Source organism: Thermogemmatispora onikobensis (genome assembly GCF_001748285.1).
GTDB lineage: Bacteria > Chloroflexota > Ktedonobacteria > Ktedonobacterales > Ktedonobacteraceae > Thermogemmatispora > Thermogemmatispora onikobensis.
In genome coordinates, this window is the sequence record NZ_BDGT01000016.1 from 1 (window position 1) to 57671 (window position 57671).

Below are 57671 nucleotides of genomic sequence, written 5' to 3' on the forward strand. Positions count from 1 at the left end.
ATGGCGCGCTCGAAGATTGTGCCACTGAGCCGCTGGGAGCAGTTTGCCCGCGATGGTTTGCGCATGATCGGTGTTATGACCACGGTCGATTCGGGTACCAATCTGGTGCCTGGTACCTATCAAAGCGAGGAGCGCAACTACGGCGATGCGGTACTGCGCCCCGATCTGACCACCGCGGCGGTCGTACCCTGGCTGGATGCCAGTGCCCGTGTAATCTGTGATGCCTTCTGGCCCGATGGCTCTCCTGTGGAATCGGCCCCGCGCTACGTGCTGCGCCGGGTCCTGGAGCGTCTGGCGGCCCTGGGCTATCGTGCCCATACGGCGATCGAGTACGAGTTTTATTTGTTCCAGGATCTCCTGAGCAAGGAGCCTGTTTTCGATCGCCTGCATATTTTCCACACCCAGCGCAATGTCGCCTGCCCGGTGCCCTTGCAGATCATGGACCTCTTACCCGAGCTGGGCTTGCAAATGCTGACCTGCAATTGTGAATATGGCCCTGGGCAATATGAAATCACCTACGACGCAGAGGATGCCCTGGTGGCTGGCGACTACGGCTATACCTTCAAGAATGGGGTCAAGATGATTGCGCGCCGGCTTGGCTATCACGCTACCTTTATGACTCGCCCCTTCCTCGACCAGTCCTCTTCGGGGGCCCATGTCCACCTCAGTCTGCGCGATGCCAGTGGTCGCAATGCTTTTCTGGACACCAACGATCGTCACGGCCTCTCATCCCTGGCCTACCACTTCATCGGGGGCCTGATCAAACACATGCCGGGGGCGCTGGCACTGTTGGCTCCGACGCCGAACTGCTACCGACGCTATTTGCATCATTCCTTTGCGCCAGTCAATCTCAGCTGGGGTCTGGACGATCGCACAGCCCTGGTGCGTGTCAAGAATACTGGTGATGCCGGTACCCATATCGAGAACCGGGCCCCTTCGAGCATGAGCAATCCCTATCTGGCACTGGCTGCCACGATCGCCGCTGGCCTGCTTGGTCTTGAAGAGGAGGTTGTGCCGCCCACCCTGGCCGAAGGCCCGGCGGAAGAGCACGAGGCTTTTGCTCCACTACCAGCTACGCTAGAGGACGCTCTGCAGCATCTGGAGGCCGATACGGCTCTCCGCAATCTGTTGGGCATGCAGTTTACTGAGATCTTCATTAAGGCCAAGCGTCAGGAGCTGGAACGCCGCGGCGACTATGTGCGCCAGCGTCTCCAGGCTGCTGAACTGGAGTGGGAAGAGCAGGAGTATCTGGCCGACTTCTGAGCGGGGACGGACGGGCTGAGGCTGGGCTGGTGTGTTGCCAGCCTGGACCTGCCGCCAATGTCTGCCGCAAGCAGGACAACAAGAGGGACCGAGGTCGGTGCCTTGCCTGGTCCACTCGACCAGCGGGCACTGGCTCCGGTCCCTTGCCTTCTTGCCTGCAGGCGGATAGCGCGCATTCTGTGCCGCCGCCCGCGGAAGATGCTAGACGTCAGCGCGCAAGATGCGACCCAGGAATTCGTAGCGCTCGGGGTGGCGCCGCGCCAGATAGAAGGCGTAGAGCAATCCGATGATCACCCAGCCGATGACGAAGAGCGGCAGGATGTTCAACGGGAACGGCGTGGGGAAGAAGCCCAGGCCAGTAAAGAAGTCGCCGATGATCGGCAGTGGCGGCATGATGAAGGAGAGCAAGGGGATGAGCAGGAAGAGGCAGCTCACAATCGGTGCGATCAGGTGGAGCAGCGGATTAAAGTTTGCGCGGTCGAAGCGCAAGGCAAAGGCAGGCAGCGAGAAATTCACCAGAATATAGACCACCAGGAAGCTGATCGTGCCAATTGTGGCCAGCCAGGCATAGCTGGTAATGCCGCTGGTCTGCGTGTAGACCTTGCCGTCGGCAATGCCCAGAGCGTAGCTCACGCTGCCATCGGGGTTGTTCTTCTGGATGATGAAGGCCAGGAAGATGATGACCAGAATCGTGAACAGGCTCTGAGCCATGATGGCATAGTGGGGACTCTTCCAGCGTGGGTGCGTACGCCCGAAGACGCGCGGCAGGATGCCCTCACGGCCCATCGCGTAGAAGTAGCGCACCATCCCATTATGGAAAGCCAGACAGGCAGCAAAGCTGCTCGTCGTGACGGCGATAATCATCAGAACCTTGAGCCAGCCACCGACGAAATGGTCAGCCAGATTGTAGTAGGGAGTCGGGGCGATGGTGATGTTGCCCAGGGTATCGCCGGCATGCTGCCAGCCAAGGCCGATGACGGCGCTATAGGTGGTCCAGATGTAGAGTATGGCCATGATCAGGATCACCGAGAAGATAGCCATCGGCACAGCCCGGCGCGGGTTACGCGACTCCTCGCCGTAGACGGCGCCAGCCTCGAAACCGATCCAGGACCAGATGCCGAGCGCCATCGCCACACCGATGCCCAGCACTCCACCCGGGGCGACCCCTTTCAGATCAGAGCCTGCGGGCGTAAAGGTGTGGAGCAGGTCATGACCCGAGGCCCCGCCACGGATGGTGATCATCAGATCGAGCAGCACCAGGCTCCCGATTTCCAGCACCAGGAAAGGAGCCAGCCACCAGGTGGACCACTTGATGTCAAAGAAGGAGAGCAAAAAGACGAGGACACAGCCGATCAGGGCGTAGGTCACCCAGCCCAGCGGCATCTGGAAACCGAGATAGGTGGAAATATTAATGTCTGCCAGACCACCAAAGGCCGCCTGAGAGGAAGCTTCGAAAATAGCGTAGCCGAAGAGCATCAGCCAGCCCGCCTGGAAGGCCGTGCCCGCTCCCAGGCCATGCCGTACCCAGGTATAGAAGCCGCCCGCCGAGGTCAGGCGACGCGAGAAATAGACGATCGAGATCCCGAAGAGCAGCAGCCCGATCGCCGAGAGCAGGAAGACCAACGGCACGCTGGCGCCAGCCTGTGCGGCCATGTTGGGGACATTAAAGAACATGGCCGCAATCGGCGCCGCCCCAGCGAAGCAGTAATACATGACGCTGGGCATGCCGATAGCATTGATGTGCAGCTTGTCGAGGTCCTGGCGCTGCTCCAGGGCAATGTCACCCTCGGGAAGGGCCGCGCCGGGCGCCGTCTGCCCCACCAATTCTTCCTGAGATGCCATAAATCACCTCCAGTTCAGGTCTTGCTGTGAAGACCAGATCATCTGCAGAGCGCTTGATTGCTGAATAGCGATAAACCTGGTGTGATGCTGTCCTGGGTTAAGGCAACGCTGCTGATAGAGTGCACTGCTACTTTGCTTGCTGGCGCACTGGCTTGCTTACCCCTCCCTGCGCTACCTGCCCTGGCCCTGCCTTCTCCTCGATGAGAGGAGAGGGGCCAGCGCTGCAGCCTGGGAAAAAGCTGGGCGCCGGTTAGCAAACCGGTGCGCCACTCTCTCCCGTCTCTTCTCCCGCCGATTTGCGGGGCAGCGGGCAACGGCGCTGACAGCGGTCCTGGCTGGCTGCCTCTGCTACCAACAATAACAGCAGAGCCAGACCCTGTCAACGCGCTTGCCGACTAAGCCCCATGCTCGATCTCTTGCCAGGCTGCTTCGCCGGTTGCAAACATGCTGATGATGGCACCAATCATCAGTGTGGCTGCCGTCAGACCTGCGACAATCAGGCTCCACTGCTGGTTTGTCAGCAGCGGCACCCACGAGTTCAGGGCCGTGTCAATGATGGCGACAATGCCGGTGATCAGCCCAACAACGGCACTGAGCAGTAGCACGGGAATTGGCACAAGGCGGTTCAATAGCAGAGCCCGGCGATCACGTATATACAGTCCCAAGATCAGAATAAACAGGAAAATCGTGGAAAAGGCCCACAGGATGGTCCCGGCTCCGATACCGACGAAGTAGACTTCGAGAGACAGGTCCGCCGGATTACTGCCAAACATATAAGGAATGACCATAAAGAAGAGAATCGTGATGAAGATGGCTGCGGCAGTCTGAATGGCGACAGCGCGCGCTGGTTGGCGATTGGTGTTGAGGAGGCCCAGACCCACCGGGATGCGGCGGTCGAAGCCAGCCACCATCAGGAAGCGAGCGTAGATGTGGTTATAGACCATCGTCACCAGACAGAAGACACCTAGCATACAGACGGCCATCACATTGCCAGCCAATTTCCCCAGCGCGGTATCAACTGTGCTCACGAGGGCAAAGAGCACGTAGGCGGACTTTGGCCCTTCGACGACCAGGACGGCAAAGGTCACGAGGACATAGCTAACCACCACGATCAGTGTCCCCCACAGCAAATGGCGCGTGATCAGGTGGCGACGTGTCTCTGCGCTGGGGGCGATCGTCTCCGCCTGCATGGTGATCGGCAGATAAACCCCCAGATAGCCCAGGGTAATCACCCCAAAGAGGCCGAAGTTTCCTCCAGTCTTTGGGTCCCAGCTAATCAGCCAGTCCGAAAGCCGCGAGAAGCTCGCCGCCGGCGCGTGCCCGGTCACAAGCCAGACAATGCCCGCTAGAACGACTAGACCACTGGCGATCATTAAGAGGACAAAGGTGGCATTGGTAATGTTCTGTACCGTGCGGTGCGGCTGCACAGCCATGAAGCCCGAGATCAGGATGACAACGCTCAGGGCCAGACCTTGCTGCCAGGGAGCAGTCAGCCAGCCGCTGTTGAGGCCAGGGATGTAGCTGATCGCCAGGTCGCTGGTGGCCATCAAGAGTAAGGGAGCAGGCAGCCAAACGCAGAAGCCTACGAAGAAGCTCATGTAGCTGCCGAAGATGCGATAGGCCCAGTTGTAGAGCGAGCCTTCATGTGGAAAGATGACGCTCAGTTGGGCGGTGACAACGGCACAGGGCACGAAGAAAAGGATCGCTCCTACTAGCCAAAAGGTAATGCCTGCCGCTCCGCCCGCAATGGCATTAGAGACGTTCGTCGGGAAGAAGATCAGTAACACATACAGCGTTATCAGGTCCCAGCTTGTCAAAATCGCCGGCATGACCTTGGCTGGATACTCTTCAGAAGTCAGTACATGCGGCGGTCTCTCCCCCCGTGACCGGCTACTGGTGATCATGGAACCTCCTTCAATGATTGCAGTTCCCACGTGCTCTCACCATAGCAGATACTTTCATACATGTCAATGCATTTGTCTCACAAATGCAATAAATGTATGTTGTTATAACATCTCTATAAAGGAGCCAGAGGGGAAGCAAGCAGGCTATGCTTGGAGGGAGAGTCTGGGTGGATTAACTGTTCAGTAGGGCTATGGCGGGTGCGAGGGACTCCATATATTCTTCCCAGACTACCCAATAGGAAATGTGATACTGCTGATGATAGTGGAGTAATTGGGTGGAGATCTCTTCTGGGTTGCCGGTGAGGAAATAGGGTGTCGTAGCGACCTCCTGCTCGCTGAGACCGTAGCGAGAGGCGACCTGGGCCAGGGCCTGCTGACGCTCGTCAGTCAAGATGACTTCAAGAACGATCAGGTTCAGTTCGAGGGAGGCAAAGCGAGGACCGGCGGCCTGGCGCACCCAGGTCAGCTTCTCAGCCAGAGCGGGGGCCAGGGCATCCTGTATATCCAGACTCTGATTCATGTGGCCGGCCACGCTGATGGTCTGTGTCCGTGGGGAGAAGCCGACGATGGTCGCCTCGCGTGCCGCCAGCGAGAGCAGACGTTTGCCGCTGCCGCCCACCAGAATCGGCGGATAGGGGCGCTGCTGCGGTTGCAGGGCGAGAGCCAGCCCCTCGATCGTGTAGTGCTGACCACTAAAGTGGAGCCGCTCGCCGGCGAGCAGCGCCTTGATAATTTGCAACGATTCTGCGAGCCGCTCGATGCGCACGCCGGGCGAGGCAAAGGGAATACCGCACTGCTGGTACTCACTGGCCATCCAACCGGCCCCCAGGCCCAGCTCAAAGCGTCCGCCCGAGAAGACATCGAGGGTGGCCACCTCGCGCGCCAGCATGACGGGATGGCGGAAATCGTTGGCGAAGACATAGCTGCCCACGCGCAAGCGCGTGGTGGCCGCGGCAATGTGGGCCAGAGCCAGTGTTGTTGCAAACTGGTCTCCGATGTGGTCGGGCAGCAGAAAAGTTGAGTAGCCCAGCTGTTCAGCGCGCTGCGCCTGCGCTAGCAGGGTCGTCAGATCAGGTGTGGTGTTGTGTGAGAGGACGCCGAAGCGCAGGGGACGACGATTGTCAGGCAGCTTACTCATAGGCTACGACACTCCTTATCTCAGCCCGCCTTCTTCCCGGCAACAGGGTGCTCTTAATGGGGACAGGCAGGAAGGCAGGGAAAAGGGACCTGCCGGTCTGCTGGCTGTGCTGGCTGTGCTGGCTGTGCTGGCTGTGCCAGTTGTGCCGGCCCCGCAGGGAGCCTCTTGCTCCCGACCAGGTCCCTGGAGAAACAGAGATTGGCTCTCGTGCTTCCTCCTCATGGTTGCCTGCTGGCAGCCAGGCGGAAGAGGATCACTTGTCTTCTACGGCTTGGTCAAGTGACTCCGACTAAACCGGCTCAACGCGCAAGAGTACCTCATCCTTCTGGACGACTGCGCCGTTCTCTACCAGGATCTTGGTCACGCGCCCGGCGACCGGGGAAGGCACCTCGTTAAAGGACTTCATGGCCTCGATCAGGGCCACGGTTTGACCGACCTGGATGACATCGCCGACCGAGATGAAAGGTGGTGCATCCGGCGAGGGAGCGGAGTAGTAGACTCCCGAGAGCGGCGCTACGATCGGCAGCGTGCGTTCCTCCTCGCGGCTCTTAGCCGAGGCGGCCTTGCCGGTTCCTACCGTTCGTTTCGCCGCGCCCTGGCTGCGTGCCATCGTCACGGGCTGTGCCACCACCTCGCTGACGGTCGGAGCGGTTACCAGCACCATCCCAGGTTGGCGGCGGATGATAATCTCCAGCTCGTTCTCATTTAGCTCCAGCTCGGCCACCGAGCTGCCTTCGAGCGCGTGCACCAGTTGCTCCAGGCGCTCGATCCAGGCCGTCTTCCGATCTTCTTCCTTAGTGCTCATCATTGCTCTCGCTTGCAGATTAGTGGATATGGCAAACCGGAGCAGGCCATAGCCGGGACCTCTCTCCCAGTGCGTGCCTTGCACGAGGCTCATCTACCCCGGTTCGCTCAGACTCGAGGGGTGAGCAGACAGCAGCGTAGCGAAGCTGCTGACTACTCGCCCTCCTCGTAGCGCTTGAAGATCAGGCAGGCGTTGTGGCCACCGAAGCCCATCGAATTGGACATAGCTACTCTGACCTGGGCCTGGCGCGCCTGGTTAGGCACATAGTCCAGATCGCAATCGGGGTCGGGATGATGCAGATTAATGGTTGGTGGAATAATGCCGGTGAGCAGGGTCATGATGCTGATGACCGCCTCAACGGCTCCTGCCGCCCCGAGGGTGTGGCCGGTCATCGACTTTGTGGAGCTGATCGCCAGGCGATAGGCGTGCTCGCCGAAGCAGGTCTTGATAGCCTGGGTTTCGGTGCGATCGTTATAGGGCGTCGAAGTGCCGTGCGCATTGATATAATCAACATCTTCGGGCCGCAGGCCAGACTTGCGCAGGGCCATCTGCATCGCGCGCACCAGGCCCGCGCCACCAGGAGCAGGCTCGGTCACATGGTGAGCATCGCCCGTGGCGCCGTAGCCGACCATCTCGGCCAGGATCGTCGCGCCGCGCGCCCTGGCAAACTCCAGCTCTTCCATAATGAGCACCGCCGCTCCTTCGCCCATCACAAAGCCGTCGCGGGTCGCATCGAAAGGACGGCTGGCCCCCTGGGGATCATCGTTGCGTCGTGAAAGGGCATGCATGTTGTCGAAGGCGGCGATAGCGATCGGCGTAATGCCGCGCTCGGAGCCGCCGGCGATCATGGCCCGTGCGTCGCCGCGCCGGATAGTCTCCCAGGCCTCACCGATCGTATGGGCGCTGGTCGCGCAGGCCGAAACAGCGGCCCAGTTGGGACCGCGCGCCCCCGTCATGATCGAGACAATGCCTGGGGCGCCATCGACAATCATCATGTTGATGAAGAACGGGCTGATGCGGTCTGGCCCCCGTTCAAAGAGAATGCGAAACTGCTCGTGGAGGGTCATCAGGCCGCCGATGCCGCTGCCGATATAGACCCCCACATCGTCGGCGATCTCCTCGTTGATTTCCAGGCGAGCTTGAGCCAGCGCCTGCTTGGTGGCGGCGATAGCGATATGCTGGTAGGGGTCGGTGCGGCGGATCTCCTTGCGGTCCATATAGGCCGCGGGATCGAAGTTTTTGATCTGGCCCCCGAATTTCACGCGGAAGGGGCTGGTATCGAAGCCGACGATTTCGGCGATGCCGGATTTCCCTTGGCAGAGGGCTTCCCAGGAAGACGCCACATCGTTCCCCAGGGGAGTAATCAGCCCTAAACCGGTTACAACGACACGTCTCATTACGTCACCTCCTCTATAGTCGGGTTCCCTCAGCCGCTCGCGGGCCAGCGGGCGGGCCGACCAGCCAGATCGACCAGCCGGGAACGAGCGCGGAGCGGCAAGGAGAGGCCCGCTGAGAACCCAGCGAGACCTGACGCGAACCCCGTGCGGACCCGGTCAGATGCCAAGTGAGGCAGCCTCCTCCTGGAGGAACCGGGTATAGGCTTCTCCGCGGATAAAGACCTGGTGCCTGAGCAGGCGCTGGTGGAAGGGAATCGTCGTGGGCAGGCCCTCGATGATGAACTCATCGAGCGCGCGCTGCATCCGCGCAATGGCGGCGTCGCGATCCTCGGCCCACACGATGAGCTTGGCCAGCAGCGAGTCATAGTGTGGAGGAACCGAGTAGCCGGCATAAAGATGGCTATCGACGCGCACTCCCGGGCCGCCAGGCGGTAGATACTTCTCCACCAGGCCGGTCTGCGGACGAAAATCGGCCTCCGCATCCTCTGCCGTGATCCGGCACTCGATGGCGTGGCCGCGGAACTGGATGTCCTCCTGTTTCAGGCGCAGCGGCTCGCCGGCAGCAATGCGGATCTGCTCCTTGACGAGGTCGACGCTTGTCACCAATTCGGTGACCGGGTGCTCCACCTGTAGGCGTGTGTTCATCTCCATGAAATAGTAGCGGTTCTCATCGTCGAGGAGGAACTCCAGCGTACCGGCGTTGGTATAGCCGATTTGCTGCACGGCCCGAATGGCCTTCATGCCGATCTCTTGCCGTAGCTCGGGAGGCAGCAAGGGGCTGGGCGACTCCTCAAGCACCTTTTGATTGCGACGCTGGCAGGAGCAGTTACGCTCGCCCAGGTGAACGCCATTACCGTGATGATCGGCAAGCACCTGGATCTCGATGTGTCGCGCTCGCGGCAGATAGCGCTCTAGATAGAGGCCATCATCGCGGAAAGCCTCACGCACCTCGTTCTGGGCCAGGGTGAAGACGCGCTCAAACTCGTCAGGGCTGTTGACGAGACGGATGCCACGCCCTCCTCCGCCGGCGGCAGCCTTCAGCATGAGGGGAAAGCCGATCTCGCGCGCGGCCTCTCGCGCCTCCGCCAGCGTGCGTAAGACGCGGGTGCCCGGTAGCATCGGCAGCCCGGCGGCGGCCATCGCCTCGCGAGCTGAAACCTTATCGCCCATGATCGCCATCGCCGTGGCGGAAGGACCGATAAAGGTGAGATTCACATCTGCGCAGATCTGGGCAAAGCTGGGATTCTCTGAGAGGAAACCATAGCCGGGATGAATAGCTTCGGCCCCGGAGATAAGAGCGGCGCTGATAATATTCGGAATATTAAGATAACTCTTGCCGCTTGGCCCCGGTCCTATGCAGATGTGCTCGTCCGCCATGCGTACCGGCAGCGAATCGCGATCGGCCTCTGAATGGGCGATGATGGTGCGAATGCCCATCTCACGGCAGGCACGGATGATCCGTACGGCGATTTCGCCACGGTTAGCAATGAGGATTTTTCGAAACATAGCTGTTGATCGAACAGGACGAGCGCAGGGAACCTGCGCGGTCCGTGCTTGCTCTCATGGTGATGTTCCCTAACCTGATATGGCAGGGGCAATTTACGGGTTATTATACCATGCCCGCTCGAATGCGACCAGTGGGGCAGCGGACTCTTCTCCGCCAGTCAGACAGGCTTGCTCCCTCGGCTGATCAGAAATGGGGGGCAGCGATGTCTTTGCTTCTCTGGGCGAAGCGAGCGGCCTGGACCCCTGCGAACAGCAGTGAGGAAAGGCGGACTGGCGGCAGGCAGCAAGGGAGGCCCGCGACCTGCTCTGGTGGCGCGGGCGCGCGCCGAGGCCTCTTCGGCTCAGAAGTTCCAGGAGGATATTCGCGGACCTGTCGCAGTCTGTTCGCGCAGGCGAGCGGCTTCGGCCTCGGCCTGGCGGGCCTCGCGCTTCCGTCGCAGCTTTTTGAGGACCTCGGCTTTGCGTTCCCAGTGATCAGGATCGTTGGGGGCGATTTGAATGGCATGCTCGGCGGCCTCCAGTGCCTCGTCATAGCGGCCCAGCTCCTGGCAAAGCAGGGCTTTATTATGCCAGGCTGAGGCGAGCTGAGGGTCGCGTCGCAGGGCCTCATCGTAGGCTTCCAATGCCTGGCGATAGTATCCCAGGCGATAGAGCGTATTCCCTTTCCCGTTCCAGCAGAGAGTCAGATCCCGGTTCAGCATCAGAGCCTGATCGTAGGCGCGCAAGGCTTCGGGGTAGCGCTCCAGGGCATACAAGGCGGCTGCTTTGCCCTGCCAGGCCAGGGCATGATTGGGGTCGAGGGCCAGGGCGCGATTATAGCTTTCCAGGGCAGCGGCGTGGCGGCCTTGCTCGCTGAGAATCGCGCCGCGCCGTATCCAGGCTTTGACATAGCCTGGGTCGTATTTCAGGGCCTCATCCAGCATATCCAGGGCCTGGCGCAGGCGGTGCTGACCGTAGTAGATCTGGGCGATACCATACCAGGCAGGAGCATAGTGGGGATCAAGGGAGCGCGCGCGCTCAAAGGCACTCAGGGCCTCCGGCCAGCGCTGGAGGTCATAGAGGGCTGCGCCCTTGCCGGCCCAGGCAGGAACAAGGTCTGTCTGCAGTCGGGTGGCCTCCTCAAAGGAGTCGAGGGCCTGACGCACCTGGCCGAGCTCGTGGAGCACCTGCCCTCTACCGCACCAGGCCAGGGCCTGCTTATTGTCGTAGCGCAGGGCCTTTTCGAAGGCTTCGAGGGCCTCGTGTTGGCGCCCCCGACGGCTGAGCAAGAGGCCCTTGTTGTACCAGGCGCGGGCCATGCCGGGATCATAGCGCAGGGCGGTCTCGAAAGCGGCCAGCGCCTCCGCCTCGCGCCGCAGACCGGAGAGGGCGGCCCCTTTCCCATTCCAGGCAGTGGCGTTACGGCCATCAAGCTGGAGCGCTCGCTCAAAAGCTTGAAGCGCCTCCTGATAGCGATGGAGGGCGTTGAGCGCAGTACCTTTGCCGATCCAGGAAGTGACCAGCGAGGGGTCCAGCTTGAGCGCCTTGTTAAAGGACTCCAGGGCCTCTCGGTGCTGGGAGCGCACGCCATAGGTGAGGCCGCGCCCCTGCCAGGCCAGAGCCAGCGAGGGGTCGCGGGCAAGCACGCGCTCATAGAGTTCAAGCGCCTCTGTCAGGCGGCCCTGCGTTCGTAGCTGACGAGCCTGCTCAATCAGGCGACTTGTGTCGGTAAGCGTCTGGGTGGAGCTGCCCGGCTCGCCGCGACACTCGTGCAGAACCTCCAGTACGTCCTGCGTGCTGGCGGGACGCTTCTCCGGGTCCATTTCCAGCATGCGCTGAAGGAGTGCTTCCAGGGCGGGAGGCACTGCCGGATTCAGCTCCGAGGCGGGCCGGAAGAAGAAAGGCTGGTCCGAAGGATCGACGCCGGTGAGCAGATGGTGTAACAAAGCGCCCAGGCTGTAGATATCGGAACGGGGGGTCGATTGGGCCTTGCCATACTGCTCCGGGGCCGCATAGCCGGGGGAGCCGAGGGCCGTTGTATCGCGCGACTGACCTGGCTTAAAGAGGCGCGCGATGCCGAAGTCGATCAGGTAAAGGCGCCCGCTGTTATCGATCATCACGTTAGATGGCTTCAAGTCGCGGAAGACAATCGGTGGCTGATGGCTATGCAGGTAGCCGAGCACGTCGCAGAGCTGCTCGGCCCAGGTCAGCACCTGGTCGACAGATAAAGGGCCACCTCCCTGGCGCGCCAGGTATTCCTCCAGTGACTCACCCTCGATGAAGTCCATCACCAGATATGAGCGATCATTTTCGGTAAAATGATCGTAGATGCGCGGCAGATTGGGGTGGCGTAGCTCGGCCAGCAAGTTGGCCTCGCGCTCGAAAGCCTGTTCAGCCTCCTGAACACGTGCCGGGGTCAGGCCAGCTTTGCTCATCTCTTTGACTGCCACCGGACGGTTATTCAGGCGTGTATCGGCGGCTTTATAGACGGCCCCCATCCCTCCCTGACCGATCAAGCTCAGCAGCTGATAGCGCCCGGCCAGCAGCGTCTGTTCTGTCAGGGTCCCTGTCGTATGCTGGAACGGCAGGGCGGCGGCGCAGTGCTGACAGAAACGCGCCGTTGGAGGATTGGCCATGCCACAGCGGTCACAAAAGACTTCCTGCTCCTGCGTTGTCATAAAAAAACCCGTCACTCAGGCTCGAACTGCAGCGGTTCTCACTGGCGAGCAGGGGCGTCGCATCGCACTCTTCACCCATCCTATATCATAGCACAGCTAGCCAGGTCGCTGTCGGTCTGCGCCCGGCCCGGCCCGGCTTGCCTTCCTTCACAATAGCGGCTGGCCTGTCTGTCTCCTCTTCTCGCCCGCCCTGCTCGCCTCTTCCAACCGCTAAGATCCTCTGTCCGGTCGCCTCAGCGGGCCTTCGCCGGCGTCTTCGTCGCGGCCCTGCACTGTGCTCCCGTGGCAGAGGACCGATCTGTATCTATGTGCATGCATCGCTGTAAGGGCGCCTCGTAGCTGCTCTCTATGCTTCCCCTGGTCCGCTCTGTCCTCAGTCTGTAAGCTGGGGAGCCGACGTCTCCTCCTGGCTGCCGGGCGTGGTGGAGGGTAGGGTACGCCATAGCTGCAGCCATTCGTCGAGGCTCAAGGTTTCGGCGCGGCGTTCCGGCGCGATGCCAGCCTGGCGCAGCCAGTGCTGCACTGTTGCGACAGGCAAGCCCAGTCCGCGCGCCAGGGCATTATGTAGTTGCTTGCGTCGCTCTCCGAAGCCGGCCTGAACCAGGCGGAAGAAGACGGCCCGTTCAGGGGGGGTCAGCGCTGCCCGCGGCTGCACCTCGACGCGCACAATGGCAGAATCGACGCGCGGTGGTGGATAGAAAGCCCGCGCCGGTACGCGGCTGATGAGCTGCGGACGCCCGAAGAACTGGACGCTCACGCCCAACAGACTCAGGTCGCCGGGCGCGGCCACAATGCGCTGCGCGACCTCGTACTGAATCATTACAACGATCAGCCGGGGAGGATGCTCGCTCTCCAGAAAATGGCGAAAGGTGGGAGCCGTGATGTAGTAAGGCAAATTGGCCACCAGCTTGTAGGGCTGCCTCCCAAAGAGGGCGCATGGATCGACAGTCAGCAAGTTCCGAGCCACCACCTCGACATTGCCAAAAGAGGCCGTGGTTTCGGCGAGCAGGTGGAGCATAGAGCGCTCCAGTTCTACTGCAACCACACGTTCTGCGCGACGGGCCAGCTCGCGCGTGAGAACGCCGGTTCCTGCCCCCACCTCAAGGACCATATCAGTTGGTGCCAGCTCTGCCGCATCCACAATGCGCGCCAGCACGCCGCGGTCGACCAGGAAGTGTTGCCCGAACGACTTCAAAGGCCGCATGCCATGCTGTTGGAGCAGCGCACGCAAGGTGCGCAGGCTGGTCAGATCAAGCTCTTCGGCCATCGTTGACCGCACGTACCTCATGTTATAGCGAGATTGGAGCTAGAGTTTCCCCGGACCAGGGCGACGCAGCGAACCTTGCTGATGGGTGTGGACCAGCAGCCAGACGATCACGCCACCGGCTGCCAGAGGAAGTGCACATAGGAGGCAGACCACGATGACCGCGATGATGAGGCCGATAGCGGCCCCAAGCAGGCCGACAATCAGGCCGATGAAGCCACCGACCAGCCCCACGATCAGACCCACGCCGCCCAGTAGCAGACCCAGAATGAAGGCCCCTACCCAGGGAAGCAGTTTGAGGAGCAGCGCCACCAGGACCAGGCCGAGCACCAGCCAGACGATCTGATGGCTCCGCTGGGGCTGAGGCCGCGCCCACCAGGGAGGCTGAGACCACGCAGGGCGAGCGCTTGCCCTCCAGGGCTGAGTGGGATGGAAGGCGGGTCGCCGGCCCGGCTCTGCTCCAGGGTTTGCCTGCAGGCCAGGCTGAGCTGAGACTGCCCCTGACCAGCCCGCGCCAGGTTCGTCCACAGACGCAGCAGTCCCGCCTGGCTGGGAGACCTCCAGCGCCGGCCCTTCCTCTTCGCGATTCGGATAGTCTTGGGCCGGATAGCCGCGCCGATAACTATAGTCGTGCAATGGCTCTGGATACTGCCCAGGCGACTCCTGGTGTGGTTGGGGACTCTGGCCCCGCCCACGTCGGCGACCCACAAAGCTCCAGGACGAGGAGCGATGGCTGACGGCTCCTCCCTCAGAACCAGACGAGGACTGCCCACTCGCTCCCGCCGATTCAGGCCGCTCTGCTTGCCAGTCGTGCTCTTGCTGCTGCTGCATAGGTCTCGCTCCTTGTGCTCCTCGCTCGCTACTGGTTCTAGCCTCTTTTCCCTGACGCTGGCTGCAGTGATATAATGCCCCTCCAGGGAACGATCTATTACCATAGGATACGCAAAGAGGCTACGAGGGTTGCAGAGTGGTCTCGAATTACCTATGATGATACGCGAAAACACATCGATCGTTCTATAAATGGAAGAAAGTCATGCTGCATTCGCTATGACCAGATCTGTTCGCTTGCCGAGGAGAGGAAGGGAGCAATGGAGTACCACGAGAAGCAACCCGCAGGGGGACCCGAGCGCGGCGGAACGCTGAGCCCCAGGGTACCAGGACTACAGCTACCGGCCCGCCGCCGTCCAGAGGCCCGGGGGCAGCCAGGTGTCCTGGCTCCTTTACCCGCTACGGGCGCAAAGAGTGGCGTCCCTCCACTGCGTCGCTGGCGCACCAATCGTATTCTTCTGCGTAAGCGCTGGCGCCGGCGTTTCTATCCACACCGTACACCGCGCTGGGCGCTCATGCTCCTGGTAGCTGCGCTGCTCGGCCTCGCCCTCTTTTCGAGCAGCGCTGGTGCCGTCTATGCTTATTACGAGTCGCAGCTGCCCTTGTTGCGCAATATTGCTAATAACAACGCGCTCTTCCAGACGACGCGCATCTATGACCGTAACGGCAATCTGCTCTATGAGCTGTTCGATCATAGCGCCGATCGTGGCCGTCGCACTTATGTCAGTTATACCGATATCTCGCCGCTCTTGATCAATGCCACGGTGGCTGCGGAAGACCATACTTTCTGGGAGAACTCGGGCGTTGATCTGCAGGGCATTCTGCGCGCCGTCTTCTCGAATCTCCAGAGCCAGAGTGTCGTTCAGGGTGGAAGCACAATCACGCAGCAGCTCATTAAGAACGAGTTGTTCAGCAACCAACCCCGCACCCTGGCTGTGAAAGCCGAGGAGGCCGTGCTGGCCTATGGCCTGACGCAGCAGTATCCAAAGTGGAAGATCATGGAGATGTACCTCAACACGGTCTACTACGGCGATCTCAACTATGGCGCTGAGGCTGCGGCGGAGAACTATTTCAATCTGCAGCCGAAGTGCACGGCGACGCGCTGTAAGCCAGCGGTGGCCCAGCTCGATCTGGCTCAAGCCTCGCTGCTGGCCGGGCTGCCGCAGAGTCCTTCCTACTATGATCCAACGCTCAATAAGTCTGCTGCCCTGGCGCGCCAGAAGGTGGTCTTGCAGTCGATGGTCGAGCTGGGCATGATTACCCCTCAGCAGGCCGCTGCCGCTGAGGCCGAGAGCCAGAAGTTTGTCTTTAAACCCTATAGCGCGACCCATCATATCCAGGCTCCCCACTTTGTGCAGTACGTGATCGATCAGCTCACGTCTCTGCTCGGCAGTCAGAACCTGCTCAATGGGGGCTACAATGTCTATACAACCCTCGATCTGACGCTGGAGAAGAAGATCGAGCAGATCGTTCACGATCGCCTCTATACCGTCCAATATGATCCTTATCTGGGACAGTATCAGGGGCCGCTGTATAAAACGAATAATGTGAACAATGCTGCGGTTGTGGTGATGAGTCCGACGACGGGCGAGATTCTGGCGATGGATGGCAGCGCTGATTTCAATAATCAGAGCGCAAAGGTGCAGGGCCAGTATAATTCGGCCCTCGCGCTGCGCCAGCCCGGCTCGGCCTTTAAGCCCATCGTCTATGCCACCGCCTTCGAGATGGGCTGGTATCCCGCCATGATTGTCCCGGACCATCTCACGATTTATCCGACGAAGGATGCAAATTCACCTTCCGGCTACTATACACCGAACAACTACGATCAGAAGTTTCATACGACCTTCCCGATGACGATTCGCAACGCTATTGCGAACTCGTTCAATATTCCGGCGGTGACGACCGTCGAGTACGTCGGCTTCAACAACGTTCTCAATATGGCCAAGCGTCTGGGCATTACCTCCCTTGATACCGCCGACCTGCAGGCCTGTCGTAAGAACTACAATGCCCCGAAGGCGACGCCGGAGCAATGCTTCTTCCCTTCGATCGCCTTGGGCACGGCGGAGGTCTCGCTACTGGAGCTGACCGGGGCCTATGCGACTTTCGCCAATCAGGGGGTGCGTGTCCCGCCGGTATCCATTCTGGAGATTACCGATAGCCTGGGCCACCCGCTCTATCGCTACGATGCTGCCCACCCACATGGGGTGCGCGCTCTCGGGGCCGATGTCTCCTTCCTGATTAGCAGCATCCTCTCGGATAAGGCTTCGCGCTATCACGAGTTTGGCCCGGGCAACCCGCTGGAGCTGGCCGATCGCCCGGCGGCTGCCAAAACTGGCACAACTCAGACCTTCCGCGATAACTGGACCGTTGGCTATACGCCCTATCTGGCGGTTGGCGTCTGGGCTGGCAATAGCGATAATACCCCTATGGATAATGTCATTGGCATCACGGGCGCCGGCCCCATCTGGCATGATGTGATAGAATATGCTTCCCAGCGCTATCATTATCCGGCTGAGGACTTTATCCGCCCGGCCAATGTCCATGTCGGCACGGTCTCCGCTCTCACTGGTCTCTTGCCTCGCCCTGGCGAGCCGACTGTGACCGATTGGTTTATCGACGGGACCTTGCCTACAACCTCCTGAGTGCCGGCACCTGTGAACAGTTGCCTGATCTTCCAGGCTGCAGGCGTACAGCCAGACGGCGCCGCTCTCCTCGTTCAGGCGAGTGGCGCCGCTCTCGGCGCTCTCTCTTTTCCTCTTGCTTTCCCGTCGCTGGCAGAACAGCCTTTCCCCTCGCTCCGTGATATCATAAAAGGAGCAGAGCACGCTACTGGATGTTGAACATGGCTTATTGTGGAGGTTTCTGTTTCTATGAGTAGCGAATCCGGGCAGGAAGCGAACAAGAAGGGTCCGCAGCAGCCTCAGTCATCAGCCGCTCACACGAACAACGCCAATGCTGCTGCTGCTGCCGCCTCCTCCTCCTCCTCCTCCGATGCTGAGCAGGAACTCAATGAGGCTCTGGAGAGCGGTTTCCGCCCTCTGACGCGCATGGAGCGTCGTCAGCTTTGGTTGAGGGAGTACGGCGAGCAGGATGTGGCCCTGCAGATGTGGATTCAGCTGGTGGAGCAGCATGATCTGGAGATCGAGATGATGTTGCAGATGCATGGGCTGCTCATTTTCGGGGTGATGGTGAGCACTGCCCACTATGCCCAGTTCTACATTGATCTCAACGAGGAGACACACCGCGAGCACGATCCCGATACTGCCGATGCCCTGCGCAAGTACTATACGGCGCTGGTGCCGCCGCCCGATCAGCCGGAGTATGGGCCAGAGGGCTTACCGATTGTCTACCACTATATCCATATGCGCGATGTGACGATCCTCAGCGGCGGGCACAAATTCAAGGTGCCCTACTGGCGGGGGAAGGCCGCGCGTGTCGATGCCTTTGTGGTTGGGGCGACCGTTGGGGATTAGCCTGCGGCGGGCTGCGCTGCGGTGCGAGTCTGCTGCGCGTTTTCCTCTCTTGTGATCAGGCCATCCACTGGGATGCGGCTGGCTCAGTTCTCAGTCCTGCCCAGGCTGATGGGGAGCTGGCTGGCCGTTGCGCCCTTAGTTGATCTCCCAGACATAGACGCTTCCATCCTGGCCACCGCAGGCAAGGTAGCGTCCATCAGGCGACCAGGCGAGGGAGTAAATAATACCTTGCTGGCTGTTGTAGGTGAAGCGCTGCTGCCCGTCTATGGCCTGCCAGCAATGGACGTGGCCATCCCGTCCGCCGGAGGCCAGCAGGGAACCTTGGGGGCGCCAGCTGAGGGCGTAGACTGCCCCCTTATGCCGGCGATAGGTGATCTGCTGCCTGCCATGCTGGCTCTCCCAGATCTCGACGCTGCCGCCGGTCTTCCCTGCGGCGACGTAGCGCCCGCCGCGCGACCAGGCGATGGCGTTGATGCGCCGCTGCTGGCCGTAGCAGTGAACCTCTTTCCGTGAGAGGAGCCAGGAGGTCAGAAAGCTGCGTCCTCTGTTAGCAGGACGTGCCCAGATGTGCAGGAGGCCGTCGCTGCCACCCGAGGCGAGGCGCTGGCTATCAGGCGCCCAGGCTACTGCTTTGACGCTGCGTCGATGGCCGCGATAGCTGCTGCTCTCCCAGGGACTGGTCGCGGTCCAGACACGGACGGTGGCGTCATCGCTGGCCGAGGCCAGCAACTGACCGTCGGGGGCCCAGGCCACACTGTAGACGCAGGAGGTATGGCCCTGGTAACTTGTGAGTTCATTGCCTGTGCTCGGGTTCCAGAGGCGCACCGTGCCATCGCGTCCTGCTGAGGCGAGACGCTGGCCGTCGGGTGACCAGGCCAGGCCATAGACGGGGCCACGGTGCCCATCGCAGCGCTGCAGCAAGTGCCCGCTGAGCGCTTCCCAGATCTGTACGCTGCCATCGGCCCCACTGGAGGCCAGAAGACGCCCGTCGGGTGACCAGGCGAGGGTGTAGATGCTGCTGTTCCGACGATGGCCTGTGTAGAGGCAGCGCGTGATCAGGGGGGCCGTGGGGGGCGCGACAACGGGAGCCACCGTACTCGCTGAGGCCGGCGCGGGCCGGTACGGGCTGGCGCTCGGGCGCCCCTGGCTACTCAGACGCCGGGCGAGCAGGCTTTCAAGCTCGGCCTTGATCTCCTGGATGCTGCCCGGGCGGTGGCTGGCCTCGGTCTGTACCATGCGCATCACCAGCGCCTCCAACCGCCGATGGTCGGCGTCCTGTTGGGGAAAGGGAGCAAAGGTAAAGGGGGAGAGCGAGGGGTCCTGGCCAGTGATCAGCTGATGCAGTGTGGCCCCGAGAGCGTAGATGTCGGTTTGTGGCGTCGACTGCGCACGACCGTACTGCTCTGGCGCGGCATAGCCGGCGGAACCGAGGGCCGTTGTATCGCGCGACTGACCTGGCTTAAAGAGGCGCGCGATGCCGAAGTCGATCAGATACAGGTGGCCCTCTCTTGTCAGCATGATGTTCGCCGGCTTGAGGTCGCGGAAGATAATAGGCGGCTGGCGGCTATGCAGGTAGCCGAGCACTTCGCAGAGTTGCAGACCAAGGCGCAGAACCTCGTCAAGGGGCAGTCGCCCATCGGGGATGTGGCTCAAGCGCTCCTCCAGCGTTTCCCCTTCGATAAAGTCCATCACCAGGTACCAGCGCCCGTTTTCGCAGAAGTGATCGTAGATGCGTGGCAGATTGGGATGAATCAAGCCTGCCAGCAAGAGGGCCTCTTGCTGAAAGGCTGCCGTGGCCTCCTGCAGCTCCCTGGAACTCAAGGACTGCTGACTCATCTCCTTGATGGCCAGCGTCCGCCTGGCCAGCATCAGGTCCGTTGCGCGATAGACGGCGCCGAAGCCTCCTTTCCCGACCTGGGCGGTGATCTGGTAGCGTCCTCGAAGCGAGGCGTTGGACGGAAGCAGGCCGGTAGTGGTTGGCGAGACTGGGGCTGTCGTTGTAGTCCTCGGGGGTGGTGCCTGGACCTGGCCGGGTCCTAACGCGGAGGGCGTGCCGTGCTGCAGTGGGCGACCACAGGCGAAGCAGAAGCGGGCCTGGGGACGATTCGCCGCTCCACAGATGTCACAATAAAGAAGAAAGGAACCCTGCATGATGTGCTGGTCCTACCTGCTACCGATGATCTGCCTGCATGGTAGCATCTAGAACGTTCGTCTGTCAAGAAGAGGGAAGGCAAACGATGAGCTATCTCATGCTGCTTGGTACGGGCACCTGTCAAATCGAGCTAGAGCGTCGCGCCTCCAGCGTTCTCCTGCAGCTGGCGGGGCTACCCATCCTCTTCGACTGCGGGCGCGGCATCAGCCAGCGTCTCGCTGAAGTGGGCCTCAATCCCAATGCCCTGGAACATATCGTCATCTCACACTTTCACCCCGATCACGTCTCCGATCTTATTCCCCTGCTGCATGCGGGAGCCTGGTCGCGACGACAGCCACGTAGGCAAGATCTCCATCTCTACGGGCCACCTGGACTGCAGCGCCTGATCGATGGGCTGATGCGCCTCTTCAGTCCCCACAGTTTCCGTCAGCCCCATTATCAGGTTCTGGTCCATGAAATTACAGAAGAAACATTTCAGATCGGGCCGTACCGCTTTGATTTCAGCGAGCTGCCGCCGGCAGGCAACCACGGACTGCGCTTCAGCTGGCAGGGGCAGCGCTACGCCATCACCGGTGACTCCTCCTTTCACGAGCAGGAGCGCCTCTTTCTGCAGGGCGTGGACCTGGCCATCATCGACTCTGGCCATCTCAGCGATGACGAGATCGTCCAGCTGGCCGCTGCTACCCAGGTCAGGACGCTCGTCTGCTCGCATCTCTACCGCGAGCTTGACGCAGCCCGCCTGCAGGAGCGGGCGCGCGCCGAAGGCTATCGCGGCACCCTCATCGTCGGGCGCGACCTCATGACCTTTGTCCTTCCCGACGAGTGAGCGAGGGCACGAGCGAACAGACGAGCGCTGAGACCTTAATCGTTCGGACAGAGACGATGAGCGGTTAAGAGTTCCGGTGGAATCGGGCGATCTGGCAGCGGCGGACGCCCGCGATGATGGTAGAGATGCATACCGCTGCGGGGATCGATCAGCACCAAGGTAAACTGGCGCAGCAGGGGACTACCCGGCGGCAGCGCTCGCGCCACGCGATCACCCGGGAGCCGTGGATTGAGGACGATCCAGTCAATGCTGGCTGCGGGATTGCGCAGGGCCTGCTGCCAGAGCCGGCCCGAGCCATCGTAGATCACATTGCGGAAGTTGATACCGGCCTCCGAGACGTCGAAATTGGTGGGAGAGACGTCCTCTAGGATCAGACCGCCGTTGTAGTGCCTGGCCAGGTAGATGCTGACTGGATGGGTGCCGGTGCAGGAGTTCCCATAGAGACCGTCCTGGAGGGTCACAATGCCAGTGGCGGCGATGAAGCAGGCCTGACCGCAGATCGCTCCCGCACAGGCCAGGCGTCCCAGCAGATGGAGCCGCCCCCGCAACAGGCGCAGCCCGCTGCTCATCAGCGTCGCCAGCAGCAGGGCCGCCGGTACCACTACTGCCGCCCCGTGCCGATCGTTGTAGAGGCGCCCGGGATCATGGCCCGGACCGATCTCCGGCAGCAGGATCAGCGCCTGCCCGCTATAGATCGAGAGCACGTAGAAGCCGAGTGGGGCCATGAAGGCGATCAGCGCCAGCGTCTCCGGCTTTAGCCGGTGACGGAGCAGGAAGAAGACAAAGGCCAGCAGCGAGAGAAAGAGGAGAAATGGCCCGAAGGTTTTCACCGAGAGCAGCAGGTAGGTCAGCAACGAGAGACTGACGTTGTGATAGGTATAGAAGCGACCAGCGCGCGCGAAGCTAGAGAGCAGCATCTCAGAAGAGAAAGGGCCGTGTAAGAAAAAGAAGGTGTCACCGAAGATGATGCGATTCCAGGCCAGCCAGAGAGCAATCCCCAGACCCCCCAGGAGGGCAAAAACGAGGGTATTGGCGCAGATCTCGGCGAAGGAGCGCCGCTTGAGCAGGCTGGTCAGGCTGACCAGGACAAGCAGACAGACGAAGAAGGACCAGCCTTCATAGCGGGAGAGGGTCGCCAGGAAGGTGCTGGCCGCCGCCAGAACCAGGTAGCGCGGGCGATTCTCCTGGGCCCAGCTCAGGAAGTAGTAGCCGGCCACCGTCATCATGCAAATCAGCGTCAGCTCGGTCAGCGGTGTCGACTGGAGATAGAGGATATTGGGATTGAGCATGAAGACCAGGGAGCAGAGGAAGGCGGCCCAGCGATCGCGCGTCAGACGCAAGCCACCGCGGTAGAGGTAGAGGGCGGCAATGATATAGCAGAGCATCGAGACGAAACTTCCGGCCAGTCCAGAGTGCCAGAGGAAGTCGTTCCAGACGAAGGGCAGCATCAGCACGTGAGGCAGCGGCAGCCAGACGCCACCGAGCTGGGCCAGGCCGGGCGTAGCGCTATCAAAGACGCTGCGAGCGATGCGCAGGTGGGCGTAGGCATCGCCGTAGAGCAGAATCTCCTGATGCAGAAAGAAGTAGAGGCAGGCGGTGATGCTGCTGAGACAAGCGCAGAGAAAGGTCACCAAAGCCCCCAGATCATGAGGACGCGAGCGCCGGATGCGCGGCAAGGGACGGATGGTCGTATCTGGGGTCAAGACCAGGCGCAGCGGCTTGAAGGGAGCATGGCCGCCCAGACGGATGGGGGTCAGGCCAATCTCGATCTCGCTTGGCCCACGCTGAGGGGTCGAGGGAACCACGGTGGCACTGAACTGGTTGACAGATTGCTGCTGCTTGAGCAGGTGGAAGCCGTGAAGGGTCTTTTGCCAGTAGTGAGGCCGGATGAGCAGCTCGGCGAGCGCCAGATAGGCGGCCAGACTGTCCAGCAGCCAGCAGCAGGGCATCAGTAAGGCCCAGGGCACCAGCCCATAATAGCGGCGATGCAGCAGCGCCAGCAGATTGAGGTAGAGATGGAAAAAGTTACCGAAGATCAGGCAGAAGGCGCCCGCGTAGAGAATGGGGCCGGGGAAGAGCAGATGGTAGAAAGCCTGGTAGCGGCCAGCGGTGCAGACGTAGAACAGGGAGAGCGCCCAGACGAGAGGGTTCACGAGCAGGCTGGCGGCGCTGGCGCCGATCACCAGTTGCACGCTGCAGAGTTCGCGCCAGCGCCGCTCGTGCCAGTAAGCCAGGGGATGGCGCATATAGACCAGGTAGGTCTGCATATAGCCCTTAATCCAGCGCGAGCGCTGGCGCAGCCAGTTGCTGAGGCGAGAATTGGCCTCCTCGTAGGTCGTCGAATCGAGAATCACGGTCTTGAAGCCGTGCTGGAAGAGACGCAGGCCGAGATCGCAGTCCTCTGTGACATTGAAGGCGTCCCAGCCGCCGACAGCACGTAGCACAGAGACACGGAAATGGTTTGAGGTGCCACCGAGCGGCAGCGGGAGACCGAGCCGTTGCAAGCCCGGCAGCACCAGATCAAACCAGAGGGAATACTCAGCAGTAAAGAGGCGAGTCAGGAGATTTTGAGAAGGATTATAGCAATTCAGACGCGCCTGCACACAGGCCAGCGAGTGGTCGTGCTGAGCGAAGGTCAGCACGGCTTTTTTCAGCTGCAAAGGATCGGGGATATCCTCGGCGTCGTAGATAACCAGGTAGTCGCCACGGGCATGCAGCAGCCCGTAGTTACAGGCACGGGCCTTGGTACGGGGGTAGCCGCGCGGCACGACAAGCACCCGGAAGTGAGCGGGGAGAGCCAGCTGCTTGAGAGCGGCGCGCGTCTCCAGGTCATCTTCCTCTGTCAGCAGCAAGATCTCCAAACGATCGCGAGGGTAGTCCAGGGCGCGCAGGGCGGTCACCATCTGGCCGACCACGGCGGCCTCGCGGTAGAGCGGGCACAGGATGGTATAGCGAGGCCAGTCGGCATTGTTGAGGGCGCTGATCAGGTGCTCGTCGATCCCCTCATCGCTACCGACCTCAGCGGGAGTCAGCAGATGTGTGCCCACAATAGCAAACTGCAGCAGCAGATGGGCCACATAGAGCAGCGTGATCAGAGTGGTGACCACAATGAGCGGCGTTGGCCCTTTCCAAACCAGGGCGCCACCCCAGGCCAGCAAGAAGCCACCAAGAATCACAAGTTGCGCCCGGCTGAAGGTGTGCAGGGCCGCGCGCTCAGGATGAAATGGTGCAAAGACGGTCACCTCCTTGCCATGAATCAGGATCGGACGGCAGGCCGCACGCTGGTATTCGACAAGCTCGCGACTGTTGGGGCGCGTCGCGCTGGGGCTGGCATTGCCCTCTAGCCAACGCCGATAACGCGCTACACGGTTGCGAAATTGCAGCTCGCTTAGTTTAGGGGATTCTTTTGTCAGAAGACCGGACGCCATGAATCCTCTCCTCCACACTCCTCCAGTGATACTGCTCAAATACATCCATGCTCTTCTTGATAGCAGCGACCGCTATAATTGCTCAGTTCGCAGAGCGCTTCCCAGTAGAGGGAGAGCTTACGCCGCAATGACGGCCTGACGGGTTCGCTTGCCTTCTCCGGGCCAATGGCGATCTCCGTGTAGACATAGCCAGCGCGCACAAATTTATGGATCATTTCGGCATTGATGAGGTGGCCCTGCATCTCCAGGGCTTCCTGGCGGAAAAACTCGGCGCGATAGAGCTTAAAGGGACAGTAGAGATCGCGCACCCGCAGACCCAGGGTGAAGCGCAGCAGCCAGCTCCAGAGGAGCGTGGTCAGCCGCTGCCAGCCCTGGCGCTGGCGAAAGCCGAGCACAGCGTCGTAATCGCTCAGCAGAGCAAAGCTGCGCTTGAGGAGGTCCATGTTGAAGCCAGGTCGGGCCTCCATCAACAGAACGAACTCTTTGCTGACCTGGTTCAAGGCGCTGGCCAGGGCCTGGCCGTAACTGCAGCTCGCGGGCTGATGCAAGACAATCAGACGCGGTTCCTCCGCGGCAAGGCGTTCGAGCAGTATACCTGTACGATCGTGGCTCCCGCGATCGACGGCGAGAATCTCCAGGTCGTCGGCCCAGTCTCTCAGACTGCTCAGGAGCGAGCGCACGACCAGTGCGATGCTCTCTTCGTCGTTCTGCGTCAGGAGCACGATTGAGAGGCTGCGTGGAGCAGCGGCGGCTCCCGAGTCGGACAGGGCTGAGGCCCTGCCCGCTGCCTCCGTATCCTTGCTATCGCTTTGGGCCAAGGACGAGATACTCATCGCGCTAGATATCCTTTCTCTAGATATGTGGCTACAGGTGCTTATTACCGTCTTTCTTCACACCGTAGAAGAAAGCTTTCCTTGCCTTTCTTAAGCTATTATGTAGGTGAAGAACGTAATATATATTTGCATGCAAAATGGGTCAAGATCGGAACGGGACGGAGGGGCGTACTCTGCCTCCTGATGGCGCGCTTGCCAAATGATTTTTCATGAAGTAAAATAAAAATAATAGAGTATTACCGCTGCTCTCAGTGCTGGAGGTGCGATCTAGGACTCCTTCCCTGTGGGTGTAGCTGGGCGGTCGGCTTTTCGTTGTAGTAGCTGAAAAGGCGATAAAGTGAGAGGAAGCTACCGACCCATGACTATGCTCTATCGTCAGCGGTTGCTCTTAGCGCTGGCCGAGCTGGCGGAGGGAGAGCTGGATGAGGCGAAAGCGCGGCTGCTGGTAATGCTCTTGTCTGTCCATGCTCAGCGCGAGCGAAGACAGGCCCCTTATGAATTCGTTGTTTGGGGGAAGCACTGGCGCAGCTTCGTCCTGGAGCATGATCTGCAGACGCTGCGTCTGCGGCGTTATCTGACGCCACCGCCGCGGGTGGCGCTGGCTGCTGCGGCAACGGGAACCTCCTTCCTGTCCCGACTCCGTCCGGATGATCGCCGCTTGCTGGCGCAGGTGTGGGAAGAAAGCCAGGGCTTCGCTGCTGATCAGCGCAGCGCCTTGCGGCTGCTCGGGCGAGAGCTTGCCGCCTCGTCGCTGCCGAAGGAGGTCTCTCGCGGAGCGGAAGAAGCCGTCTGCCTCTTCACGCTTGGCTATGAAGGCTTAAGCCTGGACGCCTATCTGTCCCTCTTGCTCTCACATGGGGTACGTCTCCTGGTCGACGTGCGGCGCAATCCATTTTCGCACAAGTTCGGCTTTGCCAGGAGGCGCCTGGCTCAGGCCCTCTACGAGGTAGGGATCGCCTACCTCCATTTGCCAGCTCTGGGAGTACCCTCTGAGCTACGGCGGGAGCTGGTGACCGAGGAGTCCTATCGTGCGCTCTTTGTCCATTATGCCACTGACCTGCTCCCGCAGGCGAGGGCGAGCATCGAGAGGCTGGCGGCGCTCATAGCTGAACAGCGACGGGTGGCGCTGACTTGTTTTGAAGCTGATCCCGGCCACTGTCATCGTGCTGTGCTGGCTGCTTATTTGCAGCAGCAGGGATACATTGAGGCCCCTATCGTGCATTTAATGTGTAACGCTGTCTCTCATCCAGCGCGGCAGAATCTCAGTAGTCACGACCAGCGCCAGCAGATACTGCCCGCGCTAGATGACTGCTAGCTGGCCCCGGCCTGCAAGGAGAGGGGGTCAGCTCTCGCCAGGACGGAGGCAATGATGTATCTGCCCGAGACACTACCGGATGCACGTGTGCTGATCGCTGTCAAAGCTTACCCTCTCCCCTCTAACAAGTACGAGGAGCTGGTTTGTACCGCAGGAGTGCTGGAGAATGGCAAGTGGATACGGATTTATCCCATACCATTCCGTAGCCTTCCTTATGATCGGCAATATCGTAAATTCGAATGGATTCGCCTCAGTCTTGTCAAGAATGTCAAGGATTTTCGTCCAGAGAGCTATCGGCCCCTCCGTCATCTTGAAGAGCCAATCTTTCTCGACGGCCATATCTCAGCTAGCTCGAAGGGCTGGAGAGAGCGAAAGAGCTATGTGCTTCGGGAGGTCTTCGATTCGATGTCCGAGATCATTGGTCTGGCCAAAGGTCCAGAGCTGCGTTCGCTCGCTGTGCTCAAGCCTCATGAAATCATCGACTTCACGATCGAGCCAACTGGCCGCTGCTGGAAGAAGAAGTGGAACGATTATTTTTTACAAAGCAATCTATTGGATATAGATAGTACTGGAGAGGTAAAGAGGAGAGTTCCAATCAGAAAGCTTCCTTACAAGTACTCCTATGTTTTTATGAGTAAGGGAGACACAAATCCACGCAAGCTCTTTATAGAAGATTGGGAACTTGGCGCGCTGTACTGGAACTGCTTGACGGAGGCACAAGGCGATGAAGCCGAAGCCAATCGTCTCGTGCGTCAGAAGTACCTCGATGAGTTCTGCTCGACGAGAGATATCTATCTGTTTCTGGGTACAACCTGGCAGTACCATCGGATAAGTCCTAACCCTTTTATTATTATTGGTGTTTTCTATCCGCCAAAGCAGTCCCAAAGGCAAAAAACCGCCCCTATTCAGCTTAGCCTTTTCTAAAGGGAAAAAGTAGCAGCAACAGTTCAGACCAGCGTTAAACGCTCCTTGCGCCACTCCAGCTTGCTATATTTCTCGGCCACGAGCTGCTCCGCCAGCTCCAGCTCGGAGCGGCTCAGTTCGCCCGGCAAAAACCCCTGTGCCAGCGCCTGACTGAAGCCCTGGCGAAAAGCCTCTGCTACCTGCTCCCAGCTCACGTCTGGCACGAAAGCGTGCAGCGGCTGTGTCTTCTGGCGATAAAAGGCCAGAGCCTCAGCCCGGGCTGGCTCATTGGGGAAGCGTAAGAGTTCATAGAACTCCTCGGCCCGATCGTCCAGGGGCAGTGAACCCTGCTGGAGCAGGGCATCCTCGCGCCAGACCTGGGCGCTGCCTACCAGCTTGTAGCCGCCGCTTGTCAGATCGGCCTGAGTTGAAGAAGCGAAGCAGGCCGCCGAGGGATGCTTCTGGACACGACCGTCGCTGATCTCCGCCTGTACCCCCAGCAAGGCCAGTGCCTCCAATAGGCCGCGGGCCAGATAGGTATAAGCCGCCACCACCCCGGACGGTACCCCATAGCGCCGACTGATCACGATGCTGTAGGTGAACTCGTCGCGGTGATAGACGGCGCGGCCTCCGGTTGGGCGGCGCACCAGGGCCACGCCGCGCTCGCGGCAGAGGTTGCTGAGAATCTCGCGCTCCACATTTTGGAAGCGGCCCAGCGAGATCGACGGCTGCGACCAGCGAAAAACGCGCAGGGTTGGGGGGGCCTCGCCGCGCAGATGATGGATCAGGATGGCCTCATCGATGGCCATATTCAAAGCGGCATCGCGTACACCGGTATTGAGAAAGCGGAACATCTCGGCCATAAGCTGCTATCCTTCTTCGCTCCGAGTCAGGCTCACGACGAAGTTGCGCGGGAGGCCGCGCGGGCCAGCCACCTGGCCCGCTGCTCCTCGCGGGCTGTCTCCGAAGCTGGCACATAACTGGCCAGGAAGGCATCGCGGAAAGCCGGGAAGGTCCTGGCCAGAATTGCTGCCCGCGCCTCCGCGGCCAGGCGCAGCATGAAGCGCAGATTGTGAATGCTCCCCAGGCGGTAGTAGAGCTGCTCCTCTGCCCGAGCCAGGTGGTGCAGGTAGGCAGCGCTATAATTGCGGCAGGTATAGCAATCGCAGCCCTCCTCGACTGGGCCATGCTCTGTGCGGAAGCGGGCCCGCTTAATATTAACTCGTCCGTGGCGGGTAAAGAGGCCTCCGTGGCGTGCCACGCGAGTTGGCAGCACGCAGTCGAAGAGATCCATTCCCAGGTCGATCCCCATGATCAAGTCCTCGGGCGAACCGACCCCCAGCAGATGGCGTGGCTTCTCACGCGGCAGCGCGGGCGTTGTCACGCGCAGCAGCTCCCACATCAGCGCTTTTGGCTCGCCGACCGACAGTCCTCCGATCGAGAGGCCGAAGAAAGGCAGAGAGCCGATGAAGCGAGCGCTCTCCTGGCGCAGCTCAGGCTCGAAAGCCCCCTGGACGATCCCAAAGAGGGCCTGGGGACGCTCCGGGCGATGCGGGTGCTGCGTGAAGGCCTCCAGGGCGCGCAGGGCCCAGCGGTGAGTGCGCTCCATAGCCTGGCGGGCCTCCTGGGGCGTACAGGGGTAGCCGCTACAGATATCCAGGGGCAGGACGAAATCGGCGCCCAGCTCGGCCTCGATCTGCAAGCCGCGCTCGGGAGTCAGCAGGTGCTGCGAGCCGTCGAGGTGCGACTTAAAAGTCACGCCTTCCTCGGTGAGCGTGCGCAGATGGCCCAGACTGAAGACCTGAAAGCCGCCGCTGTCGGTCAGCATCGGGCCGGGCCAGCGCATGAAAGCATGCAGCCCGCCGAAGCTATCGATCAACTGTGAGCCGGGGCGCAGCATCAGATGGTACGTATTGGCGAGAATAATCTGCGCGCCCGTGGCCTGTACCTCCTCGGGGGTCAGAGACTTGACCGTCGCCTGCGTACCAACGGGCATAAAGATCGGCGTCTGAATCAGGCCGTGGGGAGTCTGCAGCGTACAGGCGCGGGCCCAGGTCGGGGCCGAGGGCACTGGAGGATTCTCGACATCGATCGTAAAAGCAAATGGGCCGGAATGAGCCGCAAGTGCGTCCACGAGCCACTCCCTTCGCAACAACGAGCTTGCCTGGTGAGAGGGGGCCGGCCCAGGCCCAGACCAGTCAATTCTGCCACGTCCTGCCGGAACCAGGTTGAATTGACGAAGCTTCGAGTCAGCAAGCGGCGGTGTGGGTCAGCTCTCCTGAGCTGAGCCAGGCGACCGCTCACCCGCCTGCCGGGCGCGACTCCTCTGCTGAGAGCAGTATAGCGAATCGGCAGGGTTTACGCAACGGCTTGCCCTGGCGCAGCCCTGGCCCGGCGCGGCCTGGCCAGGCCGCGCAGCTGGTCCTTTTTGACAAAGCGAGAGACATCGTGAAACGAATGTAAGGCCGTCCACTTCACATGAAAAGCGCGTAAAAATATCAAAACGCTGACTGATTGGGACTAGAATCACTTGAAAAACAGCAAAAGTTGGTGTATGCTTTCAAGCGGTAATCCGAGACTGGTCTTGCGCACAGTGCCATCAGGCATGGGTCCCACGCTGCTCAGGGCGACGAACAGACTGGTGACAGAGGCCAGGCATGGACCTGAAAGGATACCGACCATACCACTAAGGAGGTCCTTGGTTGAGTTTCGTCGACAAAACTCTCAAGTGCCGTGATTGCGGAAACGAATTTATCTTCACAGCAGGAGAACAAGAATTTTTCCAGCAAAAGGGCCTGCTGAACCAGCCTGCGCGTTGCCCGTCCTGTCGGGCCTTGCGGCGTCAGGCAGCGGGGGGAGGCAGCCGGAGCGAGCGCGCGCCGCGTGAGATGCACACGGTGATCTGCGCTGAGTGCGGGCAGGAGGCCAAAGTGCCATTCCTTCCGCGCAACGACCGGCCTGTCTACTGCAGCAGCTGCTATGATAAAGCGCGCGTGGCGCGACGCTAGCCAGCGACGTCCGTCTCGGATCAGTCCCTGCTCGGACGAGCCGGCCTGGCTGGCCAGCCAGGTTTATTGCCTGCATCCAGGCTGTGAGGTGGCCAGGACCGCAGGAGAGACAGGGGTAAGGCGGATCCCCCGTGTGCACTTCCCTCCATTGCGCGGCTCTGCTTGTGGCTCGCGCTCTGGTGAGGGAAGGTGATCCTGGGACGTAGGAATCATTGTAGCAATTTATCTGCTTCACGGACAAGACCAAGGTCTGCTCTTGGCCTTGTCTCTTTCTTTTCTTCTCTTCGGTCATTGGAGCGCGCCGTCAACTGCTTGACAGTAATGCCTCGCACCTTATAATTACAAGGTAATACACAGACAGGTGTCTAACATTTCTCAACGGCCAGCGAAATTTGTTGAACAGTATACGCACAGGCAGAGGATCGGGTACCCAGATATGGATTCACGTGAACACAATGGAAGCCGGCATGAGGCGGGTACCCTGATGGGGCCAGAGGGAACTGATGGCCGACTCGTGGCTTCAATGGTTTCCCCGGATATGAGCGTGGACACCGATGCCCTCATCACTGTAGCCCCGGATGCCGCCAGTCAGAAGCGGGATTGGCGGCAAGGGCCGCGACAGCGAACCTGGACGGTGATCTATCCATATCAGCCCTCTGATGGGCATCTGGAGGGCGATGCCCTTGAGCAATTGCTGGAGGAGACACGGGCTTATCTCTCGCCACAGGATGTCGAGAGGGTCGAGCGGGCCTACGAGCTGGCGAATCGGGCCCATATGGGGGTGCGGCGTCGCTCGGGCGAGCCCTATATTCAGCATCCGCTGGCGGTGGCACTCATTCTGACGCAGATGCGCATCGACGCCGATGGCATTGTGGCCGCCCTGCTTCATGATGTGGTTGAGGACAGCGACTACACCCTGGAGGAGGTCCGGACCCGGTTTGGTCCGGCGGTGGCCACCATTGTGGACGGCGTGACCAAGTTCGATGCTCTGGCCGGCAAGTCCGGCGCCGACTCCACGCCCGGCAACGGGTCGCGTGTGCCTGCCCCCGAAGCGGAGCGCTCAGAGGAGGCCGGGCGCGACCTTAAGAGCCGCCTGCGCTCCGAGACGGTGCGTAAGATGCTCCTGGCAATGGCGGAAGATCCGCGGGTGGTCGTCATTAAGCTGGCCGACCGCCTCCATAATATGCGTACGCTCAGCGCAATGCCGCCGGCCAAGCAGCAGATTATTGCCCGCGAGACGAGCGAGATCTACGCCCCCCTGGCGCGACGGCTCGGTATGGGCCTGGTTCAGGCTGAGCTGGAGGATCTGGCTTTTTATTATCTGGAGCCAGAGCGCTACGAGCGCCTGGCGCGCGAAGTCGAAGAGGAGCGGCGCAAGCGTCAGCCCTATGTCGATGCCGTCTGTAGCGCTATTGAGGAGGAGATGCGCCGCGCCGAGATCCATGCCGAGGTCCTGGCCTGGCAGAAGCATCTGGCCAGTATCAACCGCAAGCTGCTGCAGAGCGGCGGCGAGGTCAGCCAGCTGCATGATCTCGTCTCGTTCCGTATCCTGGTTGATAGCGACCACGACTGTTATCTGGCCCTGGGCCATATCCACGCCCTCTGGCGACCAAAGGATGGCCGCATCAAGGACTATATCGCTACTCCCAAAGTCAATGGCTACCAGTCCCTCCATACGACGGTCTTCTGCCTCGATGATCACCTCGCCGAGATCCAGATCCGCACCCACGAGATGCAGCGTACGGCAGACTATGGGATCGCCAGCTATTGGTATCTGCGTGAGCGCGGCGGCTCTCGCCTCTCCTATCGGGAGATGGTCGCCTGGATCGAACAGCTACGCGAGTGGCAGCGTGAGCTGCCGCAGAGCGCCGACGATTTCATTGAGGCCGTTAAGGGCGATATCTTCCAGGAGCAGATTTTTGTCTTTACCCCCAAGGGGGAAATTAAGGATCTTCCCCGAGGATCGACCCCGGTCGATATGGCCTATCGCATCCATACGGATATCGGCGATCACTGCGCGGGGGCCCGTATCATCACGAGCCTGGGCGACAGTGAGCGCCTGGTAACCCGCCTGGTCCCGCTGGACTATGAGCTGAAGAGCGGTGAGATCGTCGATATTGTGACCAATCAGGCGATTCACCCGACACGCGACTGGCTGACCTTTGTGCGAACCGCCAATGCGCGTACCAAGATTAAGCGCTATCTGAAGAACCACGAGCGCGAAATCAATCTGCAGCTTGGGCGCGAGCGGCTGGATCTGGCCCTGAAGGCGGCGGGTGCAGCGGGCCTTGAGGCTCTGCGCGATGAGGAGCTGCTGCCGTTGGCGAGCGCGCGCAAATATCAGTCGGTGGAAGCCCTCTATGTGGCGCTTGGACGGGGCGATCTGCCCGTGGAGGACCTGGTCGAGCAGCTGTTGCCGGTCTTGCACGAGCGTGGGGCGTTGCGACGGGTCGAGGCTGCCGCCGCAGCAGCCGGACCCGCGGGTTTGGCTGTGGCCGCCGGTCCGGCACTCAACGGCCATCGCTCAGCTGCCGCGCGTGCGGAGGCTCAGACCGGCGAGCGGTCTCCGGCTTCTGCCGTGGCCACTCGCCTCGCTCATTGCTGTTGTCCCCTGCCGGGGGACGCCATTGCTGGTTTTGTGAGTCCGAATAAGGGCTTGATCGTACACCGGCAGGATTGCCGGACGCTGCAGCGCTTCCGCGAGCGCGTCAAAGGTCGGATCTTTGATCTGGACTGGTCGCAGGTCAAGACGCAGTCCTATCTCGCCCCGATCACTATTGTGGCCCGTGATCGGGCTGGCCTCCTGCGCGATGTAGCGGCGGTGGTCAGCGACGCTGGCATCAATATGACGGCTGTCTCCTCGACGACGAATCCCGCCTTGCAAAAGGCTGTGATTACGGCCACGATGGAGATCCAGTCGGTGGACCAGATCGAGCGCGTCTTCAAGCGCTTGCTGCAGGTCAAAAGCGTTGTCAGCGTACGGCGCAACCTGGGGTATCGGGCCGGCCAGGGTGGCAGAATCAGCAGCCGCACGGGCGAAGAGGGCACGCTTTCTGAGCCACTTGGTTAACCTGGCGCAGCGCCATCTTGAGTGAGCAGCGAGCGGGCGGGACGCTTTCTTATGATCGATCTCTTGCTGGTCTTCTTCCTCGCTTGACGGATGAGGCTTCCCTTCTCTGTGACTGAGCGAACCCGTCTGAGCTAGAGCCGGGCTGGCGGGCTGGCGGGCTGCGCGCTATTCTTTCCCTCCCTGATGCAATGGTAGATGGTACTCTTTACCCTGGGTCGGCTCAGGGGAGGTCATCCTTGTTAGCTGAACTGAGTTTGCTCTGGTCGCGCGCTGGCAGGGGCTTCCTCGGGACTTGTACCTGCTGAGGGCAGCTAGACAACGTTATCTGCAAGGTCTATAATCTGAAAGGATGTACTGCTAGAACCTGTAGAACTCTAGGCCCGGGATGCTGCCAGGTAGGCGCGAAGGAGCACTTTGACGAAAAAGGACGGTAGCAGGGCCTCTGACGATTCTTGCAAAGCTACCCTGGTAGAACGATAAGTGAATCTGCACGGGACCATATCCTGCAATTTTCTGCATGAAATATAGAAATGTGCACATGGTCGAGATGACGATCGAGCCTGAGTCAGACCGGCAGTTGGGAGAGCGCTTGTCCGTGCCTGCAGCGGAAGCGCCAGGGAGAGTGGAGACCGGCGGAGGTCTGGCCACTGCCGTTGGAGAGAAGCCCCCCGACGAGCGTGCGGCAGCAACCTTGCTGGCTCGTGTCCGTGAATACATGTCTCCCGCTGAGATTGAGCAGGTGCAGCATGCTCTGCACCTGGCGCAGGAGCGCTGTCGCGGTGTGCGAGGAAAGCGCGCTCTTCCGCCCCTGGAGCATGCGCTGGCTGTGGCCTTAATCCTGGCCGAAATGCGCATCGATGCCATCGGCGTCGCTGCGGGCCTGATTTTCGAGGCGGTTGATGCCGAATTGCTCTCGTTGGAGCGCGTGGCCGAGGAGCTGGGACAGCCCGTAGCGCGGGTCGTGAGCAGTATGCTGCGCCTCAACATTCTGGAGCGCAAGAAGCAGGTTGGCGCTCAGCTCTTGCCGGCGAGCCGCGCCGAGGTGGAGAGCAGCCGCGAGAATCGCAAGCGACGCAACCGCGATGCTCTGCAGCATCAGCAGGCGGAGACGGTGCGCAAGATGTTTCTGGCTATGTCCGATGATCCGCGGGTGGTCCTGCTGAAGCTGGCCTACCGCTTGCATGCAATGCGCATGCTGCGCGATCCTGCTTTCCAGTATGATCCCCAAGAGCGGCTGACGATGGCGCGGGAGACGCGCGAGATCTATGCCCCGCTGGCGGGTCGCCTTGGGATGTCGCGCGTAGAGTGTGAGCTGGAGGACCTGGCGTTCGAGATCTTGCAGCCCGTGCAATATGCCTGGGTCCGCGATCAGATGGAGGCCGAGAAAAAGCAGTGGGGGGCTTATGTGGAGAAGGTCTGTGAGATTCTGCGCCGCGAGATGGCGGTCATCGGCCTGAAGCGTGTGGAGGTCTCTGGGCGCATTAAGCACCTGTACAGCTTCTACAAGAAGATTCTGCGCGCGGCTGGCCTGCCGACGCAGCCAAGCCTGCTTGGTACCGAGAGGCTGGAGGACTTGAAACGCGGCCTGGATCTCAATCAGATCCATGATGTGATTGCCTTCCGTATTCTGGTGGAGACTACCCAGGATTGTTATCTGGCCTTGGGCCATGTCCATAGCCTCTGGAAGCCTAAAGAGGGCCGCATTAAGGACTATATTGCCAATCCCAAGCCAAACGGCTATCAGGCCCTCCATACGACGGTCTTCTGCGTCGACGAGCAGTTGGTGGAGATTCAGATCCGCACCTTTGAGATGCACCAGATCGCCGAGTACGGCGTGGCCATGCACTGGCACTACAAGGATGCGGGGGACCGCGCTTCTCCTTCGGCCAAGGAGCTATTGACCTGGCTGCGCCAGCTGGCTGAGTGGCAGCGCGAGCTGCGAGCTTCGCAGAGCGGCGCGCCTGAGCCTCCTGAGACGTCGCGCAGCGATCCGTTCTCGGAGCAGATCTTTGTCTTCACTCCCAAGGGGGAGGTCAAGGATCTGCCGGTCGGCTCAACGCCGATCGATTTCGCCTATCGCATCCATAGCGAGATCGGCAATCACTGCGCCGGTGCCCGCATTATTACGGAGATCGGCGAGGGCGAGGGCGAGCGGCTGGTTGCGCGCATGGTCCCCCTCGACTACGAGCTGAAGAATGGGGAGATCGTCGATATTACAACGAGTCGCACGGCCCACCCGAGCCGCGACTGGCTCAATTTCGCACGCACGGCCACGGCCCGCAGCCATATTCGCCGTTATCTAAAGGCCCACGAGCGCGATATCAATATCCAGATCGGGCGGGAACGCCTGGATCGCGAGCTGAAGGCCCTCGGCCTCCGCGGACTGGAGATGTTGACAGAGGATCTGCAGGATCGCTTGCTCGAGGAGTACAATGCTCAGCGCGAGCAGCGGGAGCCACGCCTGGCTTCCTTTGAGGATCTGCTGGCAGCCATTGGCAGCGATAAGATCCGCCAGCACTGGGTGGCGGTGCGCCTGGGCGAGTATCTGCAGATCCGCGACCGCGATCGCGATGGACGTGAGCGTGAGAACGGCGCTCATCAGGAGGAGGAGCCGCTGCTGTCAACGAGCAGCTCGAAGGAGTCCCCCCCAGCGGTCAATCTCTGCGTCGATGGGGTCTCTGGCCTGCTGACTCGCCTGGCTAATTGCTGCTGCCCTCTGCCCGGCGATGCCATTGTGGGCTTTATCAGCCGTGGCCGCGGCGTGATTGTGCATCGGGCCGATTGCTCTAATATCGCCCGCTACCGCGAGCATAGCGGAGAACGTTTGATTGCCGTGAGCTGGGCCGGGGTGGAGCAGTCACACTATCTGGCGCCGATCGTGGTGACGGCCCGTGATCGCCCGGGCCTGATGCGCGATATCGCCGGCGCCATCGCTGAACTGGGCATCAATATGGCGGCTCTGTCTACTCATACGAATGGCTCGCGCGAGTTGGCGGTGGTCAATGCAACGCTGGAAATCGAGAGCCTGGAGCAGCTCCAGCGTGTCATTGCCCGGCTTGAGCGTGTGAAGGATGTGCTACAGGTGGGACGCGATTTGAAGCGCACGCGCCGCCACTAAGGCTGGCAAGGCGCTGCTCCTGCTGCCGCTGCGGTGGACTCTCTGGGAGACTACTCGCAGGTTTTCCTCCTCTTCTCTTCAAACATTTCCTTTCTCACCTTTCCCCGTAGGCAAGGTGGGGCGAGGACGCTCCGCCTCTCTACTCTAGCCAATGGAGACGCAGGGCGCTGACTATGGCCTCAATCCGGGTGCGAGTTTTGAGCTTGCGCTTGATGGCCTGAATGTCTGCTTTGACGGCCTCGTCGCTGAGTGCAAGCTGCTGAGCGATGACGCGGGTGCTGGCGCCGCTGCTGAGGAGCTGCAGAATCTGGCGCTCGCGTGCTGTGAGCGGCGAGTCGGCTCGGCCTCGATCCTGGGGAAAGCGGGCTTCGAGGCGTGTGCCCTGTCTGAGGGCGCTCTGGATTGTCAGACTGCCGCCGGCTCGCTGGACGCGCTCGCGCATCAAGTAGAGTCCAAGCTGGTGCTGAAGGCCACCCTCGCGTCGCTCTGGCGCTGGCGCAAAGCCCTTCCCGTTGTCTTCGATACTGACGACGAGCGCCCCATCCTGATGCTCTATGCTGATGGTGACATGGCCGGCCTGCGCGTGCTTGCGCACGTTATTGAGCGCCTCTTGCACGAGATGGAAGATTGTCGATTCCAGGGTACGAGGGAGGGTAAGCGGCTGCTCTATCCTCTCCTCCAGGGTGATGGCCGGCTCGGCCCGCTTGAAGTCTTCCAACAACGAGCGCAGGGCCAGCTCAAAGCTGACCTCACCGAGCGGTGCAGGGGCCAGGGTCGCAATGGTTTCGCGCAGACGCTCCAGGCTCTGCTGCAGTTGCTGCTGAGCCTCGGCCAGCGCGCGTTTGGCTTCCTCCGGCTGGCTCTCCAGCCAGCGGCTGGCGACCTCTAGCTGATGAAGGATGTGGGCCAGTTCCTGGGCCAGGCCGTCGTGGAGAATATGGGCAAGACGCGCTCGCTCTTCCTCGATGGCTCCTTCTGGCGGCGGCTGGGGTCTGGGTGCGGTAGCCACCGCTGCAGCGCTGCTGCGACGTCGATGGGGCCGGCTCTCAGTTGCCTGCTCATAGACGACTGCCTCTACGGGAGAGAGAACGCCAGACAGGGAGCGCGCGAGCAGTGTCAGGCAGAGCTGAAAGAGATCGCTCGTGAGCAGGAGAGCAGGCTCACCCTGTTGGGCGGCTGACTGTCTGCCGTGGCGGCTGGCGAAGCAGAGGACCAGGAGGCCGCTGGCAGGTTGGTCAGCTTCGCCAAGGGGACAGAGGAGCAGAGGCCCGGCGGCACGGCTCCAATGGCATTCATCGGGCAGGGCCTGCGGCTCTTGGTGGATGGAGGGGATGAAGCGCGGGGTCCGTGCACGCATGACACTGCCGAAGAGGCCGCTCAGGGGAATGAGATCAGGAGTGCTTGCCTGTTGCTGGCGGTCGTTCTGAGGAAGAGGGCGCGACGGCAGACGGCCACTGCTCGCCAGGAGCCGTAGATGCTGGGAAGCTTCCTCGTTGAGGAAGAGCAGGCCGCACCGGGCGGCGCTGCCCTGGCGCAAGAAGTCAAGGAGCAGGCGCCGCCCTTTTTCTGCGGACAGGCGTTGAAGGCGCTCGATGATCTCTAGAAGCCGCTCCGCTCTGAGCATTGGAGGTCTCTCTTGATGGGCTGTGTGGTGAAGAGCAGACGCACTCGCTGGCGGGGTTCGTCCAGTATTGGCCGCTGTTGTGGTTTTTTGCGGTGCTCTTGCTCTTACCATACCCAGGGGATACAAGCTATGTCTTCCTATCTTAAGAGGAAGCCTCTCTTGTGCACAGTGGGTAACCGTAGCCGTCGGCGGTACAGGATGCGCTGCTCTGGCTAGGAGGGGCCTTTTGGAAGTCTGGTCGCGGGCGAGGCGCCGCCGGAAGCAGCCGGGCGGCTGGTCTGGGCGCGAAGGGCGGCAATTTCGGCTTCGGTCAGCGGGCGCCAGGCGCCGGGCGGTAAGTCACCCAGGGTCAAGGGGCCAATGGCGACCCGTTGCAGCTCCAGGACAGGGTGGCCAAGGCTGGCCAGCATGCGCCGGATCTGGCGTTTTCGTCCCTCATGCAGGCGTAGCTCTAGCCACGTGCCGGCGGCGGTTCTGCGTAGCTGCCGTACGCCAACAGGGGCGGTGCGATAGAGGTGGCCATCATCTTCCTCGATCACTACTCCCTGCCGTAGCTGTTGCAGCGTGTTGGGCGAGGGATGTCCTCGTACAAGTGCGTGATAGCGTTTCTCTGGTGAAAAGCGGGGATGCATCATATGCAGAGCAAACTGGCCATCGTTCGTCAGCAGCAGCAGACCTGTGGTCTCCAGGTCGAGCCGCCCCACGGGATAGAGGCGCAGACGGCGCAGCTCCTCGGGCAGGAGGTCGAGCACTGTGGGCCGTCCGTGGGGGTCACTGACGGTGCTGACGTAGCCCGCTGGCTTATGGAGCATGAGATAGAGATGGCGCGCCGGCGCCTGGATGGGCCGACCGTCGACGGTGATCCTATCTCGCTCGGGATCTATACGTGTCGCTGGCGTGGTCACGGTCTCCCCATTGACCTGTACCCGCCCGCTGAAGATGAGTGCCTCAGCATGGCGGCGCGAAGCAACACCGGCGTGTGCCAGAAAGCGAGCGAGCCGCTCTTTGTCTGTTGATGCGCTCATAGCGACTGCTTGCCTGCCATACAGATGCCGCAACGCTTGGCGCGGCAGGTTTCTTGATAGATATGGTGTAGGCCCTGTTGCTGACAGGCGAGCCGCGGCTCGGTGGGGAGTAGGAGCTGCCGAGACATGGCTCGTGTGACCTGGTTGGAGGGCAGGGCTGGATACGAGTGATAGAGACGCCGGGCCTGGTGAGCAAGAACCTCGTTTCCCTCGATCAGGGCGACGGCGCAGGCAAAGGGCAGGACAACGTTGCAGATGAGAATATCGCTGCGCGCCCTGCTGAGGGGCGCCAGGGAGGCCCGCAGCTCGGCGATCGCTCGTTGGGGTCTCGCGTTGTGCAGGGCGGGCTGTAGCGTGGCCCAGGCGCCCCTTGTAGACTTTGACCAGCGGGCTACCAGTAGGCCCAAAGCCCGAAGCCGCGCCGCATCCAGCGGGGGCGGCTTCGACGCTCGCCCCTCTGGTTCAGGCAGAGTGGTTGTGAACCCAAGCAGGAGCTGACCGCAGGCGCGGAAAAAGCGACGATCGCGCCCGTAGCCCAGACCCTCGGCCAGCGCTGTGATCAGGCAAACGTCGTAGGCAGAGAAAGGGGGATGGGCTTCTGCCTGATGCAGGGCTGCAACGAAGCTGGCGGCCTTCTCTTCAAAGCGCAGGGTCCCGGCTACGGTCAGCAGGTGTGCACGTTCAGACGCTGTCATCTGCGGCCAGAGGCGTTGGCAGGGCCAGCGTGCTGAAGAGCCATCGGCGGCCAGAGGGTGCAGTGGCAGATCGACAGGCGTGATCACTGCGTCGTAGAGAGAGCAGACCGGAACGAGGCTGCCATCCTGACGGCGCGGAGGTGTGGTTTGATCGCAAATCAGCACGACATGGAGAATCACGTCGTTGTAGCGGGCGTCACGATGATGACCATGCCCCTGCCAGTCGCTGGCGCGCACGTGCAGCTCAACATCGCCGACAAGCTCCCGTCTTCCATCGTGGAGGACGGCGTCGCGCACATCCGGCCCGCAGCGGCCACCGGGGCGCCCTGGGAAGAGCAAGAGCAGAGAACCACCCTGACTCAAAGGGAGCAGCGCCCCGGGCTGGAGGGCCCACCAGCGACGTGCCACCTCGTCCTCGCCAGGGTCGCTGCCTGCCTCAGTGACCACTTGCGAACTCCACATCTCTCTCTCCAATGCTATAGATCTGTCTCTTTGCAGCCTCTCTTCCTCTTCCATAACAGCCTTTCTCTGCCTGCTCTCTTGTGTTCTCTCCTGGGAGGGGAGACGGTCCAGGCAGCGTCGTCAACCCGCCAGTGAAGTGAACTCAGCGAGCCTCAGTCTGCTCCCCCTCGATCCCACCCGAGGCTGACTGGGTGACAGATGTTGCGTCCCCTGGCTCCTCCTGCTCGCTGGCTTGCTGCGTGGTATCCTCCTCCGTAGCCTCCGGGATGGCGCTCTCTGCTTGCTCCGCCATTTCTTGATGGGCAGCTGTTGTTGCTTCCGCTGTCTCCGCTGCTTCCTCAAGAGCCAGGTTCGCTGCTGAAGCGTCCTGATCTGCTGCCTTCTCCTCTGCTTGCTCTTCCGCAGCGGCGGAGATTGGCGGAGCGTCTGGGGTGGTCAGCGCTACCTCGTTGGGTGCCGTAGTCTCCGAGGAGGTTGTCGGCTCAACCTCGCTGGGGGCCGACTCTTCTGTGCTCGGGGGCGCTTCGCTTGCCTGAGTGGGCGGCATCGCCTCGACCTCCACGGGTTGGGAGGTCTCTATTGCCTCGGTCTGGAGCAAGATCGCGGGCGAGGCTGTCTCTGTTGGCGCAAGTAGCTCTTTCTCCTGGGGGAGTGCCGACTCAGGATCTGCCTGCGTCTCCTCTGAGGGGGGGCTGGCTGCCGATGCCGCTGTCTCCGAACGGGACTCAACCGTCGTGGGTGGAGCAGGAAAATCCTCCTCTGCGGTGCCAGCGGGCGCGTCTGTCTCGCTGGTGCTGTCAAGGGCAAGCTCGCCCTGTAGCTCGTGCTGACTCACTGCCTCTGCTGGTCGGTTGAATGCCCCGCTCTGGGCAGGGGCCGATGCCTGGTCCGCTGCGGGGGCGATCGCCTGGGCCCAGTGCTCAACCTCGCGCGCCGTTGTCTGGGCCACCTCAGCAGCATGGCTGGCCTGGGCCACCGCTTGCTCAACCTCGGCCAGTTCCTGGACGAGATGGCGACCTGACGGCAACAGCTCAAGGCGAGCCGCTGCCAGGGCAGCTCGCTCAATCGCCAACCGGGCGGCCTCCTCGGCGGCCTCTGCAGCCGCCCGCGCCTCGCGCACCAGTTCAGCAGGTGAGGCGGGCAGCAATGAAGAGGCGAGCACGGCTGGCGTCATGGGGGAGAAATCTGCCTCGCCATCGTCGCCCTCGGCCTCGGGTAAGTCGGGAGGCTCGTCAAAGCCGTACAACGCTGCCTGGTGGGGGCGCTCAGCCGCAGGTGGTGCTGACGCTGACGAAGCCTGGCGAGCCTCCATTGCTGAAGATTGCTGCAGGCTGGTCTGCTCCGCTACGGGGCGCTGCGAACGGGCATCCTCCCCGGCGACATGGGCTGCAGGAAGCTCGCTCAGCGACTCCTGCGACGTCGGGCTGACGTTGCTCTCGCCTGCGGCCAACTGACTCACCCAGTCCGGTTCACTGCGCGCTCCAGGCTCCGTATCCTGATCCTGATCAAAGGTGAGCCAGGCGCTGATTTCCGGTTCAGACGCAGCTGGAGTCTGGTCGATGGTCCTCTCGCCAGCATCCTTTGCCGCATCTGCCGGCGCAGACGAGGAGGGGCCAGACCGACCCCAGCCTGCCCGGAGCTGTTCCTCGCGACGCCCCTCCTCGAGGAGCAGATGCGTCAAAGCCTGCAACTCGCTGAGCACCGCACTTCCACTGGCTATCTCCCCGGCCTCTGCTGAGGCTCCCGTTGCCGCGGCTGGCTTCATATCCTGTCCTGTGGAGCTCTCTGCCCCCGCGGTGCTGGTGGTGGCCGTCTCAGCCTGGGCAGCCTGGGGTTGGGAGGCCGAACCTGGCTCGCGCTCACTCAGCGCTTCCAGGGTCTGCAGCTGCTGGCGTACGAGCACAAGCCGTTCTTCGAGGCGTTGCAGACGAGCAGTCCGCTTTTCTAAGCGGGCCTGGGCCCGATTCAAACGCTCGACCGCTTTCGCGCGGGCGGTCTGGGCCTTCTGCAGGCGTTGAAGCAGGCGACGCTCGCGTTTACGCAGCTTCTTTGTCAGATCGACCAGAGCCTCTTGTGGCCCTGCCTCATCGTGGTCAGATGGCACCTGCGTCATGGCGCTCTTCTCTCCTCTTGTCCTCTCTTCTCTGAGACTGCTAACTGCCGCTGGATGAAAACAGGCAAAGAAGCGAACGCCCCTGCGCCCTCAGCCAGGTCTGGCCTGGCGTGGCCTGGCTGTGCTGGCGCCGGTCGGACAATCCGCCGCTCTTTCTGGAGTCAACTCATCCATCCAGCCCTCTGTCCACCGGACACACGATCAATCAAGCTGCCTGCCTCGCCGCTACCTCCCTATCTCACTTTGCTTGCTTGTTTGCTTGCTTGCTTGCTGCGCCCGCGGCGCTCCTGCGGCGGCTGGTGAAGGGGAGGGGGTCGCTTCGCGGGCCGGAGACTGGCCGGCCCTGCCTGAGTCGAGCCAGGATCTGCTTGTGGTTATGAGCTGACGAATAGTCGATGAGTACGAGTGAGTGTATAAGTGAGTGAGTGCCCCACCCTCCTTTCGGAGAGGATAGCGCATCGTCTCCGAGATTGCAAGAGACCTCTTCTGGAGGCTACCGCGCTGGTAAATCTGGGGGAGAACCAGACAAGACAGAGACAGCCATTCTGCCAGACAGGGCAGAGAGGAACAGGCGAATAGGCGAGAGCTGTTGACAAGCCCAGGCTTTCACACTGTCCAGTCGGCTCTGCCCCTGCTGGATGGAAGCTAGTGAAGACCGCGGACCCGCCCGCTCCGATACCAGGCGAATGGCCAGCGCCAGACCATCAGGAGCACCAGGACAGTGAAGAAGACTACCAGCGAGAACGTCAGAAAAGCGTCAAGTGGTACAGGATGCATGCGCTCGACGAAAAGCCAGCGCATGGCCATGGCCACTGGCCAGGAGATAATCCAGGCGCGTAGCGTGTAGAACGTCATGAGGCGCGCGCTTGTCTCCAACTTGCGACGGTAGACGCCCAGCCAGGGGGCGACCAGAAACCAGCCCAGCATGAAAGGCAGGGCCACCGTCACGATCTGAGAAAGGAGCGCCCCGCCATTCAGCTCATGATGGCTCGTCAGGCCAAAGAAGGCAAACAGTAGGAAAACAAGCACATCCCCAACCACCAGGTTGGCCACATAGCCAGGCGTCGTCTTCAGGGGAGCAGGAGACGACCCCGGCGACTGCTGGCCAGGCTCTTCGAGGTTTCTCTCCGTTGCTGCCATTACGTTGTTACTCCTGAACAATCTATGTCAAAGATCATATCACAAGGAATAGGAAAGAGGGACCCGACTCTTGAACGAGGGTGGGTCAAGCCTCTCTTCCAGAGCTACCGCGGTGGCAGCTACTCGTGTTGCGCTTCGTGCTCACGCACCAGCTCCTCAACCGCGGCCAACTCGGTACGCACCGCACGAATGCGCAGCGCAACGAAAGCCAGATAAGCGAACAGCCCGGCCCATACCAGGGCATAGGCAATGACCATATAGACCATCTTGTCAGAACCTCCTCTTCCTCGACCCTGGCTCCGTGCCAGGCGGCCAGACAGACAAATAGGCGGAGAGAGAGGGAGAGACTGCGAGTCGTAGTCGTAACTGATGAGCCAGGAGCACCAGTGCTCTGCCCGTCTCCCTTAATCAACGGCCTGCAGGCGGGCGCGCAATCGCCACGACAGGTGCTGGAGGCGTACCAGCTGATAGAGTTGGATGAGCAGCACGCAGTAAAAGAGCGTGAAGCTGACCAGGGCGAGCATCAGGACCAGCACGACCGAAGGTGGCAGGGCGCCGGGGGTGCCGATCTCCGCTGCGGGGTGGAGGGTCCGCCACCAGTTCACCGATTCATAGATGATAGGGACATCGATCACACCCAGGATCGCCAGCACCGCGCCGGCGCGTGCACTCGTAGACGTTTTGCCGAGGTAGCTACGCAGCATCAGATAAGCGACATAGAGGAACCAGAGAATGAGGCTTGTCGTCAAGCGAGCGTCCCAGGTCCACCAGGTGCCCCAGGTCGCGCGGCCCCAGAGTGAGCCAGTGACCAGCGTCAGGGTTGTAAAGACTGCACCGGCCTCTGCCGCAGCCAGAGCCAACCAGTCCCAGCGCTCGTCTTCGCGCCACAGATAGACGGCCCCTCCGAGAGCCACAATCACGAAAGAGAGCATAGCCAGCCAGGCTACTGGCACATGAAAGTAGAAGATGCGCTGTGAGAGGCCCTCGATTGCGTCGGTAGGGGCATAGAGAAAGATCGCCCAGATGGAGACCATTATGCCCACGAATGCCAGAGCGCCCAGCAGTAACGAGGCAATGGGCAGGGGCGGCCTTCTCACCGGAGCGGTGGCCTCCTGGCGGGCCGTGCCCGTCTTATTGATCACAGCCATAGGTTCCGTTCCTCCTGGCGGGTTCCTGGCCCGCCATCCCTCATCAACAACAGCTCGCTCACGCTTCAGTTACTCCTCAATGACATAGGAGAAAGTCAAGAATGCCAGGCTGAGAAAAATCACATCGAAAGCGGCCAGCAGTCCCAGCCAGGGAGGCTCGTTCGGAGCTGCGATCATCAGCGCTCCCGTGGCCCGCACCGCGGCGATCACAACTGGCACAATCAACGGAAAGACTAGCAGCGGCAGCAGTAGCTCGCGAGCGCGCGTGGCGGCGGTCATGGCCGAAAAGAGGGTGCCGATGGTGGCCACACCGAGCGTACCGAGCAGGACGATCGGGAGCAGCTCGCCGCTGAAGAGCGGGACTGAGAAGAGCGCGGCGAAGATGGGCAGAGCAACCAGCTCGACAATACCAATGAAGAGCAGGTTGCCGAGCAACTTCGCCAGGTAGATAGCACGGCGGTCCACCGGACAGAGCAGCAGACGATCCAGAGAGCCGCCCTCGCGCTCGGCAGCAATTGTACGCCCCAGGCCGAGCAGGCTGGCGAAGACAAAGGCCACCCAGAGAGCGCCGGGGGCGACAGCAGCTCGATTCTCAACGCGCAGATCAAAGGCGAAATTAAAGATCACAAAGACCAGCAGGGCGAAGAGCCCCATCCCCAGCCAGGTTTGCTTACTGCGCAACTCGTAACGGATATCTTTGCCGAGAATGGCCAACACCTGGCTGCAAAAGAGGCGTAGCGCACTCAGCCTGCTCATCAACCAACCACCTCCTGATAGGCCCGGCGCACCTGAGCCAGCTCCAGGCCAGCCGCGGCCTCCTGGTAGACGATCCGTCCCCCTTTGAGCATGACCAGGTGGTCCGCCTCCTGCAGAGCAAACTCAGGTCGGTGGGTCGTCAGGATCAGCGTACCACCATCGGCCATATGCTCAGCCAGCAATGCAGACAGGAGGGCCGTGCCGGCCTCGTCCAGTCCTGTTTCGGCCTCATCCAGCAGGAGCAGGCGCGGCCTGTGTAGCAGAGCGCGGGCCAGGGCCAGGCGTTGCAGCTGGCCGCGTGAGAGGGAGCCAACGCGATCGTGCGCGCGCCGGGCCAGGCCGACCCGTTCCAGAAGTGAGAGCGCTCGCTCGCGTCCTCTGGCTACCCCATACATCCGCGCGAAGAAGAGCAGATTTTCCAGAGCGGTCAGCTCCTCATAAAGATAGGGCTGATGGGCCACCAGGCCAACCAGCCGCCGCACCGCCTGGGCATCGTGTACACAGTCCAGGCCAGCCACCAGGGCTTGACCTGCTGTAGGGCGCGTCAGGCACGCCAGGATACGCAGCAGCGTTGTCTTGCCTGCCCCGTTGGCGCCCAGCAAAGCGAGCCGCTCGCCGGCCCACAGACTCAGATCGATCCCGCGCAGCACCGGGCGAAAGGCAAAACTCTTGCTCAGCCCCTGAATCTCCACCAAAGGCCGGCCTGCCTCCTCTCTCCTGGATTCCTGGGCCAGAAGGGACTGCTCTCCACTGCCCTGATCAGACGCTCGCTTCCTTACTCGCTCGTCGCTGCCAGTGTATGTCATCCTGCTCCGCTTCTCTTCTGATCGTATCCTAGTAAGCCTATCTGGCTGGTGCCCTGCTCTCTCCATCAGCCAGGCCGTTCGGCTCCATCAGCCTGGCTGCCATCATGACACAGGGCGGTTGGTCCAGCCAGACTGCGATGGAACAGCCGCGCGTGATTTCTGCGCCTCAGCTTTTCTCTGGACGACGTTTAGCGTGGGAGGATGAGCGCGAACTCTCGACGGCCTGGCGCTCCTTCGCTCCGCTGCGGCGCTCCTTCTCCTGCTCAAGGCTCATCAGCACGCGCAGGCGCTCTTTGATCCTGGCTCGCTCTTCGGTGTACTCCGCCTTCTTAAGCTGTCCCGCCTCGAAAGCCTTATCCAGCTCCAGCAACTGGTGCAGGAGGCGCTCCTGCTCGCTGCTCTCGGCCTCATTCTTGCTGCGAGCGTGGGGTGCCGCTGCCTCTGGGCGCGTGCTGGAAGAGCGCTTCTGGGCATGTTGGCGACCCTGACGCCTGGCCTCGCGCCTGCGCTGGAAGAGGTTGTAGAACAGCGAGGACAGGACGATGATCACCAGCATCACTAGCACGCCGCCAATCAGCCAGACCCAGGTTGGAACCAGGAGCAACCCACTGTTTTGGCTCTGGCCGCTGCCCAGCGGCAGGCCCTGCATCTTGATATGAACCTGGTCGCCGCTGCGGAAATTCTGGTTCTGCAGCAGCAGGTAGGGGTGGCTATTGGCTGTCATCAGGCCCTTGGAAGGCAAGGCGCCCGAGCTCGCCTGCAGGGCGGGAGGCGTCAAAACCGAGAGCTGAACCGTTGGGTAGAAGAAGGTATAGGCAAAATCGTAGCTGCTGCTCTGATAAGGCACCTCGAATGAGAAAGAAAATTGCGTCTCGCCCGGCGGTACCGCCGCATCGCTGGCGAAACCACCTGCAACCTGTACAGCCTCGACGCCGTTGAAGCCCTGGGCCAGGGTCACGTTGCGCGCGCCCTGGGGCAACGAGAAGAGCAGGGCATTGGGGCGCCCCTGGCTGGCATTCAGCGATCCCACATAGGTCGTCTGCCCTACATTCTGGAAAAAGTAGATTTCCGAAACCGTGAACGTCCCCTTGCTGGCATCCGGCTCATGAACCAGAATCGTGGCCTGGACCACGGCCAGATTCGCGCTGTTACTGGTGGCATCGTAGACTGTTAGCTCAATCTGCTGTACTGCCTGCTTACTAAGATCGACCAGATCAGAGACATATTGAGCCCCCTGGTAGCGGGTGTAGACCGCGTACTTGAGCGTGCTGGAAGTGGCCAGGCCGGTGAAGAGAAAGGCCCCCTGGCTGTCGGTCTTGAGGGTGGTCAGGTCGCGAGCCGAACCATCCTGGGCCATTTGCAGTGTCACGCTTTGTCCCGCTACCGGTGCCTTGTTATGCGTCCCGTTGACCAGATGACCGCGGATCGTGCCCGTGCCGGCGCTGCTCGCTGCCCGGGTTGGAGCTGCTGGTAGCAGGAGCCAGGCCAGTGAAAGGAACGAGAACAGGAAGGCCAGCGTGGTCAAGATAAGGCGACCAGGAGCAGGGCCACTGCTGCTAGATACCGTTGCTTCTTCCGACATCTTCCTCCCTCAACAGACGCAATCGCTCTTCGATCAGGGCATCCAGTTCCTTTTCGCGCGTATGGCGCTCCTTGATAGCGAGCAGTGCGCGCCGCAGATAGCGCTCGCGCAAGGAGCGATAGTCAGCTTCCGTCAAATTGCCAAGTTGATATTCCAGCTCAACCTCATGGAGGGCAGCACGGGCTGCCGTCTCCTCTTCAGAAGGAGCCACAGCGGGTGATGGGACGGCGGTCAAGTTTCCCCCTCCCTCCAGAGAAGCGTCTACCTGGTGGCTCGTTGGGCGTACCAGCGGGTAGAGCACCAGGGCCAGGGCCAGCAGTCCGAGCGGGACAGCTAAGAGCAGAGCCAGCGGCGAACCAGGAAAAACCATCAGAACCCCCTCTGTGCAGGCGACGGCAGGAAGAGCGGATCATCGGCGGCCAGCTCAGCCTCCAGCTCCGCGCGATAGCGTTCCAGCTCCTCGTCAGGCACCGCTTCGGAGGGCGCGCTCTCCGCCGGAGCCGAAGCTGGGGGAGAAGCAGCCGCCCGCCGCTGACGCCACTCGCGCAGGACCAAGAAGATCAATACGGCGCCGCCCAGAAGCATGGCTGGTGGAATCAGCCAGACAAGGAGACTGAAGCCCTGGCGAGGCGGATTCCAGAGGATTGTCTCCCCATAGCGATCCACAAAATACTGGATCACCTGCTGCTCTGAGCGGCCCTCTTGAAGTTGTTGGCGGATGACCGCGCGCATCTGCTGCGCCAGCTCTGAAGGTGAATCCTGAACCGATTCGCCCTGGCAGACGGGGCAGCGCAGCTGAGAAGCCACCTCAGCCACCCGTTGATCCAGGGTGGTTGCCCGTGGATGAGAGAGGTAGACAGACCACCAGACAAAGGCGATGGTCACCACGAGCAGCAGCCCCAGCGCTGGCGCCAGCGCGCGTAGCGGCAGGCGTCTCATTGGCTCACCTCCTCCTCTGACTTCGCCGCCAACTGCAAGTCTGCTGAGCCTGGCGTGAGCATGGTTGCAGCGCGCTCACGGTCCTGAGCCGAGGCAGCGACCGCTCGCTCCTGGCCCTGGTCGTCGGCTCCTGCTGCTGCGGAGCCTGTCGAAGCCTGAATGAGCGACCGGCCCGGAGAGGTCGCTCCCTCGGTGAGGGTGAGCGAATGCGCCAGGCGGCCCGAGGGCGAGCGCATGGGCGGCTCCGGCCACCAGCAGACCACGCCACCCAGGATCAAGACCAGGCCGCCCAACCAGACCAGGACCGTCAGCGGATTCACATAGATGTGAACGGTCGCCTGCGCCGCTCCCTGCCAGTCCTCCAGGAAGACATAAAGATCTGTCAGCCCGTAGGTCGTAATCGAGATCATGCTGGCCGGCTGATCGCTAAAGTTATGGTAGATCTGGCGCCCAGGGTAGATGTAGCGGAGGAGCTGGCCATGCTGCCAGATCTGAAACTGAGCCACCACCACGTCCTTCTCGGGATAGAAATTCTCAATATTGCCCAGATAGACCAGCTGGTAGCCAGCGATGCTCACCTGCTGACCTGGCTTCAGCGTGGCGTCGCTCTGCTGCTGGAAAAAGTGGGAGCCAATGACTCCGACAGCCACAATCAGCAGGCCGAGATGGACCAGGTAGCCCCCATAGCGGCGGCGATAGCGGGCAAAGAGCATCAATAGCGCGCGCAGATAGGACTCGCCGTGCCGGTGGCGGACCCGCACCCCACGCCATAGCTCGTACAAAATCGCGCAGCCAGTGAAGCTACAGACTGCAAAAGCCACATTTGCCCACAGCGACGGTACTCCAAGGAGGGGCAGAATAGCGGCACAGAGAGCAGCCAGCAAGGCAGGAGGGCCCAGATTGCGACGCAGCGCCTGGAACGATGTGCGGCGCCAGGCCAGCAGTGGGCTGATCCCCATCGCCAGCAGGAGCAGCAAGAAGAGCGGGCCGGTCACCTGGTTATAGAAAGGCGCCCCAACACTCATCTCCTCATGGCGCACAGCTGCCGAAATCAGGGGGAAGAGCGTCCCCCAGAGGGTTGCGAAGGCGATACCGACCAGCAGCAAATTATTCACCAGAAAGATCCCCTCGCGGGAGACTACCGAGTCAAACTCCTGCTCAGCGCGCAGGCGGGGCAGGCGGAACAAGAAGAGGCCCAGGCTGAAGGTGATCACCAGCGCCAGAAAAGCCAGGAAATAGGAGCCAATAGTCGAATAGGCGAAAGAGTGGACCGAGCTAATAATACCGCTGCGCACCTCGAAGGTGCCAAAGATCGACAGGGCGAAAGAAGCGATCACCAGGGCCAGATTCCAGACCTTCAGCATACCGCGGCGCTCCTGCACCATTGTCGAGTGCAAGAAAGCCGTCGCCGTCAGCCAGGGCAAGAGGGCCGCATTCTCCACTGGGTCCCAGCCCCAATAGCCGCCCCAGCCGAGCACATGATAGGCCCACCAGGCGCCCATCAGCAGGCCGGCGCTCTGGATTGTCCAGGCTGCCAGCATCCAGCGTCGAAGCGCTCGCAACCATTCGCTATCGAGCCGGCCCGTCATCATAGCCGCCACCGCAAAAGCGAAGGGTAGCGAAAAGCTCATATACCCCATCAGCAGCAGCGGTGGATGCAGCAGCATGCCCGGGTCCATGAGCAGCGGATTCAGGCCCACGCCATCGGCGGGAGGATGGGCAAGGCGGACAAAAGGGCTGGAGACCGTCGCCAGCACCACCAGGAAAAAGGTCTCGATGGCCATCAGCGTCGCCAGGACGTAGGGGACGAGGGCCGCGGGCGCGCGGCGCGAGGTCAGCACGAAGAGGGCCGAGAACAGCGCCAGCGTCAATGCCCAGTAGAGCAGCGAGCCCTCCTGACCGCCGTAAAAAGCCGCTGTCACATAGTACCAGGGCATGCTCAGGCTAGAATGCTGTGCCACATAGCTCACACCGAAATCGTGCAGCAGGAACGAGGCTATCAACGCTCCAGAGGCCAGTAGCAGGAAAGCCGCAACCGCGAGCGTTGCTCGTCGCGCGCTTGCCACCAGCACCTCGCTCTGCCGTAAAGCCCCGATCACCGCCGCCACCGGCGTATAGATCGCGAAAAGCAGCGCTAACAGAATAGCGCTCGCGCCCAGATCAGAAACGTACACAGCTCTCTTCTCCCTCGGAAACACTCCCACAGGCGGGCCGTCTCTCAAGCAAGCTGCCATTGTGGTAGGCAGAGAAAGCAGAGATCAGCCAAAGGATCACGTATAGCCATGCCGCCGCGAGAGCCAGCCGGCCTCAACTGTTGCCGGGCGTTGGCGTTGCGGCCTGGAACTTCGACGGGCACTTCGCTAAGAGTGTCTGGGCCTCGAAAGTGCCCTGGCCGTGATAGTAGCCCTCGACCACCACCTGGATGCCCGCCCGGAAAATATCAGGGACCACGCCGCTATAGACCACTGGCAATGACTGCTGATTGTCCGTAATCACAAAGCTCAGCGTCTGATCGTGGCGTTCGATCGAGCCGGGCTGTACCACGCCCGCTACTCGTACCGCCTGGCTACTGCAGGTTGTACAGTGTTTCAACTCGGCGATTGTCATATAGTAGACAGCGCTGGTGCGCGTATTTGCCACAATCAAATAGATGACAGCCGCAGCGATTGCCAGGCCAGCGACCAGTAGGCCAGCCGGAAAGCGCCGGCGCCGGCGCACTGAAGCCTGGACGGTATCCTTCTCAGTCTGAGTAGAAACGACAGCCGACTGCACGAAAGGAACCTCCATCCAACTGGAAGGCGAGCCTGACCCACGGGCAAACCGGCCCGCCCGTCTCTCTCGTTCGTACTTCCTGTCATACGCTTGCCCTCGCCGCTTATGCGCTCACTGAGCGTGCCCTCTCCTCTGGCTGTCGGGGTGCGACAACCGGGGCATCGCGAGAGGAGCGGAGCGGGCAGCCAGTCCTCTAACGACTGGTGAGGCTCGCCTCGAACAGAATATTGAGCAGGGCGCCGAGGGCGAAGACCACCAGGCCCAGGGCCAACATCAAGCGAGGAGCGACCTGAGCAAAGCGTGATGAGCGACGAGCCAGCCGGCGAATCGAACTTTGTCCCAGATAAAAGGCCAGCGCGAACAAAGCCAGCGCCAGCGCAATTTTCAAGCTCAGCGTCAGCAGATAAGGCAGACCGAGGCTCGTCTCCGTCAGGCGGTCCACCGTTAAAAAGGCTCCGCTCACCAGGAGCAGGCCGATGCAGCCATTGACCAGGCGCCTGAAGCGCGCCGCGATTTTCGCGGCCAGCTCAGGGGCGGGAGCAAGGCGCAAGGCCGGCTGGACCACCAGCAGATACATGGCGCTGCCACCGACCCAGGTAGCAGCGGCCAACGTATGGATCACCCGCATAATCAGCAGCAGCCCCTGCGGCAGCAGCGCCAGCAGCCAGTCCATAGCCAGCCTCTTTTATCCTCGTAGGTCACCTTCACCTTCCTGGTTTTCTTCCCTATCTGCCGGAGCAGAGGGTTTTTCTATCCCTCGCCTGGCGTCTGGACCCTCACACAGACGAGTGCCAGGCGTCTCTTAGGTCCTTAGTGGCTTAGTGGCTCAGCAGTCTCAGGCCCTGCTCCAGCAGCTGCAGCGTCAGCTCGCCCTCGTGCCAGCCCACAATCTTGCCTGTGCGGTCGATAAAGATCGTCGTTGGCAGATTGGCCACCCCGTAACTGATGGCCGTTGCGCCACTGCTATCGCTCACATTTGTATAAGTAATCCCGTGTGCCTGCAAGAAGCTCAGCGCATCGGTGCGATTGTCCTGGAAATCGAGGCCCAGAAAGACGATGCCCTGCCCCTGGATGCGCTGCCAGGTTGTCTGGAGGACTGGGGCCTCGCGCTGACACGGCTCACAGGAGGACTGCCAGACGTTGAGCACGATCGCCTGTCCTTTAAAATCGGCGAGAGCGACCGAGCCGTTGGAGCTGGTGCCTGGGGCCAGCAGGGGCAGGCGGAAACCTGGGGCCATCTTCCCCACCATTGGGCCACTGAAGCCCGCCGGAGCCGAGCCACCGCTCGTCTTCTGTCCTGGGGCGGGAGTCAGCAACTGCGACCAGAGCACGGCCAGAAGCGCCACATTCAACAGACTCACCACCACAAAAATTGCAATGCTGCGCTTTCGTCTGCGCCGTGCCAGGGCCAGCTCGCTGGCCGTCGCGGAGCTCTCGTTAACCGGTAGCGTTTCACTGCTCATCGGTGCCCTGTTCGTTTTGCGTGCAAGATGATGCCAGGCTAGATTATGAGGGTGCTGCCTGATAGCGGGCTTGCAATCGTTGACCCATACCTTACAATAGCCTGAATATCAAGGGCTGTCAAATGCGAGTGGCGGCGGGCACCAAACGCCTGCTCCTGTCGTGCACCCTTCACCGTGCGCGTGTCCGGCTGGGGGGCACCGAAACAAAAAAGGCGCCCTGAGAGCGCGTTGCTCTTCAGGCGCCTCCCTTGCGCTTGGGCCTCGCCCCGGGAAGCGGCTTCCTGGCCGTCACTGAGTGACTGGAGGGACCGACTTAGCCGCGGGCGCTCACCCGGCTCTGGGCGAAAAGCTCGATCATGGCCCGCTTGAAGGCGGGGAGATCGCGCGGACTGCGGCTACTCACCCAATTGCGGTCACGCACGACTTCCTGGTCAACCCAGTTGCCGCCAGCATTGCGGATGTCATCCTGGATCGTATGGTAGCTCGTTAAGGTGCGTCCGCGCACCAGTCCTGCCGAGACCAGCAGCCAGGGGCCATGACAGATAACCGCGATAGGCTTGCCGGCGGCGTCAATGCGCCGTACGAATTCCTGGGCCTCCCGCTGGACACGCAAGGCATCGGCGTTCAAGGCCCCGCCTGGCAGCAGGACGGCATCGAACTCGTCTGGGTTGGCTTGCTGCAGTGTCAGGTCGACTGGAAAACTGTCGCCCTTCTCGACGTGATTGACACCCTGGATCTGGCCCGCCTTGGGTGCCACGATAGCTGTGCGTGCTCCCGCTTCCTCCAGGGCCTTCTTTGGCTCACTCAGCTCAACCTGTTCAAAGTAATCCGTCGCCAGAATAGCCACACGCATGCCTTGCAGATTCGTCCCTTGCATCGATCGCAACCTCCTTTGTTTACAAAGGTCAACAAGCAAGAAAGACAACCGTTGTCAGGGCAAGGTCTTCCATTCAGACGCTGCCCTCTCCACCCACAGATACACGCAATGCCCCCCATGCAAGGAGACTCAGCCATTGGTGCGATGCGGACGGCTCGGCTAACGAGCTATGGGAGGGAACCACCCAGGCCCAGGTGGCTCGGCTGAAGCGGGCAAGAAAGCAGGCTGGCCAGGCTCACTGGCCTGGCCTAGCCCAGGCGCGGCAACTCTACCTTCGACCGCGCGCGGAAAATGATGCGGATTCCTGTTCCAGCGAAGTCGAACGCCTCGCGGAGACGATTTTCCAGGTAACGCTCGTAGCTGAAATGGAGGTAATCCGGGTTGTTCACGAAGAAGACAAAGGTCGGCGGGTTAACCTGAGCCTGCGTGGCGTAAAAGATCTTGAGTTGGTGCCCGTGGACCGCGACCGGATGATGGCGACGAATCGCCTCCTGCACGACTTCGTTCAGACGCGCCGTAGGAATGCGCACGAAGCGCCTGTCAGCAATCTCAATGGCCTTGCGCAGCAACGACTGAACGTGGTAGCCGGTTCTGGCCGACGCGAAGACCACCGGGGCATAGGGAATGAACTTGAGGCCCGCGCTCAACATCTTGCGGTACTCTTCGGCCTCGGCGATTTCCCGCGTCAGGCTGATGGGCTCGCCCCGGCGAGCGGCCCGGCGCTGCTCCTGGACGATATCCCACTTATTTACTACGACGATGATCCCTTTGGCCTGCTCGTGCACATAGCCCGCGATATGGGTATCTTGAGCCGCCAGTCCCTCGACGGCATCGATCAGCAGGAGGGCCACATCGCAGCGATCAATGGCACGCATCGAGCGTATCACACTGTATTTCTCGATGCCTGGTACAATGCGTCCGCGTCGCCGGATGCCTGCGGTATCGATGAGCACGAGCTTACGGTCCTCAAAGAGCAGCCCGGTATCGATCATATCGCGGGTGGTGCCGGGCACATCGCTCACAATAGCGCGCTCGTAGCCCAAGATGCGATTAAGTAGGGACGACTTGCCAACGTTCGGGCGCCCGACGATGGCGATGCGCACCTGTTCCGTCTCGTCCTCTTCGGCGTGCTCCTCGGGCGTTTCCGGCGGCAAAGACTCGACGATCTTGTCTAGCAAATCGCCTGTTCCCAGGCCGTGCAGGGCCGAGATGTCAATTGGTTCGCCCAGGCCCAGGGCATAGAACTCGGGAGCGTACTGGCGGTGGGTATCGTTATCAGCCTTATTGGCGGCCAGAATGACCGGCTTATTGGTGCGGCGCAGCAGGGCGGCCACCTCCTCATCGGCGGGGGTGATGCCTGTGCGCACATCGACCATAAAGACAATAACGTCGGCCTCCTCGATAGCCAGACGCACCTGGGAGCGTACATGCTCCATCAGATCGCCGCTGACCCCGCTCAAACCAACCTGGCCCGGAGGGGTCTCTTCACCGAGGGCCAGGCCACCGGTATCAATCAGCGTGAACTCCCGTCCATTCCAGTCAGTATCTCCATAAAGGCGGTCGCGCGTTGTTCCGGGCAGATCCTCAACAATAGCGCGCCGCTCACCGATCATGCGATTAAAAAACGTGGACTTGCCGACGTTCGGTCGGCCTACGATGGCGACAAGTGGCTTCATAGCCCCTACCACCCCTTTCTTGCGATCCCGCAGAGTAGTAAGTGAGAGAAAAAACAGCCTGGGTTTGATTATAACACAAACACCGAGTCGCTTTGAGTCCCTCTTTTTCGGCCCGAAGAGCAGTGCGATTCTTATTGCGATATGCTATACTGATACAGTTGGTATTCCACCTGGCGCAGTCAATTGAGATGGAAGAGAGGAAGAGCGAGCGAATAGAGGTCGGTTCTGGCGCCGGGGCAGGCTAAGCCAGCGACGGCAAAAGCGGTGAGCAGTTTATTCAGGCCGAGGGCAGGAGCAAGGACCTCCGAGGGGTGACCTCCTGCTGCTTGGCAGCAAAGGCAGGGAACACATGACTAAGAACCGCTTCCACTACTTTACAGATAGTGCCAAGCTAATCTTTGTCGAAGCGCAACAGTCGGCGGAAAGGTATCAGCAGACGTATATTGCTCCAGAGCACTTGCTGCTGGGGATAGCGAACGGCAAGGCAACGACTGCTTCCAGACTGCTCAATCGAGTAGAGATCGACCCGCTTCTGCTTCGAGCAGCGACGGAACGGGCGATTGCTGACCGGCTGGCAGCTCACCCTGATAGTGCTACGGACCAGTTTGGCCTGACCCAGGAGGCCAAGGAAGCTATCGAGCTGGCCGTCGAAGAAGCGAGTCATGAGCAGCGTGGTTTTGTTGGTAGTGAGCATCTCCTCCTGGCTCTGCTGCGTCAGCAGGGGACCCTGGCGGTCAACGTCCTGGAGCAGGCTGGCCTCAGCCTGGAAACAGTCCGTGCGCGGCTCCAGCGTCTGCGCCAGGAAGGGTACACCTCCGAACCCTGAGAGGCGGACGGAGCCGGTAAGGTTCGCAATCCAGAGGAGCAGGCCCGCCCGGCCATTGAGCCGTGCCGTGGACTGCTCCCCTGCTCTATTGGCGCAAGCTACTTGAGAGCGATAGCGAAGATGTGTAAGTGGCCACCCAAGACCGTGGTGGGTAGCGTAATGCTCTTGACCGTCTTCTCCGGGTCGAGGGGCAGCTCGGCATAGAAGACGTAGGCTCGCTGGAGCTGTGGGCCGCCAGGGCGATTATAATAAGCGGTGACGATGGCAATACTATTGCCGCAGCTCGGAGCGAAGGAGCCGCCCCCGAGGGTCCAGTCGCTCAGGCAGAGCGGCAGCGGCTGAAGCGAGCCATCGCTATAGCGGACCAGCAGCTGGCCGTGGGCGCCCGAGGCGTCGCTATGATCGGCGGCTCCCAGCAGGGCCAAAGCGGTCTTATGTGCGCTCGCGCTCCCGTTCAGCGGGATCGTCTGGCCGCTGGCCAGGTAGTTATTGTTGGCTCCTGAAGCCGCATTTGGCCAGCTAAAGGTCACGCCATTATAGGTGAGTGGTTGCCAGGGAAAGACGCCGACGGCGGCCAGGGCCTGGGCCGAGTAGCTGGACCCTGTACCGTCAAAGTTAGCGGCCTGGGGATTGCTATCATCGCTTGTGCCGGCGTTGTTGTAGGGGGTATCCTCTGCTGCCTTTGTGGCCACAGCAAAGACATGCAGCAGGCCCTGATTGACCGTAGCGGGCAGCGTCACGCTTTTAACCGTCTTGCCGCTCTGCAGGGCCACCTCGGCGTAGAAAATGTAGGTCTTCACAAACTCCTGCCCCGTTGGCTGGTTACGGTAGGGCAGCGTCACAAAGATGCCGTTGCTGAAGGACGGCCCGTTCGCTTTGCCCTCATTCAGAGTCCAGTCGCTGAAGCCCAGTGTAAACGGCTGACGGCTGCCATCGCTATAGTTGATGTAGGCGGTACCGTACGAGGGGCCGCCAGAGGCCGCGCCCAGAAAGGCCAGCAGACTGGCCTTCTTCTGAGGAGCTACTGGCAGCGTTTG

The 57671-nt window shown here is 61.3% G+C and carries 43 protein-coding genes (1 of these 43 running past the window's edge); 10 read left to right on the forward strand and 33 right to left on the reverse strand.

Annotation, left to right across the window (positions count from 1 at the left end):
• On the forward strand, nt 1–1263 hold a 1263-nt coding region (locus tag BGC09_RS09005; RefSeq protein WP_069803554.1), incomplete at its 5' end, for a glutamine synthetase family protein.
• 201 nt (nt 1264–1464) lie between these two features.
• Here the strand turns inward: BGC09_RS09005 and BGC09_RS09010 are convergent.
• From BGC09_RS09010 to BGC09_RS22840, 9 genes are all read right to left on the reverse strand, one after another.
• Entirely contained in the window at nt 1465–3105 is a 1641-nt protein-coding gene (locus BGC09_RS09010; protein WP_069803555.1) for an APC family permease, read from the reverse strand.
• A gap of 395 nt (nt 3106–3500) precedes the next feature.
• Nucleotides 3501–5009, reverse strand: a complete 1509-nt coding sequence (locus BGC09_RS09015) for an APC family permease (RefSeq protein ID WP_069803556.1) — start codon at nt 5007–5009, stop codon at nt 3501–3503.
• A 172-nt stretch (nt 5010–5181) separates the two neighbouring features.
• The gene (locus BGC09_RS09020; RefSeq protein ID WP_069803557.1) at nt 5182–6147 is read right to left on the reverse strand and encodes a TIGR03621 family F420-dependent LLM class oxidoreductase; all 966 of its coding nucleotides are present in this window, start codon (nt 6145–6147) and stop codon (nt 5182–5184) included.
• A 289-nt stretch (nt 6148–6436) separates the two neighbouring features.
• Nucleotides 6437–6955, reverse strand: a complete 519-nt coding sequence (locus BGC09_RS09025; protein WP_176728882.1) for an acetyl-CoA carboxylase biotin carboxyl carrier protein — start codon at nt 6953–6955, stop codon at nt 6437–6439.
• A 149-nt stretch (nt 6956–7104) separates the two neighbouring features.
• The gene (gene fabF, locus BGC09_RS09030) at nt 7105–8349 is read right to left on the reverse strand and encodes a beta-ketoacyl-ACP synthase II (protein WP_069803559.1); all 1245 of its coding nucleotides are present in this window, start codon (nt 8347–8349) and stop codon (nt 7105–7107) included.
• A gap of 156 nt (nt 8350–8505) precedes the next feature.
• Nucleotides 8506–9855 (reverse strand): acetyl-CoA carboxylase biotin carboxylase subunit, encoded by a 1350-nt coding sequence (gene accC, locus BGC09_RS09035; RefSeq protein WP_069803560.1) that lies wholly within the window; start codon nt 9853–9855, stop codon nt 8506–8508.
• A gap of 341 nt (nt 9856–10196) precedes the next feature.
• Nucleotides 10197–12512 (reverse strand): serine/threonine-protein kinase, encoded by a 2316-nt coding sequence (locus tag BGC09_RS09040; RefSeq protein ID WP_084658241.1) that lies wholly within the window; start codon nt 12510–12512, stop codon nt 10197–10199.
• Between the two features lie 373 nt (nt 12513–12885).
• Nucleotides 12886–13779 (reverse strand): 16S rRNA (adenine(1518)-N(6)/adenine(1519)-N(6))-dimethyltransferase RsmA, encoded by an 894-nt coding sequence (gene rsmA / locus BGC09_RS09045; protein WP_218104001.1) that lies wholly within the window; start codon nt 13777–13779, stop codon nt 12886–12888.
• Between the two features lie 39 nt (nt 13780–13818).
• On the reverse strand, nt 13819–14607 hold the full coding sequence (locus BGC09_RS22840) for a hypothetical protein (RefSeq protein WP_069803563.1): 789 nt from the start codon (nt 14605–14607) through the stop codon (nt 13819–13821).
• Between the two features lie 257 nt (nt 14608–14864).
• Here BGC09_RS22840 and BGC09_RS09055 point away from each other — a divergent pair, with 257 nt between their 5' ends.
• Both BGC09_RS09055 and BGC09_RS09060 read left to right on the forward strand, forming a co-directional pair.
• A complete protein-coding gene (locus BGC09_RS09055; RefSeq protein WP_069803564.1) occupies nt 14865–17246 on the forward strand; it encodes a transglycosylase domain-containing protein in 2382 nt (793 codons plus the stop codon).
• Nucleotides 17247–17474: 228 nt separating this feature from the next.
• Nucleotides 17475–18077 carry a GvpU-like protein gene (locus BGC09_RS09060; protein WP_069803565.1) on the forward strand — a complete coding sequence of 201 codons (603 nt, stop codon included), beginning with the start codon at nt 17475–17477 and terminating at the stop codon, nt 18075–18077.
• Nucleotides 18078–18212: 135 nt separating this feature from the next.
• On the opposite strand, the gene BGC09_RS09065 is transcribed toward BGC09_RS09060, so the two are convergent.
• Complete coding sequence (locus tag BGC09_RS09065) at nt 18213–20228, reverse strand: WD40 repeat domain-containing serine/threonine-protein kinase (RefSeq protein ID WP_084658245.1); 2016 nt, start codon at nt 20226–20228, stop codon at nt 18213–18215.
• Between the two features lie 86 nt (nt 20229–20314).
• On the opposite strand from BGC09_RS09065, the gene BGC09_RS09070 reads away from it, so the two are divergent.
• The gene (locus BGC09_RS09070) at nt 20315–21055 is read left to right on the forward strand and encodes an MBL fold metallo-hydrolase (RefSeq protein ID WP_069803567.1); all 741 of its coding nucleotides are present in this window, start codon (nt 20315–20317) and stop codon (nt 21053–21055) included.
• 35 nt (nt 21056–21090) lie between these two features.
• Here BGC09_RS09070 and BGC09_RS09075 read toward each other — a convergent pair whose 3' ends face one another.
• Nucleotides 21091–24483, reverse strand: coding sequence for a glycosyltransferase (locus BGC09_RS09075; protein WP_069803568.1), 3393 nt, complete (start codon nt 24481–24483; stop codon nt 21091–21093).
• 35 nt (nt 24484–24518) lie between these two features.
• Nucleotides 24519–25316 (reverse strand): glycosyltransferase, encoded by a 798-nt coding sequence (locus BGC09_RS09080; RefSeq protein ID WP_069803569.1) that lies wholly within the window; start codon nt 25314–25316, stop codon nt 24519–24521.
• 358 nt (nt 25317–25674) lie between these two features.
• Here BGC09_RS09080 and BGC09_RS09085 point away from each other — a divergent pair, with 358 nt between their 5' ends.
• Together BGC09_RS09085 and BGC09_RS09090 are read left to right on the forward strand one after the other, a co-directional pair.
• On the forward strand, nt 25675–26631 hold the full coding sequence (locus BGC09_RS09085) for a DUF488 domain-containing protein (RefSeq protein ID WP_069803570.1): 957 nt from the start codon (nt 25675–25677) through the stop codon (nt 26629–26631).
• Nucleotides 26632–26682: 51 nt separating this feature from the next.
• Nucleotides 26683–27555: a DUF8758 domain-containing protein gene (locus tag BGC09_RS09090; RefSeq protein WP_218104002.1), complete on the forward strand. Its 873-nt coding sequence runs from the start codon at nt 26683–26685 to the stop codon at nt 27553–27555.
• 23 nt (nt 27556–27578) lie between these two features.
• On the opposite strand, the gene BGC09_RS09095 is transcribed toward BGC09_RS09090, so the two are convergent.
• The gene (locus tag BGC09_RS09095; RefSeq protein ID WP_069803572.1) at nt 27579–28397 is read right to left on the reverse strand and encodes a lipoate--protein ligase family protein; all 819 of its coding nucleotides are present in this window, start codon (nt 28395–28397) and stop codon (nt 27579–27581) included.
• A 32-nt stretch (nt 28398–28429) separates the two neighbouring features.
• Nucleotides 28430–29626, reverse strand: a complete 1197-nt coding sequence (gene tgt / locus BGC09_RS09100; RefSeq protein ID WP_069803622.1) for a tRNA guanosine(34) transglycosylase Tgt — start codon at nt 29624–29626, stop codon at nt 28430–28432.
• A gap of 610 nt (nt 29627–30236) precedes the next feature.
• Between tgt and BGC09_RS09105 the strand changes: the two genes are divergently transcribed.
• The 3 genes from BGC09_RS09105 (at nt 30237) to BGC09_RS09115 (ending at nt 36730) form a co-directional block, all read left to right on the forward strand.
• A complete protein-coding gene (locus BGC09_RS09105) occupies nt 30237–30542 on the forward strand; it encodes a zinc-ribbon domain containing protein (protein WP_052887475.1) in 306 nt (101 codons plus the stop codon).
• Nucleotides 30543–30978: 436 nt separating this feature from the next.
• Nucleotides 30979–33612: a RelA/SpoT family protein gene (locus tag BGC09_RS09110; RefSeq protein ID WP_069803573.1), complete on the forward strand. Its 2634-nt coding sequence runs from the start codon at nt 30979–30981 to the stop codon at nt 33610–33612.
• Nucleotides 33613–34150: 538 nt separating this feature from the next.
• Nucleotides 34151–36730, forward strand: a complete 2580-nt coding sequence (locus tag BGC09_RS09115; RefSeq protein ID WP_069803574.1) for a RelA/SpoT family protein — start codon at nt 34151–34153, stop codon at nt 36728–36730.
• A 139-nt stretch (nt 36731–36869) separates the two neighbouring features.
• Here BGC09_RS09115 and BGC09_RS09120 read toward each other — a convergent pair whose 3' ends face one another.
• The 18 genes from BGC09_RS09120 to der form a co-directional block, all read right to left on the reverse strand.
• On the reverse strand, nt 36870–38354 hold the full coding sequence (locus BGC09_RS09120; protein WP_069803575.1) for a helix-turn-helix transcriptional regulator: 1485 nt from the start codon (nt 38352–38354) through the stop codon (nt 36870–36872).
• A 212-nt stretch (nt 38355–38566) separates the two neighbouring features.
• On the reverse strand, nt 38567–39379 hold the full coding sequence (locus tag BGC09_RS09125; protein ID WP_069803576.1) for a pseudouridine synthase: 813 nt from the start codon (nt 39377–39379) through the stop codon (nt 38567–38569).
• Nucleotides 39376–40521, reverse strand: coding sequence for a DUF2851 family protein (locus BGC09_RS09130; RefSeq protein WP_176728883.1), 1146 nt, complete (start codon nt 40519–40521; stop codon nt 39376–39378). Before BGC09_RS09130 ends, BGC09_RS09125 begins: the two co-directional genes overlap by 4 nt.
• A 157-nt stretch (nt 40522–40678) precedes the next feature.
• The gene (locus tag BGC09_RS09135; protein ID WP_069803578.1) at nt 40679–42649 is read right to left on the reverse strand and encodes a hypothetical protein; all 1971 of its coding nucleotides are present in this window, start codon (nt 42647–42649) and stop codon (nt 40679–40681) included.
• 645 nt (nt 42650–43294) lie between these two features.
• Nucleotides 43295–43789, reverse strand: a complete 495-nt coding sequence (locus tag BGC09_RS09140) for a DUF3054 domain-containing protein (RefSeq protein ID WP_084658260.1) — start codon at nt 43787–43789, stop codon at nt 43295–43297.
• 119 nt (nt 43790–43908) lie between these two features.
• Nucleotides 43909–44055, reverse strand: a complete 147-nt coding sequence (locus BGC09_RS22530; protein ID WP_141727706.1) for a CcmD family protein — start codon at nt 44053–44055, stop codon at nt 43909–43911.
• 138 nt (nt 44056–44193) lie between these two features.
• Complete coding sequence (gene ccsA / locus BGC09_RS09145; RefSeq protein WP_084658262.1) at nt 44194–44937, reverse strand: cytochrome c biogenesis protein CcsA; 744 nt, start codon at nt 44935–44937, stop codon at nt 44194–44196.
• Nucleotides 44938–45006: 69 nt separating this feature from the next.
• Nucleotides 45007–45693 carry a heme exporter protein CcmB gene (locus tag BGC09_RS09150; RefSeq protein WP_069803579.1) on the reverse strand — a complete coding sequence of 229 codons (687 nt, stop codon included), beginning with the start codon at nt 45691–45693 and terminating at the stop codon, nt 45007–45009.
• Nucleotides 45693–46385, reverse strand: coding sequence for a heme ABC exporter ATP-binding protein CcmA (gene ccmA / locus BGC09_RS09155; protein ID WP_245688579.1), 693 nt, complete (start codon nt 46383–46385; stop codon nt 45693–45695). The genes BGC09_RS09150 and ccmA overlap by 1 nt, the downstream gene beginning before the upstream one ends.
• A 280-nt stretch (nt 46386–46665) precedes the next feature.
• Complete coding sequence (locus BGC09_RS09160; RefSeq protein WP_069803581.1) at nt 46666–48081, reverse strand: carboxypeptidase-like regulatory domain-containing protein; 1416 nt, start codon at nt 48079–48081, stop codon at nt 46666–46668.
• Nucleotides 48056–48451 carry a hypothetical protein gene (locus BGC09_RS09165; protein WP_069803582.1) on the reverse strand — a complete coding sequence of 132 codons (396 nt, stop codon included), beginning with the start codon at nt 48449–48451 and terminating at the stop codon, nt 48056–48058. Before BGC09_RS09165 ends, BGC09_RS09160 begins: the two co-directional genes overlap by 26 nt.
• Nucleotides 48451–49020 carry a cytochrome c-type biogenesis protein gene (locus BGC09_RS09170; protein WP_069803583.1) on the reverse strand — a complete coding sequence of 190 codons (570 nt, stop codon included), beginning with the start codon at nt 49018–49020 and terminating at the stop codon, nt 48451–48453. Before BGC09_RS09170 ends, BGC09_RS09165 begins: the two co-directional genes overlap by 1 nt.
• Nucleotides 49017–51194: a heme lyase CcmF/NrfE family subunit gene (locus tag BGC09_RS09175; RefSeq protein WP_069803584.1), complete on the reverse strand. Its 2178-nt coding sequence runs from the start codon at nt 51192–51194 to the stop codon at nt 49017–49019. The genes BGC09_RS09170 and BGC09_RS09175 overlap by 4 nt, the downstream gene beginning before the upstream one ends.
• Nucleotides 51195–51327: 133 nt before the next feature.
• Complete coding sequence (locus BGC09_RS09180) at nt 51328–51792, reverse strand: cytochrome c maturation protein CcmE (protein ID WP_176728884.1); 465 nt, start codon at nt 51790–51792, stop codon at nt 51328–51330.
• Between the two features lie 193 nt (nt 51793–51985).
• Nucleotides 51986–52465, reverse strand: a complete 480-nt coding sequence (locus tag BGC09_RS09185) for a CopD family protein (RefSeq protein ID WP_069803585.1) — start codon at nt 52463–52465, stop codon at nt 51986–51988.
• 145 nt (nt 52466–52610) lie between these two features.
• On the reverse strand, nt 52611–53255 hold the full coding sequence (locus tag BGC09_RS09190; RefSeq protein WP_069803586.1) for a TlpA family protein disulfide reductase: 645 nt from the start codon (nt 53253–53255) through the stop codon (nt 52611–52613).
• 313 nt (nt 53256–53568) lie between these two features.
• Nucleotides 53569–54132 carry a type 1 glutamine amidotransferase domain-containing protein gene (locus tag BGC09_RS09195; RefSeq protein WP_069803587.1) on the reverse strand — a complete coding sequence of 188 codons (564 nt, stop codon included), beginning with the start codon at nt 54130–54132 and terminating at the stop codon, nt 53569–53571.
• A gap of 248 nt (nt 54133–54380) precedes the next feature.
• Nucleotides 54381–55808: a ribosome biogenesis GTPase Der gene (der, locus tag BGC09_RS09200; RefSeq protein ID WP_069803588.1), complete on the reverse strand. Its 1428-nt coding sequence runs from the start codon at nt 55806–55808 to the stop codon at nt 54381–54383.
• Between the two features lie 349 nt (nt 55809–56157).
• Here der and BGC09_RS09205 point away from each other — a divergent pair, with 349 nt between their 5' ends.
• A complete protein-coding gene (locus BGC09_RS09205) occupies nt 56158–56634 on the forward strand; it encodes a Clp protease N-terminal domain-containing protein (protein WP_069803589.1) in 477 nt (158 codons plus the stop codon).
• Between the two features lie 98 nt (nt 56635–56732).
• On the opposite strand, the gene BGC09_RS09210 is transcribed toward BGC09_RS09205, so the two are convergent.
• Nucleotides 56733–57671, reverse strand: the final stretch of a protein-coding gene (locus BGC09_RS09210; RefSeq protein ID WP_069803590.1) for a beta-sandwich domain-containing protein. It continues 2514 nt past the right edge of the window; only the last 939 of its 3453 coding nucleotides appear in the window; its start codon lies beyond the right edge, outside the window — the gene reads right to left on this strand; its stop codon occupies nt 56733–56735.

What these genes read in the sequence shown, in the direction of transcription:
- BGC09_RS09010 (WP_069803555.1), bottom strand. Translation starts at nt 3,105, where the DNA reads ATGGCATCTCAGGAAGAATTGGTGGGGCAGACGGCGCCCGGCGCGGCC.
- BGC09_RS09015 (WP_069803556.1), bottom strand. Translation starts at nt 5,009, where the DNA reads ATGATCACCAGTAGCCGGTCACGGGGGGAGAGACCGCCGCATGTACTG.
- BGC09_RS09020 (WP_069803557.1), bottom strand. Translation starts at nt 6,147, where the DNA reads ATGAGTAAGCTGCCTGACAATCGTCGTCCCCTGCGCTTCGGCGTCCTC.
- BGC09_RS09025 (WP_176728882.1), bottom strand. Translation starts at nt 6,955, where the DNA reads ATGATGAGCACTAAGGAAGAAGATCGGAAGACGGCCTGGATCGAGCGC.
- fabF (WP_069803559.1), bottom strand. Translation starts at nt 8,349, where the DNA reads ATGAGACGTGTCGTTGTAACCGGTTTAGGGCTGATTACTCCCCTGGGG.
- accC (WP_069803560.1), bottom strand. Translation starts at nt 9,855, where the DNA reads ATGTTTCGAAAAATCCTCATTGCTAACCGTGGCGAAATCGCCGTACGG.
- BGC09_RS09040 (WP_084658241.1), bottom strand. Translation starts at nt 12,512, where the DNA reads ATGACAACGCAGGAGCAGGAAGTCTTTTGTGACCGCTGTGGCATGGCC.
- rsmA (WP_218104001.1), bottom strand. Translation starts at nt 13,779, where the DNA reads ATGGCCGAAGAGCTTGATCTGACCAGCCTGCGCACCTTGCGTGCGCTG.
- BGC09_RS22840 (WP_069803563.1), bottom strand. Translation starts at nt 14,607, where the DNA reads ATGCAGCAGCAGCAAGAGCACGACTGGCAAGCAGAGCGGCCTGAATCG.
- BGC09_RS09055 (WP_069803564.1), top strand. Translation starts at nt 14,865, where the DNA reads ATGGAGTACCACGAGAAGCAACCCGCAGGGGGACCCGAGCGCGGCGGA.
- BGC09_RS09060 (WP_069803565.1), top strand. Translation starts at nt 17,475, where the DNA reads ATGAGTAGCGAATCCGGGCAGGAAGCGAACAAGAAGGGTCCGCAGCAG.
- BGC09_RS09065 (WP_084658245.1), bottom strand. Translation starts at nt 20,228, where the DNA reads ATGCAGGGTTCCTTTCTTCTTTATTGTGACATCTGTGGAGCGGCGAAT.
- BGC09_RS09070 (WP_069803567.1), top strand. Translation starts at nt 20,315, where the DNA reads ATGAGCTATCTCATGCTGCTTGGTACGGGCACCTGTCAAATCGAGCTA.
- BGC09_RS09075 (WP_069803568.1), bottom strand. Translation starts at nt 24,483, where the DNA reads ATGGCGTCCGGTCTTCTGACAAAAGAATCCCCTAAACTAAGCGAGCTG.
- BGC09_RS09080 (WP_069803569.1), bottom strand. Translation starts at nt 25,316, where the DNA reads ATGAGTATCTCGTCCTTGGCCCAAAGCGATAGCAAGGATACGGAGGCA.
- BGC09_RS09085 (WP_069803570.1), top strand. Translation starts at nt 25,675, where the DNA reads ATGACTATGCTCTATCGTCAGCGGTTGCTCTTAGCGCTGGCCGAGCTG.
- BGC09_RS09090 (WP_218104002.1), top strand. Translation starts at nt 26,683, where the DNA reads ATGATGTATCTGCCCGAGACACTACCGGATGCACGTGTGCTGATCGCT.
- BGC09_RS09095 (WP_069803572.1), bottom strand. Translation starts at nt 28,397, where the DNA reads ATGGCCGAGATGTTCCGCTTTCTCAATACCGGTGTACGCGATGCCGCT.
- BGC09_RS09110 (WP_069803573.1), top strand. Translation starts at nt 30,979, where the DNA reads ATGGATTCACGTGAACACAATGGAAGCCGGCATGAGGCGGGTACCCTG.
- BGC09_RS09115 (WP_069803574.1), top strand. Translation starts at nt 34,151, where the DNA reads ATGGTCGAGATGACGATCGAGCCTGAGTCAGACCGGCAGTTGGGAGAG.
- BGC09_RS09120 (WP_069803575.1), bottom strand. Translation starts at nt 38,354, where the DNA reads ATGCTCAGAGCGGAGCGGCTTCTAGAGATCATCGAGCGCCTTCAACGC.
- BGC09_RS09125 (WP_069803576.1), bottom strand. Translation starts at nt 39,379, where the DNA reads ATGAGCGCATCAACAGACAAAGAGCGGCTCGCTCGCTTTCTGGCACAC.
- BGC09_RS09135 (WP_069803578.1), bottom strand. Translation starts at nt 42,649, where the DNA reads ATGACGCAGGTGCCATCTGACCACGATGAGGCAGGGCCACAAGAGGCT.
- BGC09_RS09140 (WP_084658260.1), bottom strand. Translation starts at nt 43,789, where the DNA reads ATGGCAGCAACGGAGAGAAACCTCGAAGAGCCTGGCCAGCAGTCGCCG.
- BGC09_RS22530 (WP_141727706.1), bottom strand. Translation starts at nt 44,055, where the DNA reads ATGGTCTATATGGTCATTGCCTATGCCCTGGTATGGGCCGGGCTGTTC.
- ccsA (WP_084658262.1), bottom strand. Translation starts at nt 44,937, where the DNA reads ATGGCTGTGATCAATAAGACGGGCACGGCCCGCCAGGAGGCCACCGCT.
- BGC09_RS09150 (WP_069803579.1), bottom strand. Translation starts at nt 45,693, where the DNA reads ATGAGCAGGCTGAGTGCGCTACGCCTCTTTTGCAGCCAGGTGTTGGCC.
- BGC09_RS09160 (WP_069803581.1), bottom strand. Translation starts at nt 48,081, where the DNA reads ATGTCGGAAGAAGCAACGGTATCTAGCAGCAGTGGCCCTGCTCCTGGT.
- BGC09_RS09165 (WP_069803582.1), bottom strand. Translation starts at nt 48,451, where the DNA reads ATGGTTTTTCCTGGTTCGCCGCTGGCTCTGCTCTTAGCTGTCCCGCTC.
- BGC09_RS09170 (WP_069803583.1), bottom strand. Translation starts at nt 49,020, where the DNA reads ATGAGACGCCTGCCGCTACGCGCGCTGGCGCCAGCGCTGGGGCTGCTG.
- BGC09_RS09185 (WP_069803585.1), bottom strand. Translation starts at nt 52,465, where the DNA reads ATGGACTGGCTGCTGGCGCTGCTGCCGCAGGGGCTGCTGCTGATTATG.
- BGC09_RS09190 (WP_069803586.1), bottom strand. Translation starts at nt 53,255, where the DNA reads ATGAGCAGTGAAACGCTACCGGTTAACGAGAGCTCCGCGACGGCCAGC.
- BGC09_RS09195 (WP_069803587.1), bottom strand. Translation starts at nt 54,132, where the DNA reads ATGCAAGGGACGAATCTGCAAGGCATGCGTGTGGCTATTCTGGCGACG.
- der (WP_069803588.1), bottom strand. Translation starts at nt 55,808, where the DNA reads ATGAAGCCACTTGTCGCCATCGTAGGCCGACCGAACGTCGGCAAGTCC.
- BGC09_RS09205 (WP_069803589.1), top strand. Translation starts at nt 56,158, where the DNA reads ATGACTAAGAACCGCTTCCACTACTTTACAGATAGTGCCAAGCTAATC.